The organism is Micromonospora sp. NBC_00421 (assembly GCF_036017915.1).
Taxonomy (GTDB): domain Bacteria; phylum Actinomycetota; class Actinomycetes; order Mycobacteriales; family Micromonosporaceae; genus Micromonospora.
The window spans coordinates 4,835,744-4,891,201 of sequence record NZ_CP107929.1; the positions used below are offsets into that span (position 1 = coordinate 4,835,744).

58 protein-coding genes (2 of these 58 only partly in view) are annotated in these 55,458 nt (G+C 71.7%); 28 read left to right on the forward strand and 30 right to left on the reverse strand.

Annotation, left to right across the window (positions count from 1 at the left end; translation table 11 throughout):
• Both OHQ87_RS20250 and OHQ87_RS20255 read left to right on the forward strand, forming a co-directional pair.
• Positions 1-552, forward strand: the 3' portion of a protein-coding gene (locus OHQ87_RS20250; RefSeq protein ID WP_328340085.1) for a helix-turn-helix domain-containing protein. 357 nt of this gene lie to the left of the window's left edge; the window shows 552 of its 909 coding nt (coding positions 358-909); its start codon lies beyond the left edge, outside the window; it ends in the stop codon at positions 550-552.
• A gap of 279 nt (positions 553-831) precedes the next feature.
• A complete protein-coding gene (locus OHQ87_RS20255; RefSeq protein WP_328340087.1) occupies positions 832-1,740 on the forward strand; it encodes a cyclase family protein in 909 nt (302 codons plus the stop codon).
• Between the two features lie 51 nt (positions 1,741-1,791).
• Here the strand turns inward: OHQ87_RS20255 and OHQ87_RS20260 are convergent, their stop codons facing one another.
• Positions 1,792-2,100 carry a hypothetical protein gene (locus OHQ87_RS20260; protein WP_328340088.1) on the reverse strand — a complete coding sequence of 103 codons (309 nt, stop codon included), beginning with the start codon at positions 2,098-2,100 and terminating at the stop codon, positions 1,792-1,794.
• Between the two features lie 207 nt (positions 2,101-2,307).
• On the opposite strand from OHQ87_RS20260, the gene OHQ87_RS20265 reads away from it, so the two are divergent.
• Positions 2,308-2,532, forward strand: a complete 225-nt coding sequence (locus tag OHQ87_RS20265) for a FadR/GntR family transcriptional regulator (RefSeq protein WP_328340090.1) — start codon at positions 2,308-2,310, stop codon at positions 2,530-2,532.
• Here OHQ87_RS20265 and OHQ87_RS20270 read toward each other — a convergent pair.
• On the reverse strand, positions 2,526-3,566 hold the full coding sequence (locus OHQ87_RS20270; protein ID WP_328340092.1) for a S66 family peptidase: 1,041 nt from the start codon (positions 3,564-3,566) through the stop codon (positions 2,526-2,528). The two genes, OHQ87_RS20265 and OHQ87_RS20270, sit on opposite strands and share 7 nt — an antisense overlap.
• An 83-nt stretch (positions 3,567-3,649) precedes the next feature.
• Between OHQ87_RS20270 and OHQ87_RS20275 the strand changes: the two genes are divergently transcribed.
• The gene (locus OHQ87_RS20275; RefSeq protein WP_328340094.1) at positions 3,650-4,660 is read left to right on the forward strand and encodes a hypothetical protein; all 1,011 of its coding nucleotides are present in this window, start codon (positions 3,650-3,652) and stop codon (positions 4,658-4,660) included.
• A gap of 118 nt (positions 4,661-4,778) precedes the next feature.
• Positions 4,779-7,565: a phosphoenolpyruvate carboxylase gene (gene ppc / locus OHQ87_RS20280; protein ID WP_328340096.1), complete on the forward strand. Its 2,787-nt coding sequence runs from the start codon at positions 4,779-4,781 to the stop codon at positions 7,563-7,565.
• 44 nt (positions 7,566-7,609) lie between these two features.
• Here the strand turns inward: ppc and OHQ87_RS20285 are convergent, their stop codons facing one another.
• Positions 7,610-8,383 carry a hypothetical protein gene (locus OHQ87_RS20285; protein WP_328340098.1) on the reverse strand — a complete coding sequence of 258 codons (774 nt, stop codon included), beginning with the start codon at positions 8,381-8,383 and terminating at the stop codon, positions 7,610-7,612.
• Between the two features lie 53 nt (positions 8,384-8,436).
• Between OHQ87_RS20285 and OHQ87_RS20290 the strand changes: the two genes are divergently transcribed.
• Positions 8,437-9,588, forward strand: coding sequence for a DNA recombination protein RmuC (locus OHQ87_RS20290; protein ID WP_328340100.1), 1,152 nt, complete (start codon positions 8,437-8,439; stop codon positions 9,586-9,588).
• A gap of 53 nt (positions 9,589-9,641) precedes the next feature.
• Here the strand turns inward: OHQ87_RS20290 and OHQ87_RS20295 are convergent, their stop codons facing one another.
• Both OHQ87_RS20295 and OHQ87_RS20300 read right to left on the reverse strand, forming a co-directional pair.
• Entirely contained in the window at positions 9,642-10,115 is a 474-nt protein-coding gene (locus tag OHQ87_RS20295) for a hypothetical protein (protein WP_442930568.1), read from the reverse strand.
• Positions 10,116-10,426: 311 nt separating this feature from the next.
• Complete coding sequence (locus OHQ87_RS20300; protein ID WP_328340104.1) at positions 10,427-11,410, reverse strand: 4-hydroxy-3-methylbut-2-enyl diphosphate reductase; 984 nt, start codon at positions 11,408-11,410, stop codon at positions 10,427-10,429.
• 129 nt (positions 11,411-11,539) lie between these two features.
• Between OHQ87_RS20300 and xseA the strand changes: the two genes are divergently transcribed.
• Both xseA and OHQ87_RS20310 read left to right on the forward strand, forming a co-directional pair.
• A complete protein-coding gene (gene xseA, locus OHQ87_RS20305) occupies positions 11,540-12,766 on the forward strand; it encodes an exodeoxyribonuclease VII large subunit (protein WP_328340106.1) in 1,227 nt (408 codons plus the stop codon).
• Entirely contained in the window at positions 12,763-12,975 is a 213-nt protein-coding gene (locus OHQ87_RS20310) for an exodeoxyribonuclease VII small subunit (RefSeq protein WP_328340108.1), read from the forward strand. Before xseA ends, OHQ87_RS20310 begins: the two co-directional genes overlap by 4 nt.
• Before the next feature lie 80 nt (positions 12,976-13,055).
• On the opposite strand, the gene OHQ87_RS31425 is transcribed toward OHQ87_RS20310, so the two are convergent.
• The 3 genes from OHQ87_RS31425 to OHQ87_RS20320 form a co-directional block, all read right to left on the reverse strand.
• Positions 13,056-13,175 carry a hypothetical protein gene (locus OHQ87_RS31425; RefSeq protein WP_442930570.1) on the reverse strand — a complete coding sequence of 40 codons (120 nt, stop codon included), beginning with the start codon at positions 13,173-13,175 and terminating at the stop codon, positions 13,056-13,058.
• Between the two features lie 10 nt (positions 13,176-13,185).
• The gene (locus OHQ87_RS20315; protein WP_328340110.1) at positions 13,186-14,031 is read right to left on the reverse strand and encodes a hypothetical protein; all 846 of its coding nucleotides are present in this window, start codon (positions 14,029-14,031) and stop codon (positions 13,186-13,188) included.
• A gap of 254 nt (positions 14,032-14,285) precedes the next feature.
• Positions 14,286-14,870, reverse strand: coding sequence for a DUF4245 domain-containing protein (locus OHQ87_RS20320; RefSeq protein ID WP_328340112.1), 585 nt, complete (start codon positions 14,868-14,870; stop codon positions 14,286-14,288).
• A gap of 156 nt (positions 14,871-15,026) precedes the next feature.
• Between OHQ87_RS20320 and glpX the strand changes: the two genes are divergently transcribed.
• Both glpX and OHQ87_RS20330 read left to right on the forward strand, forming a co-directional pair.
• On the forward strand, positions 15,027-16,058 hold the full coding sequence (glpX, locus tag OHQ87_RS20325) for a class II fructose-bisphosphatase (protein WP_328340114.1): 1,032 nt from the start codon (positions 15,027-15,029) through the stop codon (positions 16,056-16,058).
• On the forward strand, positions 16,055-17,026 hold the full coding sequence (locus OHQ87_RS20330; protein ID WP_328340116.1) for a DMT family transporter: 972 nt from the start codon (positions 16,055-16,057) through the stop codon (positions 17,024-17,026). Before glpX ends, OHQ87_RS20330 begins: the two co-directional genes overlap by 4 nt.
• 20 nt (positions 17,027-17,046) lie before the next feature.
• Here OHQ87_RS20330 and OHQ87_RS20335 read toward each other — a convergent pair whose 3' ends face one another.
• Positions 17,047-18,006 carry an NAD-dependent epimerase/dehydratase family protein gene (locus OHQ87_RS20335; protein WP_328340118.1) on the reverse strand — a complete coding sequence of 320 codons (960 nt, stop codon included), beginning with the start codon at positions 18,004-18,006 and terminating at the stop codon, positions 17,047-17,049.
• A gap of 141 nt (positions 18,007-18,147) precedes the next feature.
• On the opposite strand from OHQ87_RS20335, the gene OHQ87_RS20340 reads away from it, so the two are divergent.
• On the forward strand, positions 18,148-18,834 hold the full coding sequence (locus OHQ87_RS20340; RefSeq protein WP_328340120.1) for a TetR/AcrR family transcriptional regulator: 687 nt from the start codon (positions 18,148-18,150) through the stop codon (positions 18,832-18,834).
• A 177-nt stretch (positions 18,835-19,011) separates the two neighbouring features.
• Here OHQ87_RS20340 and OHQ87_RS20345 read toward each other — a convergent pair whose 3' ends face one another.
• The 6 genes from OHQ87_RS20345 to OHQ87_RS20370 all read right to left on the reverse strand — a co-directional run bounded on the left by OHQ87_RS20345 (position 19,012) and on the right by OHQ87_RS20370 (position 24,407).
• A complete protein-coding gene (locus tag OHQ87_RS20345) occupies positions 19,012-19,980 on the reverse strand; it encodes an NAD(P)/FAD-dependent oxidoreductase (RefSeq protein WP_328340122.1) in 969 nt (322 codons plus the stop codon).
• Between the two features lie 117 nt (positions 19,981-20,097).
• The gene (locus OHQ87_RS20350) at positions 20,098-20,751 is read right to left on the reverse strand and encodes a rhomboid family intramembrane serine protease (protein WP_328340124.1); all 654 of its coding nucleotides are present in this window, start codon (positions 20,749-20,751) and stop codon (positions 20,098-20,100) included.
• A 114-nt stretch (positions 20,752-20,865) separates the two neighbouring features.
• Positions 20,866-21,567, reverse strand: a complete 702-nt coding sequence (locus OHQ87_RS20355; RefSeq protein WP_328340126.1) for a transglycosylase SLT domain-containing protein — start codon at positions 21,565-21,567, stop codon at positions 20,866-20,868.
• 289 nt (positions 21,568-21,856) lie between these two features.
• Positions 21,857-23,272, reverse strand: a complete 1,416-nt coding sequence (locus OHQ87_RS20360; protein WP_328340128.1) for a PhoH family protein — start codon at positions 23,270-23,272, stop codon at positions 21,857-21,859.
• A 345-nt stretch (positions 23,273-23,617) separates the two neighbouring features.
• Positions 23,618-24,031, reverse strand: a complete 414-nt coding sequence (locus OHQ87_RS20365) for a hypothetical protein (protein WP_328340130.1) — start codon at positions 24,029-24,031, stop codon at positions 23,618-23,620.
• Positions 24,032-24,062: 31 nt separating this feature from the next.
• Positions 24,063-24,407, reverse strand: a complete 345-nt coding sequence (locus OHQ87_RS20370) for a hypothetical protein (RefSeq protein WP_328340132.1) — start codon at positions 24,405-24,407, stop codon at positions 24,063-24,065.
• 264 nt (positions 24,408-24,671) lie between these two features.
• On the opposite strand from OHQ87_RS20370, the gene OHQ87_RS20375 reads away from it, so the two are divergent.
• From OHQ87_RS20375 to otsB, 3 genes are all read left to right on the forward strand, one after another.
• Positions 24,672-25,112 carry an XRE family transcriptional regulator gene (locus OHQ87_RS20375; RefSeq protein ID WP_328340134.1) on the forward strand — a complete coding sequence of 147 codons (441 nt, stop codon included), beginning with the start codon at positions 24,672-24,674 and terminating at the stop codon, positions 25,110-25,112.
• Positions 25,113-25,274: 162 nt separating this feature from the next.
• Entirely contained in the window at positions 25,275-25,628 is a 354-nt protein-coding gene (locus tag OHQ87_RS20380) for a hypothetical protein (protein WP_328340136.1), read from the forward strand.
• 89 nt (positions 25,629-25,717) lie between these two features.
• Positions 25,718-26,542 carry a trehalose-phosphatase gene (otsB, locus tag OHQ87_RS20385; RefSeq protein ID WP_328340137.1) on the forward strand — a complete coding sequence of 275 codons (825 nt, stop codon included), beginning with the start codon at positions 25,718-25,720 and terminating at the stop codon, positions 26,540-26,542.
• A 77-nt stretch (positions 26,543-26,619) separates the two neighbouring features.
• On the opposite strand, the gene OHQ87_RS20390 is transcribed toward otsB, so the two are convergent.
• From OHQ87_RS20390 to OHQ87_RS20400, 3 genes are all read right to left on the reverse strand, one after another.
• On the reverse strand, positions 26,620-27,390 hold the full coding sequence (locus OHQ87_RS20390; RefSeq protein WP_328340138.1) for an isoprenyl transferase: 771 nt from the start codon (positions 27,388-27,390) through the stop codon (positions 26,620-26,622).
• A 113-nt stretch (positions 27,391-27,503) separates the two neighbouring features.
• Positions 27,504-28,367 (reverse strand): hypothetical protein, encoded by an 864-nt coding sequence (locus tag OHQ87_RS20395; protein ID WP_328340140.1) that lies wholly within the window; start codon positions 28,365-28,367, stop codon positions 27,504-27,506.
• Between the two features lie 40 nt (positions 28,368-28,407).
• Positions 28,408-30,252: a phosphoenolpyruvate carboxykinase (GTP) gene (locus tag OHQ87_RS20400; protein ID WP_328340142.1), complete on the reverse strand. Its 1,845-nt coding sequence runs from the start codon at positions 30,250-30,252 to the stop codon at positions 28,408-28,410.
• 139 nt (positions 30,253-30,391) lie between these two features.
• On the opposite strand from OHQ87_RS20400, the gene OHQ87_RS20405 reads away from it, so the two are divergent.
• Positions 30,392-31,162, forward strand: a complete 771-nt coding sequence (locus OHQ87_RS20405) for a GtrA family protein (RefSeq protein WP_442930575.1) — start codon at positions 30,392-30,394, stop codon at positions 31,160-31,162.
• A gap of 62 nt (positions 31,163-31,224) precedes the next feature.
• Positions 31,225-32,022, forward strand: coding sequence for a GtrA family protein (locus OHQ87_RS20410; protein WP_328340144.1), 798 nt, complete (start codon positions 31,225-31,227; stop codon positions 32,020-32,022).
• Positions 32,023-32,086: 64 nt separating this feature from the next.
• On the opposite strand, the gene OHQ87_RS20415 is transcribed toward OHQ87_RS20410, so the two are convergent.
• Positions 32,087-32,659: a PH domain-containing protein gene (locus tag OHQ87_RS20415; protein WP_328340146.1), complete on the reverse strand. Its 573-nt coding sequence runs from the start codon at positions 32,657-32,659 to the stop codon at positions 32,087-32,089.
• Positions 32,660-32,803: 144 nt separating this feature from the next.
• Complete coding sequence (locus OHQ87_RS20420) at positions 32,804-33,679, reverse strand: biotin--[acetyl-CoA-carboxylase] ligase (protein WP_328340147.1); 876 nt, start codon at positions 33,677-33,679, stop codon at positions 32,804-32,806.
• Between the two features lie 110 nt (positions 33,680-33,789).
• On the opposite strand from OHQ87_RS20420, the gene OHQ87_RS20425 reads away from it, so the two are divergent.
• Positions 33,790-35,370, forward strand: coding sequence for an acyl-CoA carboxylase subunit beta (locus OHQ87_RS20425; protein ID WP_328340148.1), 1,581 nt, complete (start codon positions 33,790-33,792; stop codon positions 35,368-35,370).
• A gap of 71 nt (positions 35,371-35,441) precedes the next feature.
• Here OHQ87_RS20425 and OHQ87_RS20430 read toward each other — a convergent pair whose 3' ends face one another.
• From OHQ87_RS20430 to OHQ87_RS20445, 4 genes are all read right to left on the reverse strand, one after another.
• Positions 35,442-36,362 (reverse strand): hypothetical protein, encoded by a 921-nt coding sequence (locus tag OHQ87_RS20430; RefSeq protein ID WP_328340149.1) that lies wholly within the window; start codon positions 36,360-36,362, stop codon positions 35,442-35,444.
• Positions 36,362-36,853: a SigE family RNA polymerase sigma factor gene (locus tag OHQ87_RS20435; RefSeq protein ID WP_328340151.1), complete on the reverse strand. Its 492-nt coding sequence runs from the start codon at positions 36,851-36,853 to the stop codon at positions 36,362-36,364. Before OHQ87_RS20435 ends, OHQ87_RS20430 begins: the two co-directional genes overlap by 1 nt.
• 71 nt (positions 36,854-36,924) lie before the next feature.
• Positions 36,925-37,917 (reverse strand): ketopantoate reductase family protein, encoded by a 993-nt coding sequence (locus OHQ87_RS20440; RefSeq protein WP_328340153.1) that lies wholly within the window; start codon positions 37,915-37,917, stop codon positions 36,925-36,927.
• A 147-nt stretch (positions 37,918-38,064) separates the two neighbouring features.
• The gene (locus OHQ87_RS20445) at positions 38,065-38,808 is read right to left on the reverse strand and encodes a M50 family metallopeptidase (protein ID WP_328340156.1); all 744 of its coding nucleotides are present in this window, start codon (positions 38,806-38,808) and stop codon (positions 38,065-38,067) included.
• A 100-nt stretch (positions 38,809-38,908) separates the two neighbouring features.
• Here OHQ87_RS20445 and OHQ87_RS20450 point away from each other — a divergent pair, with 100 nt between their 5' ends.
• Together OHQ87_RS20450 and OHQ87_RS20455 are read left to right on the forward strand one after the other, a co-directional pair.
• On the forward strand, positions 38,909-39,454 hold the full coding sequence (locus tag OHQ87_RS20450) for a Uma2 family endonuclease (protein WP_328340159.1): 546 nt from the start codon (positions 38,909-38,911) through the stop codon (positions 39,452-39,454).
• A gap of 168 nt (positions 39,455-39,622) precedes the next feature.
• Positions 39,623-40,375 carry a GH25 family lysozyme gene (locus OHQ87_RS20455; protein ID WP_328340161.1) on the forward strand — a complete coding sequence of 251 codons (753 nt, stop codon included), beginning with the start codon at positions 39,623-39,625 and terminating at the stop codon, positions 40,373-40,375.
• 107 nt (positions 40,376-40,482) lie between these two features.
• On the opposite strand, the gene OHQ87_RS20460 is transcribed toward OHQ87_RS20455, so the two are convergent.
• Positions 40,483-40,719 (reverse strand): hypothetical protein, encoded by a 237-nt coding sequence (locus tag OHQ87_RS20460; RefSeq protein WP_328340162.1) that lies wholly within the window; start codon positions 40,717-40,719, stop codon positions 40,483-40,485.
• A 90-nt stretch (positions 40,720-40,809) separates the two neighbouring features.
• A complete protein-coding gene (locus OHQ87_RS20465) occupies positions 40,810-42,984 on the reverse strand; it encodes a protein kinase domain-containing protein (RefSeq protein WP_328340164.1) in 2,175 nt (724 codons plus the stop codon).
• Between the two features lie 91 nt (positions 42,985-43,075).
• Between OHQ87_RS20465 and OHQ87_RS20470 the strand changes: the two genes are divergently transcribed.
• The 5 genes from OHQ87_RS20470 (at position 43,076) to OHQ87_RS20490 (ending at position 47,725) form a co-directional block, all read left to right on the forward strand.
• Entirely contained in the window at positions 43,076-43,288 is a 213-nt protein-coding gene (locus OHQ87_RS20470; RefSeq protein ID WP_328340166.1) for an acyl-CoA carboxylase subunit epsilon, read from the forward strand.
• 106 nt (positions 43,289-43,394) lie between these two features.
• Positions 43,395-43,862: a hypothetical protein gene (locus OHQ87_RS20475; RefSeq protein ID WP_328340168.1), complete on the forward strand. Its 468-nt coding sequence runs from the start codon at positions 43,395-43,397 to the stop codon at positions 43,860-43,862.
• Positions 43,863-45,270: 1,408 nt separating this feature from the next.
• On the forward strand, positions 45,271-46,395 hold the full coding sequence (locus OHQ87_RS20480) for a S8 family serine peptidase (protein WP_442930845.1): 1,125 nt from the start codon (positions 45,271-45,273) through the stop codon (positions 46,393-46,395).
• 10 nt (positions 46,396-46,405) lie between these two features.
• A complete protein-coding gene (locus OHQ87_RS20485) occupies positions 46,406-47,062 on the forward strand; it encodes a Maf family protein (RefSeq protein ID WP_328340172.1) in 657 nt (218 codons plus the stop codon).
• Between the two features lie 9 nt (positions 47,063-47,071).
• Positions 47,072-47,725, forward strand: coding sequence for an O-methyltransferase (locus tag OHQ87_RS20490; protein ID WP_328340174.1), 654 nt, complete (start codon positions 47,072-47,074; stop codon positions 47,723-47,725).
• 145 nt (positions 47,726-47,870) lie between these two features.
• Here OHQ87_RS20490 and OHQ87_RS20495 read toward each other — a convergent pair whose 3' ends face one another.
• The 3 genes from OHQ87_RS20495 to OHQ87_RS20505 form a co-directional block, all read right to left on the reverse strand.
• Positions 47,871-48,626, reverse strand: a complete 756-nt coding sequence (locus OHQ87_RS20495; protein WP_328340176.1) for an ABC transporter permease — start codon at positions 48,624-48,626, stop codon at positions 47,871-47,873.
• Positions 48,627-48,643: 17 nt separating this feature from the next.
• Entirely contained in the window at positions 48,644-49,603 is a 960-nt protein-coding gene (locus OHQ87_RS20500; RefSeq protein ID WP_328340178.1) for an ATP-binding cassette domain-containing protein, read from the reverse strand.
• 130 nt (positions 49,604-49,733) lie between these two features.
• Entirely contained in the window at positions 49,734-50,342 is a 609-nt protein-coding gene (locus OHQ87_RS20505; RefSeq protein ID WP_328348928.1) for a PadR family transcriptional regulator, read from the reverse strand.
• Between the two features lie 149 nt (positions 50,343-50,491).
• Here OHQ87_RS20505 and OHQ87_RS20510 point away from each other — a divergent pair, with 149 nt between their 5' ends.
• Both OHQ87_RS20510 and OHQ87_RS20515 read left to right on the forward strand, forming a co-directional pair.
• Complete coding sequence (locus OHQ87_RS20510) at positions 50,492-52,243, forward strand: acetyl/propionyl/methylcrotonyl-CoA carboxylase subunit alpha (protein WP_328340180.1); 1,752 nt, start codon at positions 50,492-50,494, stop codon at positions 52,241-52,243.
• A gap of 75 nt (positions 52,244-52,318) precedes the next feature.
• A complete protein-coding gene (locus tag OHQ87_RS20515) occupies positions 52,319-53,758 on the forward strand; it encodes a GuaB1 family IMP dehydrogenase-related protein (RefSeq protein ID WP_328340182.1) in 1,440 nt (479 codons plus the stop codon).
• Positions 53,759-54,100: 342 nt separating this feature from the next.
• Here OHQ87_RS20515 and OHQ87_RS20520 read toward each other — a convergent pair whose 3' ends face one another.
• The gene (locus OHQ87_RS20520; RefSeq protein ID WP_328340184.1) at positions 54,101-54,682 is read right to left on the reverse strand and encodes a TetR/AcrR family transcriptional regulator; all 582 of its coding nucleotides are present in this window, start codon (positions 54,680-54,682) and stop codon (positions 54,101-54,103) included.
• A gap of 86 nt (positions 54,683-54,768) precedes the next feature.
• On the opposite strand from OHQ87_RS20520, the gene OHQ87_RS20525 reads away from it, so the two are divergent.
• Entirely contained in the window at positions 54,769-55,215 is a 447-nt protein-coding gene (locus tag OHQ87_RS20525) for a DoxX family protein (RefSeq protein WP_328340186.1), read from the forward strand.
• A gap of 24 nt (positions 55,216-55,239) precedes the next feature.
• A protein-coding gene (locus OHQ87_RS20530; protein WP_328340188.1) for a MarR family winged helix-turn-helix transcriptional regulator crosses the window boundary here: on the forward strand, positions 55,240-55,458 show its 5' end (the start). It continues 312 nt past the right edge of the window; only the first 219 of its 531 coding nucleotides appear in the window; its start codon is at positions 55,240-55,242; its stop codon lies off the right edge, out of view.

Consider the following 55,458-nt stretch of genomic DNA (forward strand, 5'->3'; position numbering starts at 1 on the left):
TCCGGCTGGGACGGCCACTCGGACGCCTCCCTGGACCTGGCGCACCGGTTGCTGGTGGCGGAGTCCCTGCGCGGGCTGGACCGGTTCGAGATGGCCGAGCGGCTGCACCGGTTCCTCGGCCGCTTGCTCCAGCACAGCGCCCTGGCCGGGGACGACGAAGGGGCCGAGATCGACCGCGCGGTACGGCGGCGACCGGCGACCATGGCCGCTCACCGGCACCTCGCCGACCGGGCCCGCGAGGTGCTGGCCACCTCGGACTTCACCCTGGGCCTGGCCGAGGTCGCCCGTGCGGTGGGTGCCTCGCCGCACCACCTCAGCCGGGTCTTCCAGCGGGTCACCGGCAGCAGCCTCACCGCCTACCGGAACCGACTCCGGGTCCGGGCGGTGCTGGACACCCTCGCCGAGCCGGATGGTCCGCCGCTGGGCCGGCTGGCCAGCGACTACGGCTTCACCGACCAGGCGCACCTGACCCGGGTGGTCCGGGAGCAGGTCGGCCATCCGCCGGCCAGACTGCGCAAGCTGCTCGTCCCGAAGCGACCGGCCGCCGACTGACCGCCCATCCGAGCACATTTTTACAAGAACGAAGGCCACTCCGAAGGCGAGGATTGATCGCGTCAGCCCGGAACGGTCGCCGGATAGGCGGCCGGACGGGGGCACGCGGGCCCGCTCGGGGGGGCCCGACACCCCCCCCGCCGGGCCCCGGGTGGCCCACCTCGTGGCAACCCCGAAGGTGCCGTGCAGCCCCCTGCACGGCACCTTCGCCCTTCTCCGCCCACGCCGGGCCGTCGGACGGATCTTGACCGGGTACGCCGGGCATGGTGCGGTGAAGCCATGACGAGGCAGCACCGGGCGCAGTTCGACGCGGAGATCACCTTCGCCAACGGTGGCGGGTTGCGGACCGAGGGTTTCCGGCTGGACATCCCCGACCCGGACATCACGGACGACGCCCTTGCCACCCTCCTGGTCCGGCACCTCGGGCTGCTCATGGTGGCCGAGGTGCGGATCAGCGGAAAGACGATCATCGAGGAAGCGCACCAGGGCGGCCGGGGCGTGGCCACCGCCACCGGTCGGCGGCGGCTGGTCGAGTTGAGCCACCTGGTCACCGACGGGATGACCACCCTGCCCGGCTGGCCCGTCCCGAGGATCACCGACTGGCTGACCAGGGAGGCGTCCCGGGCGAACTACGCCCCGGGCGTCGAGTTCCACGTCGCCCGGATCGACATGATCGCCAACACCGGCACCTATCTGGACGCCCCCGCCCACCGCTGGGCCGACGGGGCCGACCTGGCCGGCGTGCCGCTGGACCGCCTCGCCGACCTGCCCGGGGTGCTGGTCCGGGTGCCGGCCGGCACCCGCGCGGTGGACCCGCTGCTGCTGGCCCCGTACGAGGTGGCCGGGCGCGCGGTGCTGCTGCACACGGGTTGGGACGTGCACTTCGGCACCGACCGGTACCCGGCCCCCGACGCTCCCTACCTGACCGGGGCCGGCGCGCAGTGGCTGGTCGAGGCGGGTGCCGCCCTGGTCGGCATCGACTCGATCAACATCGACGACATGAGCCCGGCCGCCGCCGGTGAACGGCCGACGCACAGCGCGTTGCTGGCCGCCGGCATCCCGATCGTGGAGCACCTGACCGGCCTGGACGCGCTGCCCCCGACCGGTTTCCGGTTCACCGCCGCCCCGCCCCGGGTGGCCGGCATGGGCACCTTCCCGGTCCGTGCCTTCGCCACGATCGACGATTGAACAGCCGCCTACTCGCCGATCCGGCGTCGATCGTGGCGGGTCGGTAGGCGCTCAGGCGGCTCGGGCCGTGCCCGGATCTAGCCGGCTCACCAGCCGTCGGGACAGGTGGGCCAACGCACGCGACTGCGCCAGGTCGATCGGCCACCGTTCGACGTCGGAGCCGGCGGAGAGCTCCAGCAACAGGCCGGACGGCGGGGTCGGACCGACGTCCATCCGCCACAGGCCGACCCTGACCTGGATCACCTCGTCGCCCCGGACGGCCGTGCCGATGAGCCGGGACAGGTGCAGATCGTTCGACCCGGCGCAGGTGGGGCCGGGCAGACACCAAGGTGGATGAACGGGGTTCGGTAGGTTACTCATGGGCCAGGGTCGTCCTTTCCTGGTCAAGGCCCGGGGAGCGGAGTGCCAGCTCCACCCCGGGCCGCCCTGTTGGTGATGCTCAACCGGTTGCGAGCCAGGTGAGCGAAGTCAGTTTATAGCTGAGCGTCGACATTGTCGACACTGTCGACGTTATAGACGCTGTCAACTTGTGGTGATCTACTTGGCTCTGCGAGCCAGGGAGACACCATGAACACGCCTAAATACGAGCAGGTGGCGTCAGCCATCCGCGATCAGATCCACGCCGGAAAGCTGAGACCGGGTGATCAGCTACCCACGACCAAGGGCCTCATCGAGACATATGGCGTCTCCTACGGCTCGGTCCGAACCGCCCTGCTCATCCTCAAGGCCGAAGGGCTGATCGAGGGAAGACAGGGCGAGGGCGTCTACGTCCGGGACCCAGGCGCTCAGTAGCGCACCATAATTCGGCGTTCGATCGCGTCGACCACGATCTCCCCGCCGTACGGGATGATCAACTGCGGGTCGGTGTGACCCAGGTCGACGTCGAAGACCACCACCGGATCCGGGTGGTAGGCGGCCAGCGCCCGGGTGACGGCGGCCCGCTGGGCGGCGGCCCAGGCCAACCGGTCGGCCAGCGGCAACGGACGGGCGAAGTCCCACGCCTTCGGGCGGCCGACCACGATCGCCGGGAACCCGCCGAGCAGCCCCCGCTCCCCCATGTTGCGCAGCATCCGGAACACCTCCCGGGCGTCGGGGAGTTCGTTGGAGGTCTCGACGACGAGCACCGAGCCGGCCAGTTCGGCGGCCGACGGGACCCGGTCGGCGGCCATCAGCCAGTGCAGGATCTCCAGGCAGCCACCCCAGGTGCGGCCCCGCACCACTGTCGACGGCCCCTGCCAGCGCCAGCCGGTGCCGGGGAACATCACCGGTTCCCGGGTCAGCGAGGCGGGATCCCGCCAGTCGCCCGGCTCGTCACCCCACTCCGGCGCGGGGGTCAGCTCGTACCAGTCGGAGGTGAACAGGGCGGCGCGCAGCGAGTCGAAGGTCAGCGGGTGCGGTGCGCCGGGTCGGCCGAGGTGCACCAGCACCGAGCCGCCGTGGTAGGACACCATCCCCAGCCGGTAGAGGTGGTTGAGGACGTTGGTGTTGTCCGAGTAGCCGAAGTACGGCTTCGGGTTGGCCCGCAGCACCGCGTCGTCCAGGTGCGGGGTGACGGTGATCAGGTCGTCCCCGCCGACGGTGGCGAGCACGGCGTTGATCGTCGGGTCGGCGAAGGCGGCGGTCAGGTCACGCGCCCGGTCCCGGGGGGCGGCCCGGGACTGCCGGGTGGTCGGATACTCCACCGGCTCCAGGCCGAACTCCTCGCGGAGCCGGCGCAGGCCCAGCTCGTACACGTGCGGGAAGAGTGCCGGCAGACCGGCGGAGGGTGAGACCACCGCGACCCGGTCGCCCGGCTTCGGCTTGATGGGGTACGCGGGAGACGCCACGACCGGAACCTACCGCCCACCACCAGCGGATTTCACCCGACGAAACCCCTCAGGCCGGGCATTACGGGCCATAGGCTTGGCCGGTGGAAGACGAGCCGCGTACCCGGGACTGGCTGCCCCGCACGGTGGCGCTGCTGGTCGGCACACTGGCGCTGGCCACCGCGTTCATCGCCGCCTACGTCGGCGCGCTGCACCAGCCGCACCCCCGGGACGTGCCGGTCGGGGTGGTGACCGGCGACCAGCGCGCCCAGGCGCTGCTGACCGCCGTGCGCGCCCGCACCGACACCATCGAACCCGTCGGGTACGACAGCCCCGGCGCGGCCGACGACGCGCTCACCGCCCGCCAGGTGTACGCAGTGCTGACCTCGGCCCCCGACGGCACGCTCACCCTGGCCACCGCCAGCGCCTCCGCCCCGGCCGCCACCGAACTGGTCACCCAGGTCCTCACCCCGGCCGCCCAGCAGGCCCGACTGCCGCTGACCGTCACCGACCAGGTGCCCGTCTCGCCCGACGACCCGCGCGGCCTGGTGCCGTTCTACCTGGCCGTGGGGCTGGTGCTCGGCGGCTACCTGGCCTCGACCGCGCTCGGCGTCTCGCTCGGCACCGCCCCACGCGGGCTGCGCCGGGCCGGGTTGCGGATCGGCTCGCTGGCGGTGCACGCGGTGCTGCTCGGGACCATCGGCGCGGTGCTTGTCGGCCCGGTGCTCGGCGTCTGGGACCACGACCTGGTCGCGGTGGCGGCGGTCGGCGTACTCACCGTCTTCACCGCCGCGATGGTGGCCGCCGCGGTGCAGGGCTGGCTGGGGCTGCTCGGCACCGGGCTGGTGATCCTCCTGCTGGTGGTGCTCGGCAACCCCGGTTCCGGCGGCATCTACGCCCCGGAGTTCCTGCCCGCCGCGCTACGCGGCATGCACCGCTGGAACGTCCCCGGCCTCGCCACCGACCTACTCAAGTCGGTGGTCTACTTCGACTGGCGGTCCACCCGGTGGCCGCTGGCAGGGCTGCTGCTCTGGGCCGCCCTCGGGGTGTTCGGCCTGCTCACCGCCGCCCTGTTCCGCAGCCGACGGGCCGGTTCGGCGCGGGCGGCCCGGTGAGGACGCGTCGACCGTGGGGAACGTGACACACCGAACCCCTTCCTTCCGGACCGGGCCGCGCGGATACCATCCAGGGAGTCGGACAGCGCTGTCCTTCGTACTCACGTAAGGAGCGCACGTGACCGACCAGCACGATCACGACGGGCCCGACGCCGCCCTGCGGGCCGACATCCGCAGGCTCGGCACCCTGCTCGGTCAGACCCTGGCCCGCCAGGAGGGTCGGCCGCTGCTCGACCTGGTCGAGGAGATCCGCGCCCAGGTCCGCTCCGACGCCCCGGCCGCCGCGCAGCGCCTCGGTGGGCTCGACGTGACCACCGGCACCAGGCTGGCCCGCGCCTTCTCCACCTACTTCCACCTGGCCAACATCACCGAGCAGGTGCACCGCGCCCGGGACCTGCGCCGCCGCCGGGCGATCCAGGGCGGCTGGCTGGACCAGGCCGCCAAGATGATCGCCGAGCGCGGGGTGCCCGCCGAGGAGATCGCCGCCGCCGCCCGCCGTCTCGCGGTACGCCCCGTCTTCACCGCCCACCCCACCGAGGCGGCCCGCCGGTCGATCCTGTCCAAGCTGCGCGCCATCGCCGACGAGTTGGACGCCGAGACCAGCAACGCCATCCTCTACGGCGCCAGCGACGAGGGCCCGGCCAACCGCCGCCTCGCCGAACTGCTCGACCTGATGTGGCAGACCGACGAGCTGCGCCTCGACCGGCCCGATCCGACCGACGAGGCCCGCAACGCCATCTACTACCTGCGCGACCTGTACGCCGAGGCCGCCCCGCAGGTGCTCGACGACCTGGCCGACACGCTGCGCACCCTCGGCGTGGAGACCTCGCCGACGTCCCGCCCGCTGACCTTCGGCACCTGGATCGGCGGCGACCGGGACGGCAACCCGTTCGTCACCCCCGCCGTCACCCGGGAGGTGCTGCGCATCCAGCACGAGCACGGCATCGCGGCCACCGAGGCGGCGATGGAGCACCTGGTCAACGAGGTCTCCGTCTCCCGCCGGCTGCGCGCCGTGTCGTTGGACCTGTCGGCCAGCCTCGCCGCCGACCTCGACGCGCTGCCCGAGGTGGCACCCCGGTTCCGCCGGGTCAACGCCGAGGAGCCCTACCGGCTCAAGGCCCGCTGCGTGAAGGCGAAGCTGGCCAACACCCGGGAGCGGCTGCGCGCCGGCACCCCGCACGTGCCGGGCCGGGACTACCAGGGCTCCGCCGAGCTGGTCGCCGACCTGGAACTGCTGCGCGCCTCGCTGGCCCGCAACTCCGGGCAGCTCACCGCCGTCGGCCGGCTCGCCTCGACCATCCGTACCGTCTCCGCGTTCGGCCTGCACCTGGCCACCATGGACGTCCGGGAGCACGCCGAGAAGCACCACGAGGTGCTCACCCAGCTCTACACGGCGGTGGGCGAGGTCGCGGACTACCCGGCGCTGACCCGGCTGGAGCGCACCAAGCTGCTCGCCGACGAGCTGACCGGCCGCCGGCCACTGTCCGCCCTGGACACCCCGTTGACCGAGGCGGCGCGCAAGACGTTCGACGTGTTCGGGGCGATCCGCGAGGCGCAGGACCGGTTCGGTGGCGAGGTCATCGAGTCGTACATCATCTCGATGACGCTCGGCGTGGACGACGTGCTCGCCGCGGTGGTGCTGGCCCGGGAGGCCGGCCTGGTCGACGTGCACACCGGGCGGGCCCGGATCGGCTTCGTACCGCTGCTGGAGACCCCGGCCGAGCTGAACGCCGGCGGTGAGATGCTCGACGAGCTGCTGTCCCTGCCGGCCTACCGGGCGCTGGTGGCGGCCCGCGGCGACGTGCAGGAGGTGATGCTGGGCTACTCCGACTCCAACAAGGAGGCCGGCATCACCACCAGCCAGTGGTCCATCCACCGGGCGCAGCGGGCGCTGCGGGACGTGGCCGCCCGGCACGGTGTGCACCTGCGGTTGTTCCACGGCCGGGGTGGCACGGTCGGGCGTGGTGGTGGCCCCACCCACGAGGCGATCCTGGCCCAGCCGTACGGCACCCTGGACGGCGCGATCAAGGTGACCGAGCAGGGTGAGGTCATCTCCGACAAGTACACCCTGCCGGCGCTGGCCCGGGAGAACCTGGAGCTGACAGTGGCCGCCGTACTCCAGGCGACGCTGCTGCACACCGCGCCCCGGCAGCCCGCCGAGCAGTTGGAACGCTGGGACGCGGCGATGGACGTGGTCTCCGGGTCGGCCTTCCGGTCGTACCGTGGCCTGGTGGAGGATCCGGACCTGCCGGCGTACTTCTGGGCGTCCACCCCGACCGAGCTGCTGGGCGCGCTGAACATCGGCTCCCGGCCGGCGAAGCGGCCGAACACCGGGGCGGGCCTGGGCGGGCTGCGGGCCATCCCGTGGGTGTTCGGCTGGACGCAGACCCGGCAGATCGTGCCCGGCTGGTTCGGGGTCGGCTCCGGGCTGGCCGCCGCCCGCGAGGCCGGTCTGGAGGACGTGCTGACCGAGATGAACCGCAACTGGCACTTCTTCCGCACGTTCCTGTCGAACGTGGAGATGATGCTGACCAAGACCGACCTCAGCATCGCCCGCCGGTACGTGGAGACCCTGGTCCCGGAGCAGCTGCACCCGATCTTCGACAAGATCGAGCAGGAGTACGAGCTGACCAAGCAGGAGGTGCTGGCGGTCACCTCGTCGCCGGCCCTGCTGGAGAACTCGCCGGTGCTCCAGCGCACCCTCGCGGTGCGCGACACCTACCTGGAGCCGCTGCACCACCTCCAGGTGGCGCTGCTGCGGCAGTACCGCGACTCCGGCGCCGCCGGCCGGGCGGTGGCCACCGCGCCGGGCGGCCGACGCGCCCCCAACGACGGTACGGCCCTGGAGCGCGCCCTGCTCACCACGGTCAACGGCATCGCCGCCGGGATGCGTAACACCGGCTGACGGACACCGCCCCTGCCGCCGCTGCGGCGGCAGGGGCCCCGGGGTCAGAAGTCGCCACCACCGCCGAAGTCGCCACCACCGAAGTCGCCACCGTCGAAACCCCCGCCACCGAAGTCACCTGCGGTCCCGAAGTCCCCACCGCCGGCATCGCCTGCGGTGCCGAAGTCGGTGCCGTCGCCGAAGCCCTCCTGGTAGCCGGCGTCGTAACCGGGGTCGGCGAAGGCCGGTGAGAAGAGCGCGTCGGCGATCAGCATCCCGCCGACCACGCCGACACCCGCCCCCAGCGCGGTCTTCCACCAGGGCGTCGAGTACCAGCCGGACGGCACCGGCCGCCCCTGGTAGCGACCGCCCGGGTAGTAGTACGGGGTGTCCCGGCCGGGTTGCGGGCCGGCCTTGAAGCTCTGCCCCTGCACGTCCACCTGGCGTTCCCGGGTGATCTCCCCGGCGCCCTGCGCGGCGGCCAGCGGGGGCAGTTCCGGGCCGGGGTCCAGGCCGAGCGCCACCCGGGCGGCCCGCGCATAGGCGAGCCCCTCCAGCGCGGTCTCCCGGGCGAGCCGGAACTGGTGCACCGTACGGGCCTGCTCCAGCTGGCTGCCGGCCGCGTTGTACCGCTCACCGGCGTCGACCAGGGCCTGACGTACCGCAGGCTCGTCGCCGTGCAGGTTCATCACCTGGCCACCGAGGCGTTCGTACCAGCGTTGTGCGTCGGCCCGGACGTCGGCGAGACTGCGCGCCTCCCGGGCCGCCTTCTCCCGCCGCCACCAGACGAACCCACCGGCCAGCATGGCGACCAGGATCGCCCCGAGCAGAAGTTCCATCCCCCGAAGGTACCCGGGGGCGTCGAGTCGTACCCGTTTGGCAAGCTCTGGTGATGGACTTCTCGACGCTGGCCGTGGTGGTGGTCTGCCTCGCCGCCGGTGGCGCGGTCGGCTGGTACGCCGCCCGGTCCCGGTCGGCCACCGAGATCGCCCGGCTGGAGGCGACCCTCGCCGTCACCCGGGAGGGCGAGGGCCGGCTGGAACAGTCGATGCGGGCGCTGAGCTACGAGGCGACCGCCCAGTCCCAGGAGGCGGTGGCCCGCGCGGTCGCCCCGCTGCACGACACCCTGCGTCGCTACGAGACCCGGGTCGGCGAGCTGGAACGGGACCGGGTCGACGCCTACGCCGAGCTGCGCGAACAGGTCCGCTCGATGGGTGCCGTCTCCAGCGAGCTGCGCACCGAGACCAAGCAGCTGGTCGCCGCGCTGCGGGCCCCGCAGGTACGCGGACGCTGGGGCGAGCACCAGCTCCGCCGGATCGTCGAGGCGGCCGGCATGCTGGAGCACTGCGACTTCAGCGAGCAGGTCACCGCCGCCACCGACCACCAGGGCGTCCGCCCCGACCTGGTGGTCCGGCTGCACGGTGGGCGGACGGTGGTGGTGGACGCCAAGGCCCCCTTCGACGCCTACCTCACGGCGATGGAGGCGCGCGACGAACGCGGCCGGGACGCCCATCTCGACCGGCACGCCAAGCATCTGCGCGGGCACGTCGACGCGCTGGCCGCGAAGACCTACTGGGCGGCGTTCGACGACACCCCGGAGTTCGTGGTGCTGTTCGTGCCGGCCGACCCGTTCCTGGACGTGGCGTTGCAGCGCGACCCGACGCTGCTGGAGCACGCGTTCGCCCGCAACGTGGTGCTGGCCACCCCGGCCACCCTGGTCGCACTGCTCCGTACGGTGGCGTACTCCTGGCGGCAGGAGGCGCTGGCCCGCAACGCGGTGGCGGTGCACTCGCTGGCGCGCGAGCTGTACGGCCGACTGTCCACCCTGGGCGACCACGTCGGCAAGCTCGGCACCTCGCTCGGCGGCGCGGTCACGGCGTACAACCGGGCGGTCGGTTCGCTTGAGGCACGGGTGCTGGTCAGCGCGCGCAAGCTGGCCGAGCTGGGCGTCTCCGACCAGGAGCTGGCCGCACCCGCCCAGGTCGAGCTGGCTCCCCGCCAACCCCAGGCCCCCGAGCTGCTCCCCGTCGACGACCGCCCCTAGCTCACCCCACGCGCTCCACGGCGCGGGCACGGCACCGCGCGGGCACGGGCGGCTCAGGAGCGGCGGGCCGACTCCACCACGAACGGGACGCCCTGCTGGCAGGTGCTCATCAGGTCGGGCCGGGCCCGGCCGATGATGCTGACCCGGGCCCCCACGACGAGCACGTCCTTCGGGCCGCCGACCAGTTGGTGACCGTCGAGCAGCAGGCAACCGGGCTCGACACCCGACTCGATCGTGCCTGTCAGCTCGGTCGCGCCCACACCGGGCGGCAGCTTCGGCCCACCGGGCGGCAACTTCGGCCCGCCGGGCGGCAACTTCGGCCCGCCGGGCGGCACCGAAGCACCGGGTGGCAGCGCACCGGTGGATGGCGCGGACGGGGCCCCCGTGGTCGACGGGGTCGCCGTGGTCGACGGGGAACTTGTCGGCGTGGCCGGGGGGCCGGTGACGTCGGTACCGTCCCCGCTGCCACAGCCGGCGAGCGTCAGACCGGCGGCCAGCCCGACGAACACCATCCGAGGAGTTCTCATACCCACTGGGACGTACCCCGTCCGTGATCCGTTCCGCGTGACAGGCATCGATCCGTGAGAACGCACATCGATGCGCCGGCCACCTTCCCCAGACCCACCCACCCACCCACCCACCCACCCACCCACCCACGCCAGCCCGCCCCACCGCCACGCCCGCCCCACTGGCCCCGGTGATCAAGAGAAATACGTCACGATTGATCTCCACGGTGACGCAGACCTCTTGATCACCGGGGCCCGTCTCGCTGAAGGTGTTTCCGGCGATCTTGGTTAGTAGGTTTCGGGGGGGGGGAGCGGGCGCTGATGGTACGGCGTCAGCCGCGGGCGGCGGCCTTCATGTCGCGCTTGAGCTCCTGGGGCAGCGAGAAGGTCAGTCGCTCGTTGGCGGTGACCACCTCGTCGACGTCGGTGAAGCCCCGCTCGGCCAGGTAGGCAAGCACCTCCTGGACCAACTCGTCGGGCACGCTCGCCCCGGAGGTCAGGCCGACGGTGGCGGCACCGGCCAGCCAGGCGTCGTCGATCTCGTGGGCGAAATCGACCAGGTGCCCGGCGCGGGCCCCGGCGTCCAGGGCCACCTCGACGAGGCGTACCGAGTTGGACGAGTTGCGGGAGCCGACCACGAGCACCACGTCGCAGTCGGGGGCGATCTCCTTGACCACGTGCTGCCGGTTGGAGGTGGCGTAGCAGATGTCGTCGCTGGGCGGCGACTGGAGCAGCGGCAGCCGGGTCTTGAGCCGGGCCACCGTCTCCAGCGTCTCGTCCACCGACAGGGTGGTCTGGGAGAGCCAGACGACCTTGCTCGGATCCCGCACGGTGATCTTGTCGGCGTCGTCGGGACCGTCGACCAGCTGGATGTGGGCGGGGGCCTCGCCTGCGGTGCCGATGACCTCCTCGTGCCCCTCGTGGCCGATCAGCAGGATGTCGTAGTCCTCGGCGGCGAACCGCTTGGCCTCCTGGTGCACCTTGGTCACCAGCGGGCAGGTCGCGTCGATCGCCTTGAGCGAGCGCACCTTCGCCTGCTCGTAGACCTCGGGGGCGACGCCGTGCGCCGAGAAGATGACGGTGGCGCCCTCCGGCACCTCCTCGTTCTCCTCCACGAAGATCGCGCCCTGGGCCTCCAGGGTCTGCACCACGTGCTTGTTGTGCACGATCTGCTTGCGGACGTAGATCGGAGCGCCGTAGAGCTTCAGCGCCTCCTCGACGGTCTGCACCGCCCGGTCCACCCCCGCGCAGTAGCCGCGGGGCTTGGCCAGGAGCACGCGCTTGCCGGTCTTGGGGGTCGCCTCAGCCTCGGTCACCCACCCATCGTACGTGCCGACATCTCCGACGACAGGGGCTGCGACCCGTACCACAGCGGGGGTACGGAGCCGGTGGACCGGCGGCCCGGCAGCGCGCGGTTCGTCGGAGCCGGACCGTAGGGTGGGCGGGTGACCGACGCCCCCCGCAGCACCCCCGAGGAGCCCTGGCCGGTCCGGGTGGTCAGCCAGAAGGTCGGCGCGTGGATCGCCAGGCTCGGCTGGGTCTGGGTCGACGGGCAGGTGGCACAGATCAGCCGTCGGCCGGGAGCGGGCACGGTCTTCCTCACCCTGCGTGACCCGTCGGCCGACCTCAGCCTCACCGTCACCACCAACCGGGACGTCCTCGACGCCGGCGCCCCCGAGCTGCGCGAGGGCGCCCGGGTGGTGCTGCACGCCAAGCCGGAGTTCTACGCGGCCCGGGGCACGCTGAGCCTGCGGGCCGACGAGATCCGCCAGGTCGGGCTCGGTGAGCTGCTGGCCCGACTGGAGAAACTCAAGAAGCTGCTCGCCGCCGAGGGGTTGTTCGACAGGTCCCGCAAGCGCCGGCCGCCGTTCCTGCCACAGCGGATCGGCCTGATCACCGGCCGGGCGTCGGCGGCCGAGCGGGACGTGCTGACCAATGCCCGGCGGCGCTGGCCGGCAGTGGAGTTCCGCACCGTCAACGTGGCGGTGCAGGGGCCGGGTGCGGTGTCGCAGATCGTCGACGCGCTGCGGGTCCTCGACGCCGACGAGACCATCGACGTGATCATCCTGGCCCGGGGCGGCGGCGGCATCGAGGATCTGCTGCCCTTCTCCGACGAGGCGCTGTGCCGGGCTGTCTTCGCCTGCCGTACCCCGGTGGTCAGCGCGATCGGCCACGAGACGGACGCCCCGCTCGTCGACTACGTCGCCGACGTCCGCGCGTCCACTCCGACGGACGCGGCCAAGCGGGTCGTCCCCGACCTGGCCGACGAGGTACGGCTGATCGGTCAGGCCCGGTCCCGGCTGGAGCGGGCGGTGCGCAACCTGGTCGACCGGGAGTCGCACCGGCTGACCCTGCTGCGGTCCCGGCCGGTGCTGGCCCGCCCACAGGTGATGGTCGACCAGCGGGCCACCGAGGTGACCGCGTTGCGTGACCGGTCGACCCGCAGCCTGACCCACCGGCTCGGCGCGGCCACCGACGACCTGCGGCACACCCTGGCCCGGCTGCGTGCGCTCTCCCCCGCCGCCACCCTCGATCGGGGCTACGCCATCGTGCAGCGGGCCGACGGGCACGTGGTCCGGGCGGCCGGCGAGGTGGCCCAGGGCGACCCGCTGCGGGTACGCCTCGCCGAAGGCGAGCTGACCGCGACCGTCGAGGAGATGAGGACGACATGAGCGAGCGCAAACCCGACGAGCGGCTCAGCTACGAGCAGGCCCGCGCCGAGTTGGCCCAGGTGGTGGAGCGGCTGGAGGCCGGCGGCACGTCGTTGGAGGAGTCGCTGGCGCTGTGGGAGCGCGGCGAGCAGCTCGCCGCGGACTGCCAACGTGCCCTCGACGGCGCACGCGCCCGGATCGACGCCGCCCGGTCCACCGCGGAAGCCTGACCCGGCCCCGCCCTCGACGGACGGGCCGCACCCGCTGCCGGCGGAGCGGGTGCGGTGGCCCGTGCCGGCGCAGCGGTGGGTCAGCCGGCGAGGCGGATGCGTACCCGGCGGTTCTGCTTGCCCTTGCTCTCCACCTTGACGATCTGCAGCCGCCCGACCTGCCCGATCGAGGCGACGTGGGTGCCACCGTCGGCCTGCACGTCGAGGCCCTCAGTTGAACAGGTTGTAGAGCTCCTGCGGCGCCTCGACCACCTGGTCGGAGGCGGGCTTCTGGGCGGCGGTGGCGCTGCCGTAGTCGGAGTAGGTGATCTTGATGTCCTGGGCGGCGGTCTGACCGGCGGCCGGGATCTGGACCACCATCTCGCTGAGCCGGCCCTGCGGGTCCAGCTTCGCGGTGAACGGCACCGACTGCGCCTGGGCGCCCAGCGCGGTGATCACCGTCGGGTCGACCGAACCGGCCTCGGCCGCCTTCGACACGTCCAGGGTGCCGGCGTAGCTGCCCTCGCCGGTCTGCCGTACCTCGGTGATGCCCTGGGTGAGCACGGCGCTGCCGGCCGGGTCGACCTTGTCGAAGTCGAAGCCGAGCGACTTGTTGCCCTTGATCCGGGTCTGGTCGAGGTGCTGGTACTTGCCGAGGCTGAGCTTCTGCGCACCGGGGATGCTGCTTGCGGACTTGCCGCCGAGGTCCAGCTTCACCCAGCTGTCCGGCTTGGCGTGGATCACGTCCAGGTTCATCATCAGGTCCGAGGACGCGTCACCGATGCTCAGCTTGATCTGGGCGCTCTGGCTGGGCTGGTGCACCTGCCCCTCGGCGGTGGAGCCCACCCCGGTCATGGTGAACCGGAAGTTGCCGTTGCGGATCTCGTTGGTGGAGTTCAGCAGGGCCTGCTTGGCCTCGGAGGTGCCGGGCGAGGCGCTGCCCGAGGCGGCGCTGCCGGAGACCGTCGGGGATGCGGAGGCCCCCGCCTCGCCGCTTCCGGAGTTGTTGCAGGCGGCCAGGCCGGGGGTGAGCAGCGCCGCGGCGAAGACCGCCGTGCTGAAACGTCGAATGGTCACGTCAGGCTCTCCAGTCGGGTCGTCCGGTCCCCGGCGGGTGCCGGGGCGTGGCGCCGCGGGCGTGACGCTCTTTCGCGCGGCGCGCGGTCCCCGCCCGGTCGCGCCCGGCCCGGGGTCGCGTCCCTTCTGTTCCCGGACGTCGCCTTCCGCAATCCACCCCGGCGTGAATCACCCGTACGCCCGGGCGTGGAGCACCCGCCCGACCTGGCTTGGAGCACCCGCCCAACCCGGCGTGGTCACCGCCCCGCCCCTGGTCAGCGCAGTGCGCCGGCCAGCTCGCGCAACTCGTTGTCCCTGGCGTCCCCGACCACGATCACCGTACGGTTCGGTTCGAGCAGCACCAGGGCCTGCTCGTTGCCCCGCCCGGTGTACCGCTGCCAGTTCGCCCCGCCCAGGTCGGCCGGCCCCTGCGGTTGCCCCGCTGCGGTCAGCTCGGCCGGGAGCAGTCGCTCCGGCGGCACGTTGCTCTGCACCAGCTGGGCGCCCCGCCCCTCCGGAGTGAGATAGCCCACCCGCAGGTTCGCGCCGCCCTCGACGGTACGGAAACTGGCGCTCACCGTACGCCAGCCGGAGCCGAGCCCGGACGGCTCGGTGACCGGGAAGACGTTCGCGGCGCGGGCCTGCTCGTAGGCGGGGGTGGCGTCGACGGTGGTCGGCTGCTCGCCACCGAGGAAGCCCCGGTAGAAGGCGAGCAGCAGGGCGATCGGGACCAGCAGCACCAGCAGGGACAGCGCCATGTCCTTCGGCGACCGCTCTGAGCGGGGTTTCTCCACCCGGCCGGCACCCGCCGGCGGGGTCGGCTCGGCGGGTACGCGGTCGGCAGGCTGTGCGGGCTCCACCGGCCCATTCTCGCAGCCGCCCGGTGGAGCGATCCCGCCCACCATCGCCCCGCCCCGTCTCCGGACCTGGCATCGTGTGAGGATCAGCGACAAAACCGGCCGGGGCGACCGAGCCCCTGCCGGTCCACCCCGCACCGTCGCGAGGAGGAGGCCGCCATGACGAACACCAGGACGCGGATCCCACAGGATCTCGACCGCAACCTCGCCCTCGACCTGGTCCGGGTCACCGAGGCCGCGGCGATGGCCGCCGGCCGGTGGGTCGGCCGGGGCGACAAGGAGGGTGGCGACGGGGCAGCCGTCGACGCCATGCGCAAGTTGATCAACTCGATCCAGATGCGCGGCGTCGTGGTGATCGGCGAGGGCGAGAAGGACAACGCCCCGATGCTGTTCAACGGCGAGGAGGTGGGCGACGGCAGCGGCCCCGAGGTGGACGTGGCGGTGGATCCGGTCGACGGCACCACGCTGATGAGCAAGGGCATGCCCAACGCGCTCGCGGTGCTGGCCGTCTCCGAGCGGGGGGCGATGTTCGACCCGAGCGCCGTCTTCTACATGGAGAAGCTGGCCGTCGGTCCGGCGTACGCCGACGTGGTGGACATCGAGGCCGGGCCGGCGGAGAACATCCGGCGGATCGCCAAGGTCAAGGGCACCGACGTCGCCGAGGTCACCGTCTGCGTGCTGGACCGTTCCCGGCACGAGGATCTGGTGGACGAGATCCGCCGTACCGGGGCGGGCATCCGGTTCATCTCCGACGGCGACATCGCCGGCTCGATCGCCGCCGCCCGGGGTGAGTCGGGCGTCGACGTGCTGATGGGCATCGGCGGCACCCCGGAGGGGATCATCTCCGCGTGTGCGCTCAAGTGCATGGGCGGGGCGATGCAGGCCAAGCTCTGGCCGCGTGACCCGCAGGAGCGGGAGAAGGCGCTCGCCGCCGGGCACGACCTGGACCGGGTGCTCGGCACCGACGACCTGGTCACCGGGGACAACTGCTTCTTCGTGGCGACCGGGGTCACCTCCGGTGACCTGCTGCGCGGGGTGCGTTACCAGGACGGCGGGGCGTACACCCAGTCGATCGTGATGCGGTCCAAGAGCGGCACCATCCGGGTGATCGACTCGTACCACCGGTTGGAGAAGCTGGCCCTCTACTCGGCGGTGGACTTCGACGGCAGGCCCCTGGCAGAGCAGGAGTGACCGCTACCGGCACGGCGACCCCACCCGTCCTGTCCACCTCCCGCCGGATCGCCGGGATCGGCCTGGCGACCGCCGCCGGCGTCGGGGTCGCCGTCCAGTCCCGGATCAACGGCGAGCTGGGCGTACGCCTGGCCGACGGGATCGCCGCGGCGGTGGTCTCCTTCGGCCTCGGGCTGCTGGTGCTGCTGGTGCTGGTCCCCGCCCTGCCCGCCGGGCGACGTGGGCTCGCCGAGCTGCGCGGGTCGTTGCGCTCCGGCGCGCTGCGCCCCTGGCAGTTGCTGGGCGGGGTGTGCGGGGCGTTGCTGGTCGCCACCCAGGGGCTCACCATCGGGGTGCTCGGCGTGGCGGTCTTCACCGTGGCGGTGGTGGCCGGGCAGTCGGCCAGCAGCCTGGCCGTGGACCGGGCCGGTATCGGACCGGGCGGGCGCCAGCCGGTGACCGTGGCCCGGTTGGCCGGCGCGGTACTGACCGTGCTTGCCGTGTTGTTGGCGGTCGGTGACCGGCTCGGCGACCCGGGCACGCTGGCGCTGGCCCTGCTGCCGTTGCTCGCCGGGTTGGGCCTGGCCTGGCAGCAGGCGGTCAACGGCCTGGTCCGGGCGGCGTCGGGCAGCGCGCTCACCGCCACCCTGGTCAACTTCGCCGTCGGTACGGCGGCCCTGCTTGTCGCCTTCGGTGTGGAGGTGGCGGTCCGGGGCGGCCCCGGTGGCACCCTGCCGACCGAGCCGTGGCTCTATCTGGGTGGCCCGATCGGCATCGTGTTCATCACTGTCGCGGCGGCGATCGTCCGCTTCACCGGGGTGCTGCTGCTGGGGCTCGCCACCATCGCCGGTCAGGTCGTCGGGGCCGTCGCGCTGGACGTGGTGCTGCCCACGGCGGCGTCGCACCCTGGGCCGGCCACCCTGGCGGGTGCGCTGCTCACCCTGGTCGCGGTGCTGGTCGCGGCGCTCGGCCCGGCACCCCGGCGCTGACCCGCGACCCGCACCGAGGGTCAGCGGGCCGCACCGGCACCCGACGCGACCGGCGTGCCGGTCGACGCGGTGAGCGTGCGGACGGTCGTGGCCAGCGCCTCGTCCAGCGGGGTCGCTGTGATGCCCAGGGTCGCGGTGGCCGCCGTCGAGTCCATCACGAAGGGCCTGGCGAACTGGTGCGCGGTCTCCCGCAGCTCACGGGCGAACGGGTCGGTCAGACCCCCGAGCCAGAGCAACGGGTAGGGCACCCGGGTCAGCCTCGGCGTGGGGGCGTCGGCCAGCTCCGCCGCCCGGCCGGCCAGCTCGCGGGCGCTGACCGCCGGGGTGCTGGGCACGTGCCAGGCCCGTCCCCAGGCCCGCTCGTCGGTCGCGGCGGCGACCAGGGTGCGCACCACGTCCCCGATGTACGTCCAGGTGTGCGGGGCGTCCCAGTTCACCGGCAGGAAGACCCGTTGCCCGGCGAGCACCTTCGGCAGCATCAGCATCGGCAGGGAGCTGCCATCGGCACCGAGGTAGTCCGAGCCGCGCACCTCGGTGATCCGGGCCCGGCCGGCGCGGTGGGCGGCGAGCGCGTCGGCCCACATCCGGTTGCGGACCCGCCCCTTGGTGCCGGTGGCGGCGAGCGGGGTGTCCTCGGTCATCGGCGCGTCGACCGGGCCGTACCCGTAGAGGCAGGCGACGGTGGCGAGCACCGCGCCGGTGCGCTCGGCGGTGGTGAGCAGCGCGGCGGCCAGCGGCGGCCAGTCGGTGGCCCACCGGTGGTAGGCCGGGTTGGCGCAGTTGTAGAGGGCGACCGCTCCCCGGGTGAGGGCGGTCAGCCGGTCGGTGTCGGCGGCGTCGGCGGCGATCCGCTCGATCGCCGGGTGGGCGGGGCCGGTGCCCCGTCGGGTGACCAGGCGGACCTGTTCGCCCTGCTCGGCGAGGTGGTGGGCGGTGGCGGTGCCGACCGGACCGGCACCGATGATCACGTGCAGCGACATGGGAACACCTTTCGGAGCGGGGGACTGAATCGAGAGCACTGCTCTCGTTCAGCTGCGTCCAGCATGGCCCACTGCCACCTCATCGTCAAGAGCAGTGCTCTCTCTTTTGATTGCCGCTCTGAACCGTGGCAGAGTGAGGTCATGCCGGCTTCCTCGATCCGCGCCCGGGTCCGTGCCGAGATGATCGACGAGATCAAGGCGGTGGCCCGTCGCCACCTCGCCACCGACGGTGCCGACCTCTCGCTGCGGGCGGTCGCCCGGGACATGGGCATGGTCTCCTCCGCGATCTACCGCTACTTCCCGAGCCGCGACGACCTGCTCACCGCGCTGATCATCGAGGCGTACCACGCGCTCGGCGACGCGGTGGAGGCCGCCGACGCCGCCGCCGACCAGGCCGACCTGCGCGGACGCTGGCACGCCGCCTGCCGCGCCGCCCGCGCCTGGTCGCTGGCGCACCCCGCCGAGTACGCCCTGCTCTACGGCAGCCCGGTCCCCGGGTACGCCGCTCCGGTCGACACCGTGCTGCCCGCCCAGCGTCCACCGCTGACCCTGATCGGCATCCTCCGCGACGGGATGGCCGACGGCCGGCTCACCCCGCCCGACGACGAGCTGCCCGAGCCGGTCCGCGCCGACCTGGCCGAGGTCGCCACCGGTCTCTTCCCCGGTCTGCCCGCATCCCTGCTGGCCCGGGGCATGGCCGGCTGGACGCAGCTCTTCGGGCTGATCAGCTTCGACCTCTTCGGTCGGCTGGATCCGGCCCTCCCGCACCGGGACGCCTATTTCGACCACCAGACCGGCCTGATGGCCGACCTGATCGGCCTGCCCTGACCCGGGCCGGTGCCAGGCGGCCGGTGCCAGGCGGCCGGTGCCAGGCGGCCGGTGCCAGGCGGCCGGTGCCAGGCGGCCGGTGCCAGGCGGCCGGTGCCACGCGTTTCGCCGGGCCGGGCCGACCCGGCGCCCCCGGCGGATCGGCCGGCACCGGGTTGCCACCGGCGTGGACGCCGGTCAGCCGGCGTCGGAGGAGTGGCCGGGGAAGAGGTGGGCCGCCGGGTCGATGGCCACTGCGGCGTTGTTGACGGCGGTGGCGGCCTCACCGAAACCGGTGGCGATCAGCCGTACCTTGCCCGGGTACTCGGTGATGTCGCCGGCGGCGAAGACCCGGGGGAGGTTGGTCGCCATCGCGCTGTCCACCACGATGTGCCGCCGGTCCAGGCGTAACCCCCACTCGGCCAGCGGGCCCAGGTCGGCGGTGAAGCCGAGGGCCGCGACGACCGTGTCGACCGGCAGGGTCTCCGTCGCGTCACCCCGTACGGTGATCTCGGCGGCGGTCACCGTGTCGTCGCCGTGCAGCCGGGTCACCTCGGCGTTGACCACGACCCGCACCGGTAGCGACAGCACCCGGGCCACCGTCCCGGCGTGCGCCCGGAACCGTTCGCGACGGTGCACCAGGGTCACCGAGCGGGCCAGCGGTTGCAGGGTCGCCGCCCAGTCGAACGCGGAGTCGCCACCGCCCACGATCAGCACGTCCCGGTCGGCCAACCCGGCCGGCTCCGGTACGAAGTAGACGATCCCGCCGCCGAGGAAGTTGTCCGCGACCGGCAGCGGGCGCGGGGTGAAGCTGCCCAGCCCGCTGGTGACCACCACCGCGCCGCAGCGCAGCTCCTCACCGCCGGCGAGGCCGAGCACCGGCCGGCCGTCGATGTGGGCGAGCTTCTCGGCCCGGGTGCCGAGCAGGTATTCCGGGTGGTAGGGCGCGGCCTGGGCGACCAGGTTGGCCACCAGGTCACGCCCCTTGATCGCGGGGAAGCCGGCGACGTCGAGGATCAGCTTCTCCGGATACATGGCGGTGATCTGCCCGCCCGGCTCGGGCAACGCGTCCACCACCGCCACCGACAGGCCCCGGAAACCCGCGTAGTACGCGGCGAACAGCCCCGCCGGGCCGGCTCCGATCACGGCGACATCGACCTCGCGCATGGGCGTACCGTCGCTTTCCGCTGGCGATCAACGCGTGCTGATGCCGACGTTAGGCGTGCCGACCCGATCGGGCAAGCATGTCCGGGCGCTGCCGTGTGCCGGGCGGGTCGCCGGCGCTCAGGAGGTCAACGTGGACTCCACCCGGTACTCCCCGTACGGGTCGTACGGGCGACGACGCCGGAACAGGATCGCCGCGACCACCCCGCCGAGCAGCCCGAACAGGTGACCCTGCCAGGAGATCCGCTCGTCGGTGGGAAGGATGCCGAGCAGTTGCCAGCCGTAGAGCAGGCCGACCAGCAGCACCACCGCGAAGTTCCACCAGCTGCGTTCGACGATGCCCCGGGTGAGCAGCAGGCCGAGGTAGCCGAAGATCACCCCGCTGGCCCCGACGACCACCGAGTCGGGCGAGCCGGTGAACCAGACGCCGAGCCCGCTGACCAGGATGATGACCAGGGTGGACCAGAGGAACCGGCGGACGCCGGCGGCCAGCACGAAGGTGCCGAGCAGGATCAGCGGGATGCTGTTGCTGTAGAGGTGGTCGAAGCCGTGGTGCAGGAACGGCGAGAAGAACACCCCGTCGAGCCCCTGGATGCGGTGCGGGATGATGCCGGCGGCCACGTCGAGCCCGAAGCCGAGCCCCTGGTCGAGAGCCTCGATGAGGAAGAGGAACGGCACCACCGCGCACATGGCGACGAAGGCCCGGCCGAGGGACGCGTAGAACGCCTCGGTGCCGAACCGGTCGGGGTCGCCGCCCGTCGGGTGCAGGGTCACCCCACCATGGCTATCAGCATTCCGCGGCAACCGCCACCTCGGTCCCGCGCCACCGGGGGTACGACGACGGCGGGGCGGATGGTCGCCCACCCGCCCCGCCGTCGTGGTCGTCGATCAGTACCAGCCGGAACTCTGGCTCTTGGCCCAGGCGCCGCACGGGTTGTCGTACCGGCCCTCGATGTAGCCGAGGCCCCACTTGATCTGGGTGGCCGGGTTGGTCTTCCAGTCGCTGGCGACCGAGCTCATCTTGGTGCCCGGCACCGCCTGCGGGATGCCGTACGCCCCGGAGGAGGAGTTGCTGGCCTTGGGGTTCCAGCCGCTCTCCTTGGTCCAGAGCTTGTCCAGGCAGGGCATCTGGTCGATCTTGAAGCCCTCCTGCAACAGCATCGCGCAGCCGGTCTTGCGGTGACCGCTGTACGAGCTGCACGAGGCGGGGATCGGGCCGGCGAACGACTTGATCTTCGAGTCCGCCTCCTTCTCCTTGGCCTTGGCCTCCGCCTCGCGCTCCTTCTTGCGCGACGCCGCGGCGGCCTCGGCGGCCTTGGCCCGCTGGGCGGCCTCCTTCGCCGCCGCTGCGGCCCGCAGCCTCGCCTGGTATTCGGCGGCCCGCTGCTTCGCGGACTCCCGCCGGTGGTCGGCCTGCCGGTCACGCTGGTAGTCGTACTCGGCCTGGTCGACCTGGAGGCCGACCTGCGCGGTCAGGCCCTGTTGCTGGGTTTCCCGGTCTTCGCCCAGATAGAAACCGCCGGCAACGCCCACGGAGAGCAGTGCGACAGCGGCCGTACGGGCGCCGAACCGGCTCCACAGCCGACTCACGAAGTCGTCCCTTCGTCGGGGGCAAGGACGCGGCGCGGACCGGCCCGTTGACGGGCGCGGTCGTGCCACGAGCGCCCCGACCTCGGCCGGTCGCCACCGACGTTCCGGCAGAGCGGCGGCGGCCCGTCCGAAGATGGGACGAACGTTCACCAATGACCCCACCGGGACGTGGGCGCTCGTGGGACACCATCGCGCACAGTGAGGCCGATGGGAAACCCGGTACGCAAATTGTGACCTGCGCCACAAAGTGAATGCGGACGATGCGGGGTGGAGTTCACCCCTGGACAGGTCAGCCCGGAATGTCCTCCAACAGATCCGTCACCATCGCCGCGATCGGGGAGCGTTCGGACCTGTTCAACGTGACGTGCGCGAAGAGCGGGTGGCCCTTCAACGCCTCGATCACCGCCGTCACCCCGTCGTGCCGGCCCACCCGCAGGTTGTCCCGCTGGGCGACGTCGTGGGTGAGCACCACCCGCGAGCCCTGCCCGATCCGGGACAGCACGGTGAGCAGCACGCCGCGCTCCAACGACTGCGCCTCGTCGACGATGACGAAGGCGTCGTGCAGGCTCCGCCCCCGGATGTGGGTCAGCGGGAGGACCTCCAGGATGCCCCGCGAGGTGACCTCCTCCAGCACGTTCTCGTGCACCACCGCGCCGAGGGTGTCGAAGACGGCCTGCGCCCAGGGCGACATCTTCTCCGACTCCGAACCGGGCAGGTAGCCCAACTCCTGGCCGCCGACGGCGTAGAGCGGCCGGAACACCACCACCTTCTTGTGCCGGCGGCGCTCCATCACCGCCTCCAGCCCGGCGCAGAGCGCCAGCGCGGACTTCCCGGTGCCGGCCCGGCCGCCCAGCGACACGATCCCGATCGACTCGTCCAGCAGCAGATCCAGCGCGATCCGCTGCTCGGCCGACCGGCCGTGCACGCCGAACGCCTCCCGGTCGCCCCGGACCAGCCGGACCGTCTTGTCGGGCAGCACCCGGCCCAGCGCCGAGCCCCGGGTGGAGTGCAGCACCAGTCCGGTGTGACAGGACAGTCCGGCGGCGGCGTCCAGGTCGAGGCAGTCACCGGCGTAGAGCCGGCCGATCTCCTCCTCGCCCAGCTCCAGCTCGGCCATCCCCGTCCAGGTCGGATCGCTTGCCTGACCGTGCCGGTACTCGTCGGCCCGCAGACCGACCGAGGCGGCCTTGACCCGCAGCGGCATGTCCTTGCTGACCAGGGTCACCTCCCGCCCCTCGGCGGCCAGGTTCAGCGCCACCGACAGGATCCGGGCGTCGTTGGACTCGTTGCGGAAACCCGGGGGCAGGACGCCGTCGTCCGAGTGGTTCAGCTCCACCTTGAGCGTGCCGCCGGACTCGTTGGCGGGCACCGGATGGTCCAGCCGACCGTGCCGGACCCGAAGCTCGTCGAGCATGCGTAGGGACTGGCGGGCGAACCAGCCCAGCTCCGGGTGGTGCCGCTTGCCCTCCAGCTCCGAGATGACCACGAGGGGCAGGACCACCTCGTGCTCCGCGAAGCGGTGGAAGGCCGCCGGGTCGGAGAGGAGCACCGACGTGTCCAGGACGAATACCTGGCCTGCTGGTCCGGGCTCCTCGGGGCCGGGCGGAGCGGCGGCCGTCGTACGGCGGCTCCGGGTGGATCGGCGGGTCGTGGCAGTCGCGGCCGGGATCTGGTCGACACCGGCGGGCGTACGGCGAGTCGTCACAGGCCTGCTCCGACGGACGGGCATCCGCCGTCCGCGTTCCGCCTCCTCCGGTGCCCGGGGACACGGGGTCGGATGCGGAACCCCGTGCGCGAGGTCGCAGATCCGGGCTGGCCGGCTGACCCGGGAGAACCCCGGGTCATGCCTAGACGCTAGCGGCGCCGGGCCGCCGCGGCTAGAGGGCGGACCAGGATCTCCCCGGCCGGGTGGTCACCGACGGCGGACCGGCCGGGATGCGGCCCCCTGCGCGCATCCCGGCCGGTGGGACCGCGTCACCGTCTCCGACGCGGTCTGCGTCGGTACCCGTCCGCCGCGGACGTCGTACCGACGCGTGCCGGCTCCTGCGGTTCAGCCCGGCCGGCGGACCAGGGTGCCGGTCGGATGCCGACCGGTGACCGGGCCCGGTGGGGCCACCACCGGGCGCTGCGGAGCCGCGACCGGGCCCGGCGCAGCGGCGAACGAGGAGCCGGTGTACGTGGTGCCCTGGCGGACCGCCGGGGCGGGCAGCCCTGAGGTCGGGTGCGGTACGGCCGGGGGAAGCGCGGCGGGGGGCGGCACCGCCGGGGCGGCCAGGGCCGAGGCGAGCACCGCCTGGGCCTCACGTCGACGCCGGTTCCAGGCGCCGCGGTCCCCGTCGAAGTAGCCCTGCCGGTAGCCGAAGCGGTACCCGATCCGGTAGCTGAGCTGACCGTGCAGGCGACCGGCCGCATAGCTGGTGGCGCCCAGGACGAGCACGAGGAACAACGCGAGGAAGGGGCTCATCGGGCGGCTCCGGCGGGCCGCGTCGGCCGGGTCACCTGTCCTCCGGCTCGACCGGGCTCGGATCGACGACCAGCAACCGTTCCAGGTCCTCGGTGCTGACCTCCTCGACCAGCTCGACGCTGATCCGGCAGCCGTCCAGCACCACCTCGGCCATCGAGGAACGGCGGATCTCGCCACCCGCGTCGTAGACCCGGACGCTCATCTCCGGGCAACCGAGGTGGGCCCGCCAGGCGTCCCACTCGTCCCGGTCGCCGACGCTCAGTGACAGGTAGCGGCAGCCCCGGGCGAGGTAGAGCCGCCAGGGTGCGCTCAGTCCCGCGGCGACCCCCTCCGCGATCAGGCCGAAGGCCTGGGACCGGGTCGCGAGTTCGGTCACCGCACACCCCTCGTACCGGGGGCGTTACGCATACGCGCAAAGATCGTCTCAAGCACGAGACACACCGTAGATTGTCCCATGAGCGTGACAGTATCAGCTTTTCGTCCGGTTTCCCCCGACCTGAGATACGGCTATTATGCCCAGGTAATGACCTATGCGCGGGCCGCCGACGACCGGCAGACCGCGCCATGAGGGCGTCTCATATGCGTGACAAAGATCCGCCCCGGACAGGCCGGACGGGCGCTCCGGTCGTACCGTCACGGGGTGACCGAGACCGCCCCCGCCCGGAAGATCGCATTCGCCACCTTCATTCGCCGGGCACTCGACGACGCCCGGGCGATGCGGGCCTGGACCGGCACCGAGGTCTCCCGCCGCACCGGTGTCTCCCGACAGACGATCAACCGGTGGGTTCGCGGCGACTGGGCCAGCGACCCGGAGGCGGAACGGGTGGTGGCCTTCTGCGAGGGACTGGGCCTGAACCCCGCCGCAGCCTTCGCCGCTCTCGGCTGGGACCGGGCCGCCGCCCCCCGGGGCACCGCCAACACTCCCCCGATGGACCCGGACGTGGAGGCACTGCTGCGCCGGCTGGTCGATCCGGCGGTGTCGGACGCGGAGAAGTTCCACATCCGGGAAACCATCCGTTACCTCGCATACCGCCCCACTCTCCCGGTGGATGTCCGAAATGGCGGCGAGCAGGCCGGGTAGTTCCTCAGATAGCGAAAGAACGCCTGAGTAGACCTGATCGTTTCCCTCCCGGGGCCGCAACGGGCACGCTAGCGTCCGTATTCGTACTGCTTGGGCTCGTCGTCGGCGGGGGGACGGGCAAGGCCGAACTCAGCCCTGCGGGACAGAAGGAGGGGTCTGTCCATGACCCTGAAATGGGGGGCGGTCCTGGTCGCGGCAGTGTCCCTGACCGCCTGCGTGACCGCGAACCTGATGGCCGCCGTGGGGGCAGGCGAACAGATTCCCCTGGTCGTCAACCTCTTCGCTCTCACCACCGCCGGCACCGCCGTCGTCCTGGCCGTGGTCGCCGAACTGCACGCCCGGCTCGACGACCGGGTCAGCGCACTCACCGAGTTCCTGGTGGCGCGGCTCAACGAGATCGAGCACCGCACCGGCGACCGGAACACCGGCTTCGTCGAGGGTTACCTGCTCAACCAGGGTCGGCAGGCCACCGTGGTGCCGTTGGGACGGCGCGGACGGGGTGCCGCCGAGCGGTGAGGACATTCACCGACGGCGTATCCCGACGGTGTCAAGAAGCCATTCCGAAGCCACGAATCAGCCACCAACCCCGGGGTACGCTGTCGCCCGTGCCGCCGTTGAATCTGGGTAACCAGCAGCCGCAGACCCCGCTGGATGCTGAGCACGCCTGGCGTACCACCGCCGAGCGGGCCGCCGACACCGTCCTCTTCTTCGACTTCGACGGCACCCTCGCGCCGGTCGACGACGATCCCACCGCGGTACGCCCTGCACCGAAGGTGCTCGCCGCGCTGGAAGCCCTCGCCCCGGTGGTGCAGCGGGTGGCGATCGTCTCCGCCCGACCCGTCGACTTCCTCCGTGACCACCTCGGCGGCCTCACCGGAATCGACCTCTACGGCCTCTACGGCCTGGAGCACAGCCACTCCGGCGGCGAGACCGTCACCGAACCCGCCGCGCTGCCCTGGGTGCCCACCATGGCCGAACTCGCCGACCTGGCCCGCGCCGAGCTGCCCGCCGGGGCGCTCGTGGAGTTCAAGCGGCTGAGCGTGGCACTGCACTGGCGTACCGCGCAGCAGCTCGGCCCGGCGGTCGAACAGTGGGGGCGGGCGCAGGCCGAGCGGCTCGGGCTCAGGGTGCAGGCCGGCCGGATGGTGCTGGAGCTCAAACCCCCCGTCGACCGGGACAAGGGGCTGGTCATCGGCGAGGTGGTCCGGGACGCCGGCGGCGCCTGGTACTTCGGCGACGACGTCTCCGACATCAAGGCGTTCGCGGCGCTGCGCGCCAGGTCCGCCGCCGACCCGAGGTTCCTCGGCGTCTGCGTGGCGGTGGCCAACCCGGAGACCGGTCATGAGGTCGCCGAGGCCGCCGACCTCACCATCGACTCACCCGCCGCGCTTGGTGACTTCCTGACCCACGCCCTGCGCCACCTCACCTGAACGCGACCCCACCTGGCCGCGACCCCACCTGGCCCCGTCTGACCGGCGGAGGCCGCGTCTGACCGGCGGAGCTGTGGTCAGGTGCCGTAGCGGCGTTGGCGGGTGCCGTAGGAGCGCAGGGCGCGCAGGAAGTCGACCCGGCGGAAGTCGGGCCAGTTGAGTTCGCAGAAGTAGAACTCCGAGTGCGCCGACTGCCAGAGCATGAAGCCCGACAGCCGCTGCTCGCCGCTGGTCCGGATGATCAGATCCGGATCGGGCAGGCCCCGGGTGTAGAGGTGCTCGGAGATGTGGTCGACGTCCAGCGACTCGGCCAGCTCCTCGATGGTCCCGCCCTTGGCGGCGTGCTCCACCAGCAGTGACCGGACCGCGTCGGCGATCTCGCGCCGTCCGCCGTACCCGACGGCGATGTTGACCTGCGCGCCGCCGGTGCGTTCCCGGGTGCGTTCCTCGGCGGCCTTGAGCGCCTGGGCGTGCTGCGTCGGCAGCACATCGAGCGCGCCGACCATCCGCAGCCGCCAGGGGTTGCCCTGCTCGGCCAGCTCGGTGGTCAGGTCCTCGATGATCTGGAGCAGCGGATCCAGCTCCTCCGCCGGCCGGGACAGGTTGTCGGTGGAGAGCAGCCAGAGCGTGACGTGGCCGACGCCGGCCGTGTCGCACCAGCGCAGCAACTCCTTGATCCGCTCGGCGCCCATCCGGTGCCCGTCGTTCGGGTCGACGAAGCCCATCTCCCGTGCCCACCGGCGATTGCCGTCGCACATCACGCCGACGTGCCGGGGCACCGGTCGACCCGCGAGCCTGGCCGTCAACCGGCGCTCGTAGACGGAGTAGAGAAGTTTCCGCAGAGTCATCACCCTTGAGCCTAGCGACCCACCCCCACCCTCAGTGCCTCGGACGCCGCACCTGCACCGTGATCAAGAGAAATACGTCATCCACCGGCCGTCCGATGACCGAAACCTCTTGATCACCGGGGTCCGTCCTCTCCGGTGCGGGTGGCTCGGTGGAGGGCGTAGAGGGTCAGGGAGGCGGCTGCCAGGAGGGGGGCGCCGTCGCGGATCAGGCCGTCCAGGCCCAGCAGCCACCAGCAGAGGGGAAGGTTGACCGCGAGGACGCCCAGGGTGATCGCCACCAGCAGGCGGCGGGCCCACGGTCGGCCACGCATCAGGAACGCCGTGCAGAACAGCACCAGGTAGCTGACCACGATGCCGGCACCGAACCAGAGCAGCACCACAGGTACGGCGGCGAGTCGGCCGTCCAGCACCGCGCCGCCGGCCACCAGGGCGGGCACCAGCGTCAACGGGCTGTACGTGAAGGCGGCCACCCGGCTGGTGAGCAGCCAGCCGGTGACCTGGGGGCGTTTCGGGGCGACCTCCCGCCAGGTGATCGTCCCGCCCTCGACCACCAGACCCTTGCGGTGCCGTACCAGGTGCCCGGCGACCGCGTCCGAGCGGTAGAGCAGCACGACCACGGCGACGCAGAGCGCGGTGAGGACGGCGAAACCGAGCAGGCCGGGCAGCGGTGGGACGCCCTGCCGGGGCACCACCAACCGGCCGACCGCGAAGACGGTGGTCACGGCGAGGATCAGCCCGAACGGCTTCGCCCCGGCCCGCCCCCGGTTCACGTGCCCGATCAACACCAGGAAACCCAGCGAGCGCAGCATCGCCCAGCCGGTGCGTACCGCCAGGCCGAACTCCTGCTCCGGGGCGTACCACCAGTTGAGCAGCTCGACCACGACGGTGGCGGCGGCGGTCGACGCGAGCAGGGTGGTCAGCGCCCGGACGGCGGACGGCCGCCGGACCTGCGGGGTGGTCACGGCGGCCGTCCTCATGACTTCCGGTGTTGCCCGGCACGGGTCACCGGCACACCTGTTACTTCTGCGGCTGTTCCGCGTCGAGCCGGGCCCGCAGCGCGTCCAGCTCCGACCAGAGGACGGCGGGGAGCTTGTCACCGAACTTCTCGAACCACTCGGTGACCAACGGCAGCTCGTCGCGCCACTCCTCCGGGTCGACCTTCAGCGCGATCCGGACGTCCTCCGGGGTCATGTCCAGTCCCTCGACGTCCAGCGCGTCGGCGGTCGGGACCATGCCGACCGGGGTCTCCACCGCGTCGGCGGTGCCCTCGATCCGCTCGACGACCCACTTGAGCACCCGTGAGTTCTCGCCGAAGCCCGGCCAGAGGAAGTTGCCCTCGGCATCCTTGCGGAACCAGTTCACGTAGTAGATCCGGGGCAGCTTGGCGGCGTCCCCGTCGACGCCCTTGCCCATCTCGATCCAGTGGTTGAAGTAGTCACCGGCGTGGTAGCCGATGAACGGCAGCATGGCCATCGGGTCGCGCCGCACCACACCTACCGCGCCGGACGCGGCGGCGGTGGTCTCCGAGGAGAGCGTCGCCCCCAGGTACACCCCGTGCACCCAGTCCCGGGCCTCGGTGACCAGCGGGATGGTGTCCCGGCGACGACCGCCGAACAGGATCGCGTCGATCGGCACCCCGTTGGGGTCGAAGTACTCGTCGGACAGGATCGGGCACTGGGTGATCGGGGTGCAGAACCGGCTGTTCGCGTGGGAGGAGAGCTGCTCGCTCTGAGGCGTCCAGTCGTTGCCCTTCCAGTCGACCAGGTGGGCCGGCGGCTCCCCCATCCCCTCCCACCAGATGTCCCCGTCGTCGGTGAGGGCGACGTTGGTGAAGATCGAGTTGCCCCGGTCCAGCGTCCGCATCGCGTTGGCGTTGGTCTTCCAGTCGGTGCCCGGGGCGACCCCGAACAGGCCGTACTCCGGGTTGACCGCGTAGAGGCGGCCGTCGGAGCCGAACCGCATCCAGGCGATGTCGTCGCCGATGGTCTCGACCTTCCAGCCGGGGATGGTCGGCTCCAGCATGGCCAGGTTGGTCTTGCCGCAGGCGGAGGGGAACGCGCCCGCCACGTGGTAGACCTTCCCCTGCGGCGAGGTGATCTTCAGGATCAGCATGTGCTCGGCGAGCCAACCCTCGTCCCGCCCCATCACGCTGGCGATCCGCAGCGAGTAGCACTTCTTGCCGAGCAGCGAGTTGCCGCCGTAACCGGAGCCGTAGGACCAGATCTCCCGGGTCTCCGGGAAGTGCGAGATGTACTTCGTCTCGTTGCACGGCCAGGCCACGTCGGACTGGCCGGGGGCGAGCGGGGCGCCGATGGAGTGCAGCGCGTGCACGAAGTCGGCGTCGTCACCCATCGCGTCGAGCACGCTGGCGCCCATCCGGGTCATGATCCGCATCGAGGCGACCACGTACGGGCTGTCGGTGATCTCGACGCCGAACATCGGGTTCTCGGCCTCGACCGGCCCCATGCAGAAGGGGATGACGTACATCGTCCGGCCGCGCATCGCGCCCCGGTAGAGGTCGGTCATCGTCCGCTTCATCTCGGCCGGCGCCATCCAGTTGTTGGTGGGGCCGGCGTCCGCCTCGTCCACCGAACAGATGAACGTGCGCTCCTCGACCCGGGCGACGTCCGTGGGGTCGGTGCGGGAGTAGAACGAGTTCGGCTTCTTCTCCGGGTTCAGCCGGACCAGGGTGCCGTTGTCGACGAGTTCGTCGGTGAGACGCCGCCACTCCTCGTCGGACCCGTCCACCCAGACAACCCGGTCCGGCGTGGTCAGTTCCGCGATCTGCCGGACCCAGGCGAGCAGCTTGGGGTGGGTCGTGGGGGCCTGATCGATCCCCCGCACAGTAGCCGGAGCAACCATGACTCATCTCCTTGTGGTCGACGCTGACCGATTTATGGGATGCACGAGTCTCGGCGGACGCGGGCCGCGTCGCCTTCGTGGAAACCTGGGATTGGCCTCAGCGTAAACCGGGCGGACCTGCGCGTCAGTGGGACTGGTTGTGAACAACTGCACAAGGTGCGGCCCGGCTGCGGTAACACGAGCTGATACCCGCTTTCACGCGCACTTTCACGCAGATCCTTCGACGAACTGTCGGCGACTGCGGGAACGGCCGACGGGAAACGGCGGAACCGGGCGGTCGGGCGGACCGGTCCGCGGCGCGGCGACAGGTCGCCGGTGGTGCCCCGTCCGGACAGCCGGGAACCGGTACGCTCGCGGGGTGGCCGCGACGATGACCGGGGACCAACCGGGCACCCCGCAGACCCGCCCGGGTCTGGTCCGTTCGTTGCTCGACCGGTTCGGTCATCTCATCCGTGAGTTGAGCAAGTTCGCCACGGTCGGCGGGGTGGCCTTCCTGGTCGACTTCACGCTGTTCAACTACCTGACGCTTGGCCGGGGCTTCGAGCCGGTGACCGCCAGGGTCGTCTCCACGGTGATCGCGGCGACCGTGGCCTTCGTCGGCAACCGGTTCTGGACCTGGCGGCACCGGGTCCGCTCCAACCCGGCCCGTGAGTACGCGCTCTTCTTCTTCTTCAACGCGGTCGGCCTGGGGATCGCGGTGGCCTGCCTGGCGGGCAGCCGCTACGGGTTGGGCAGCATCTGGCCCGGTGTCTTCCGCACCCCGTTGGCCGACAACATCGCCAGCTACGTGGTGGGCACCGCGCTCGGCACGCTGTTCCGGTTCTGGTCGTACCGACGGTTCGTCTTCGTGGAAGCGGGAACTCCCCCGGTTCCGGAGGCGACCAGCGACCCGTCGTCGTCCGGGGCGTGACCGGCCGCCCACCCCGTCCAGCCGGAGAATCCGGCATCGTCCACTGCCCTAAGGTGTTGCGCATGCGTCTTGTCCGTCTGCTGCCCGAGCGCTGGCAGAAGTTCATCCGCGAGGCGCTCAAATTCGGCATCGTCGGGGGCGTCAACACCGTCATCAATTACGCGGTGTTCAATGCCCTCGCACTCACGGTTTTCGTCGACGGTCAACTGAAGGCGACGGTCATCGCCACCATCGTGGCGACCATCACGTCATATCTGATGAATCGTCACTGGACGTACCGGGATCGACCCAAATCGGCACTCCGGCGGGAATACGCCCTCTTTTTCCTGTTCAACGGTGCCGGCCTGATCATCGAGCTGGGGGTCCTCGCGGCGGCCAAGTACGGCCTGGGGTTCAACAGCCTGCTCGCGCTCAACGTGGCGAAGACAGGCGGTGTGCTGCTCGCCACCCTGTTCCGCTTCTGGTCCTACCGGACCTTCGTCTTCCAGCCGGTCGCCCAGCACGCCGAGGAGACCTGGCACTCCATCAAGCGGGACGAGTGGGACACCATGGCCGAAATGGACCCGGTCGCCGAGCTGGCCGAGTCGGTAAGCGAACTGGAGGAGGCCCAGGACCAGCCGGACCAGCGGCCCGCCCCGGCCACCGAACCGACGCCCAGGCCCGCTCCGGCCACCGAACCGACGCCCAGGCCCGCCCCGGCCACCGAGCCGGTGTTCCCACCGGGTCCGACCACCGAGCCGGTGTTCAAGCAGGCCCAGGGCGGAAGCGCCGGTCTCGGCCGGGCGGCCGGCGGCGGCGACCTGAACGCGGAGCTGGCCACCGAACTGCGCGTCGGCACCAACCGCGCGCCGCGCTCCTGACCGAACCCGATCGACCACGGCCCCGGGGGAACCCCCCGGGGCCGGCGCGCAGGCCCGAAGAGTGTCAGCCGGTGGTGTCGCGCAGCGGCTTGCCGTCGCGCATGTCGGCCAGGATCTCGCGCATCTCGCCGTCGCCAAGCGTGTGCTTGTCGTGCTGCGCCTCCACCAGCTCGTAGAGGGTGGTCTGGACCCGGTCGACCCGGGGCACGTCGACGAGCACCGACTGGCCGCGTTCCCCGGCCGACTCGATGGTCAGGGTGCCGCAGCCGAGCAGCCGCTCGACGAAGCGCTGGCTCATCGAGTGGTCGTTGATCCGGGCCAGCGGCAGGTCCCGCCGGTGCCGGGAGAAGACGCCCTCCTGGAGCAGCACCCGCTCGTTGGTGAACAGGTAGTGGGTGGTGCGCCAGACCAGGAACGGCCACAGACCCAGCCAGAGCGCCGCGATCAGGAACAACCCGGCGACGACGTAGAGCGCGATCGTGCCACCGTCACCGTCGGGCAGCAGGAGCCAGCCCGCCACCACCGCCGCGACGCCGACGACCAGCACCAGGATGGGCCGCAGCAGCGCCTTCCAGTGCGGGTGCAGGTGCAGGACGACGTGCTCGTCCTCGGTGAGCACATCTTCGGGGAACGCCACGGGAACCTCCTAGCCGACAACCGGACGCGCTGACCGTAACCGGTCGACACGACCCGTCGGATCCGACGGTCGGCCCGCCGTGCACCCCCCGCACGAACCGACCGGAGGCGGCCCGGCCGCCGACCCGACCGGAGGCGGCCCCGGTCACCGCAGGTGCAGCACGTCCCCGGCGGCCAACCGGCGCTGGCCGGCTGCGGTGTCGACAAGCAGGTGCCCGTCGGCGTCCACGCCGGTGGCGAGCCCGGTCAGCGCGGATCCGTCGGGCAGCAGCACCCGTACCTGCCGGCCCACCGTGGCGCAGGAGGCCAGGTACGCCTCGCGCAGGCCGCACGCGTCGGCGTCACCGCCGGCGACCCGCCACCTGTCGTACCAGTCGGCGAGGGCGCGCAGCAGGGCCCGCAGCAGAGGATCACGATCGGTCGCGGTGGCACCGGCGAGTTGCAGCGAGGTGGCCGGCACGCCGGTCGGGTTCTCCGGCAGCTCGTCGGCGCGCAGCGTCACGTTCAGCCCGACACCGAGCACGATCGCGGGCGGCTCCGCTCCGCCGGCCGCCGGCACCGCCTCGGCCAGGATGCCGGCGCACTTGGCGTCGCCGATCAGCAGGTCGTTGGGCCACTTCAGGCCGGCGTCCAGCTCGGCCAGCAGGGAGACCGCCTCGACCAGCGCGACACCGGCGAGCAGGGGCAGCCAGCCGTACCCGGTCGGGGGGGCCGGTGGCCAGTCGCGCTCGGTGACGGCCTCGCCGGGCCGGAGCAGCACGCTGGTCGCGAGGCCCGCCCGGGGCGGCGACTGCCAGGCCCGACCGCGCCGGCCCCGGCCGGCGGTCTGCCGCTCGGCGACCACGACCAGACCCTCCGGCTCGCCGGCCCGCGCGGCGTCGGCCGCGTCGGCGTTGGTCGAGCCGGTCTCGGCCCGCAGGTCCAACCGCCGCCAGGGCCCCAGCGGCGCGGTCAACGCCCGGGACAGCCGTGCCGCCGACAACGGCGGTCGGTCCAGATCGGTGTACGGCGAGCCCGGCATCCCGCCAGCCTACGGGCCGGGCCGACCCCGCCGCCCCGCCAGCCTGCGGCGGAGGTCGCTGAGGCGTACTGCACAGCGGCGCGGGCCTGAACCATCGTTATATTCCCAGGGTGACTACCGAGACCGGGACCAACATCCACAGCACCGCGGGCAAGCTGGCGGACCTGGAGCGCCGGGTCGACGAGGCGGTGCACGCGGGGGCGCGCGGGGTGGAGAAGCAGCACGCGCGGGGCAAGAAGACCGCCCGGGAGCGGATCGGGCTGCTGCTCGACGAGGGCTCCTTCGTCGAGCTGGACGAGTTCGCCCGGCACCGGTCCGCCAACTTCGGGCTGGACCGCACCCGCCCGTACGGCGACGGGGTGGTCACCGGTTACGGCACCGTCGACGGCCGGCAGGTCTGCGTCTTCGCGCAGGACTTCACGGTCTTCGGTGGCTCCCTCGGCGAGGTCTTCGGCGAGAAGATCGTCAAGGTGATGGACCTGGCCATGAAGATCGGCTGCCCGGTGGTCGGGATCAACGACTCCGGTGGCGCCCGCATCCAGGAGGGCGTCGCCTCGCTCGGCCTCTACGGCGAGATCTTCTTCCGAAACGTCCGGGCCAGCGGGGTCATCCCGCAGATCTCCCTGATCATGGGCCCGTGCGCGGGTGGGGCGGTCTACTCCCCGGCGGTCACCGACTTCACCGTGATGGTCGACCGGACCTCGCACATGTTCATCACCGGCCCGGACGTCATCAGGACCGTCACCGGTGAGGACGTGGCGATGGAGGAGCTGGGCGGCGCCCGCACCCACAACACCCGCAGCGGCAACGCCCACTACCTGGCCGCCGACGAGGACGACGCGGTCGACTACGTCAAGGCGCTGCTGTCCTACCTGCCGTCGAACAACCTCGACGAGCCCGTCGTCTTCGACACCCCGGCCGACCTCGACGTCACCGACGCCGACCGGGAGTTGGACACGCTGGTCCCCGACTCGGCCAACCAGCCGTACGACATGCACCGGGTCGTCGCGCACGTCCTCGACGACGGGGAGTTCCTGGAGGTCCAGCCGCTCTACGCGCAGAACATGCTGGTCGGCTACGGCCGGGTCGAGGGTCGCCCGGTGGGGGTGGTCGCCAACCAGCCGATGCACTTCGCCGGCACCCTGGACATCGCCGCCTCGGAGAAGGCGGCCCGGTTCGTGCGCACCTGCGACGCGTTCAACATCCCGGTGCTGACCTTCGTGGACGTCCCCGGTTTCCTGCCCGGCACCGGCCAGGAGTGGGACGGCATCATCCGTCGGGGCGCGAAGCTCATCTACGCGTACGCCGAGGCCACCGTGCCGAAGGTCACCGTGATCACTCGCAAGGCGTACGGCGGGGCGTACGACGTGATGGGTTCCAAGCACCTCGGTGCCGACCTGAACTTCGCCTGGCCGACGGCGCAGATCGCGGTGATGGGGGCGCAGGGCGCGGTGAACATCCTCTACCGGCAGGAGCTGGCCGCCGCCGAGGATCCGGCCGCCGTCCGCGCCCAACGGATCGCCGAGTACGAGGACACCCTGGCCAACCCGTACATCGCCGCCGAGCGTGGATACGTCGACGCGGTGATCCCGCCGCACGAGACCCGTACCCAGATCGTCCGGGCGCTGCGGATGCTGCGGACCAAGCGGGAGACCCTGCCGCCGAAGAAGCACGGCAACATCCCGCTTTAGCCGGCCGCCCCGGCCGCCGGCGGCCCGCCCGGCGCGGACAGGTCAGCAGAGCGGGGGGCCACGCGGGCCGGTCAGCAGGGCGGGTCGGCGGCCGGGCAGAGCCGTCTCGCGGCCACCTCACCCAGGTCGATCAGGTCGGCGTAGTTTATCCCGGGTCCGGTGCCGTCGACCCGGTCGGCGACCGTGTCCGGGGCGGGCACGACCACGGTGACCAGGTCACCGACCCGGACCACCAGGGTGGTCTCGACGGTGGGGGGCCCGCCGACCGGCTCCCCGTCGGTCTGCGTCCGGGGTTGCAGCGCCACGTGCCGCAGCAGCACCGACTGGTCACCGGCGAAGTCCCGCACCGACGGCTCCCACCGGTGCTCCTGCTCCGTGCGGACCGGCTGCCGGCCGGTCGTCAGGGTGGACGCGGTAAGAGTCCAGTCCGGACACGCGTTGAGCAGCCGGTCGATCTCGCCGAAGAGCCACCGGCCCCGGGTCAGCTCGATCCGGTAGACGTCCTGGGTCAGCACCGGCCCGGCCGAGGCGTCGGCCCGGTACGACGGCCGGAGCAGGGTCTGCGAGCGGGAGGCACGCGACACCGGCAGTTGGGCGGCGACCTCGCGTTCCCGCCCGCACGATTCGAGCAGCGGGTCGACCCGGACGGTCTCGCCCAGCCCGGTCTCGCCGAGCCGTACCCCGGTCTTCGTGGGCAGTTCGGCGGGGGTGAGCAGCGCGTCGAGGGGGATCTCCACCCGGGACGGGGCCGGGGCTCCGGCGACCGGTGCCGAGGCCGCGACCGGGGCGGCCGGCGTCGACGACGGCACGGTGGCCCGCTCCCGCACCGCCCCGGCGGAGCCGGCGAGTACGACGAGCACCGTCACCGCCGACAGCGTCGCCGTACGACGGCTGCGGCGGCGGGCGCGGGCGCGGATCTCCGCCGGCTCGGGCCAGCCGACCTCGCGGAGATCCCGGTGCAGCCGCTCGACGAAGTACAGATCCTCACCCATCAGACCTCCTCCAGGTCAGAGACGGCGAGCAGTCCGGCGAGCGCAGCGCGCCCCCGGGAGAGCCGCGCCTTCACCGTGCCCACCGGGGCTGCGGTCTCCCGGGCCACCTCGGCGACGGGCATGCCGACCAGGTAGTAGAGGGCGAGCGCGGTGCGCTGCTCCTCGGGCAGTTGACGCAGGGCGGTGACCACCTCGAGCGTCTCGGTGCCGGGGCCGGGCACGCTCTCGGTCGCCCCGTGCCGCAGGTAGGCGCGGGCCCGACTGCGCAGGCTGCGCCAGCGGCTGACCGCGATCCGGGAGGCGACCACCCGTACCCAGGCCTCCGGGTCGTCGTAACCGCTCACCGTCGTCCAGCGCTGCCAGGCCCGGATGTACGCCTCCTGCACGGCGTCCTGCGCCTCGGCCAGGTTGCCGGTGAGCGCGCAGACGAAGGCGAGCAGCCGTTGCCGGCTGCCCCGATAGAACTCGTCGAACCCGTCGACGTCCGGCACCCTGGTACCTCCCCCGTGGCGGTCGCCTGTGACACGCACGCCGCGCCCCGGTGGGTTGCGTGTTCAGCCGGTCAATCTGGTCCCTCGACCACGCCGGTCAGCTCGGCCAGCGGGAACGTGCCGGCGGGAAGCCGGTCCCGGGCCAGCCGCCGCACCGCGACCTGCACTGCGGCGTTGGCCGGCGTGGGCACCCCGAGACGCCGGCCTAGCTGCACGATCTCCCCGTTGAGGTGGTCGGCCTCGGTGGAGCCGGCCGCCCGGGTCAGGCTCTGCCAGGTCGAGCTGCCGCTGCGCGGCTGACCGTCGACCGGCCGGGTGCCGACCCGACCGTCCCGCTCGGCCCGCTCCTCGTCGTCGCAGGGGTGCGCGATGCCCGCCGCGGCGAGCACTGTCGCGCCCTCGGCCCGGACCCGGTCGACCAGCCAGCGGGGGTAGTCCGCCCCGAACAGGGCCTGCACCCCGTTGCCGAGGTTGTTCAGCAGCTTGCCGTACTTCCAGCGCATCACGTCGTCCCGGACCGGGGCGACGAAGCCGGCCGCGGTCAGGTCCGCCGACACCGCCGCGTCGACCTTGTCGGCCCCCGCCGGGTAGCGGCCCAGGTGCAACACCCCCGGGTACGGGTGACCGCTGGCGATCACCACACCCGGATCGAGATGGGTGGCCGGCAACCAGACGCAGACCGGGTGGACGTCGGCGAACAGACGCAGCGCGGTCGGCTCGTTCGCCACCCCGTTCTGCGCGGTGAACAGCGGCAGCCGCTGCCCTGCCGTACCGCCACCGGTGACCGGGGCGTCCGCCCAGGCGTCCAGGGCGGCCCAGGTGTGCTGCGACTTGACGGTCAGCACCAGGACGGTGTCGGCCGGCAGCGGCTCCGGCCCCGGCCCGTCGGCGGCCGGCCCCCGCCAGGTCACCGCCCGGTCCGGGGTCCGCAGGGTGAGGCCCTGCCGCCGGATCGCGTCCAGGTGCGCCCCGCGCGCCACCAGCGTCACGTCGCGCCCGGCCTCCCCCAGCAGTACGCCGATGGTGCCGCCGACCGCGCCCGCCCCGATGATCACGTATCGCATCCCACCGATTCTGCCCCTACTCGGCGAGGTCGGCGATCCGGTGCCGGTCCGTCCGCCGGTGCCGGTCCGTCCGCCGGTGCTGCCGGCGGCCCGGCGCGGGATGCCGCTGGTGGTGCGGTCGCCGTGGAGTGGCCCGGGCGGGCGGCTTCAGAGCGGGATGCCGGCCTCGGTGAGCAGGGGGCCGGCCAGCAGCACCGCGCCGACGGCGAGGGCCAGCAGGTTGACCAGCCCGAAGACGACCACCCAGAGCAATGCCGGGAAGGGCGTCAGCCGGGCCAACTGGTCGGCGTCGGATTCGGGCATCCGGCCCCGGCTGCGCAGTCGTTGCAACTCGAAGACCGGCCGGACCCCGCCGAACAGCAGGAACCAGACCGACGTCCAGGCGAACACGGCCTGCACCTGCGGGGTGGCGTACCAGGAGACGACGAGCACCACACCGCCGGTGACCAGCAGGGAGAGCACCCCGAAGACGTTGCGGACCAGCAGCAGCATGGCCAGCAGCAGGGCCACCGCGACCCAGAGCAGCAGGGTGATCCGGTTACCGCCGAGCAGCCAGGCGCCGCCGAGCCCGACCAGCGACGGCGCGACGTACCCGGCGAGCAGGGTGAGGATCATGCCGGGGCCGGTGGGGCGGCCGGCGCTGAGGGTGAGCCCGGAGGTGTCCGAGTGCAGCCGGATGCCGTGCAGCCGCCGCCCGGTGAGCAGCGCCGCCAGGGCATGGCCGCCCTCGTGCGCGATGGTCACCGCGTTGCGGGCGATCCGCCAGGACGACCGGACGGCGACGACCACCAGCGCGGCCAGCGCGGTGAGCAGCACCAGCAGGGGCGGCGGGTCGGGTTGGGCGCTGAACAGCCGGTCCCAGAGGTCGCCCAGCCCGTCGATCGACACCATGGCCGGGGAGCCTACCCGGCCGGATCGCGTCGCTCGCCGGTCGTCGCCTCGTATCGTGTGAGACTGACCGGACGGCGAGCGGAGCGGGAGGTGAGGGCCAGTGAGCGCGGCTCCCCTGGAACACCACGTCGGCCTCTGGACCGAGGCCGACTACCTCGCCATGGGCGACACCCCCCACCGGATCGAACTGCTCGACGGGAGCCTGATCGTGAGCCCTGCCCCGAGCAAGCGGCACCAGCGGGTGTCTCGCCTGCTGGCCAACAGCGTCGAGGCCGCAGCGGGTCGACTGCTGGTGTTCGAGGCGGTGAACCTCCGGCTGGGGGTGGACCGGATCGTGATTCCCGACGTGGTGGTCGCCGACACCGACGACGAGGGCACGGTGGTCGAGGCCGGCGAGGTCGCTCTGGTCTGCGAGATCGTCTCGCCGGGCAACGCCGCCGCCGACCGCCTGGTCAAGATGCAGCTCTACGCGATCGCCCGCATCCCGTGGTACCTGCTGGTCGAGCAGGACGGTGACGCGTACTCGCTGCGGCTGCACCGGCTCGACGGCACGCACTACATGGAGGACCAGGTGGCGAAGGCCGGTGAGACGCTGAGCCTCACCGAGCCGTTCCGCTGGCAGCTCGACCCGGCCGCGCTGCGCTGATCCGACCCGGCCCACCGGCTGACACCGCCTCTGGCCTGCCCTGACCGGTTCGGATCACCCGCGTCGCATTCGACCCTTGTCGATGAAAGTTTCCTTAAGCCCTCTTGCGATCAAGGGCAGGAATCTCCAAGGATTGGCGTCAATCGATTGGCGTCCCTGGAGGAATCCATGACCCGTACCAGATTCTCGTTGCGCCGGCTGTTCGCCGCCGGTCTCACCGTCGCCGCCACCGCGGCCGCGGCCCTCGTCGCCACGGCCGCGCCCGCGGCCGCCGCCACCACCGCCGGCGTCGACGTCTCCCGCTACCAGGGCACCATCAACTGGACCAGCGTCCGCAACGCCGGCATCGAGTTCGCCTTCATCAAGGCCACCGAGGGTACGACCTACAAGGATCCGAACTTCAACGCCAACTACGTCAATGCCTACAACGCCGGGGTGATCCGCGGGGCGTACCACTTCGCCCGGCCGAACGTCTCCTCAGGCGCCACCCAGGCCGGCTACCTGGTCAGCAACGGCGGGGCCTGGTCGGCGGACAGCCGTACCCTGCCGGCCGCACTGGACATCGAGGCCAACCCGTACAGCGGCGGCACCTGCTACGGGCTGTCCACCACCGGGATGCGCAACTGGATCCAGGACTTCCTCAACACCTACCGCTCCCGCACCGGCCGGTACGCGGTCATCTACACCACCACCAGCTGGTGGAACCAGTGCACCGGCAGCTGGACCGGCCCGTGGGCCAACCACCCGCTCTGGCTGGCCCGTTGGGCGAGTTCGGCGGGCACCCTGCCCGCCGGTGCCCCGGTCTGGAGCTTCTGGCAGTACACCAGCACCGGCAGCGTCTCCGGGATCAGCGGGAACGTCGACCGCAACTACTGGAACGGTGACCGCTCCCGGCTGGTCGCGCTGGCGAACAACACCTGATCGACGCGGCACACCGGTCGGCGGCAGCGGGATCGGTCATCACCGTACGGTCGATGACTGGTCCGGCTGCCGCCGTCGTGGTGGTGCCGACGTGTCGGTCTGCCGACTCAGGCGCTCCTGCGGGTGGTCAACGGCACGCTCACGGCGTCCGTACCGGTCAGCGCGGCCCGCCGGCTCAGCCGCCAGGCGGCGACACCGGCGGCGGCGACCGTCACGACGACCAGCGAGACCAGCGCGGTCAACGGGGTCACCCCGGCGTTCAGCAGCAACAGGACGACATCGCCGAGGGCGACGAGCATCCACAGTGCCAGTCGGGGCCGGGCGTCCCTGCGTCGGTAACTCATCTCGGTACCTCCTTCCGTCGTCCCAGGACAGGTACCCCGAACGACGCAAGGTCATTCGAAACGATTTCACCCCGGACGGGAATCCCCGGATCAGTTCTTCCGGTCCGGCACGAACCGGCTGGTGATCAGGGCGAAGTTGTCGAGGTTGGCGTTCCAGTCCTTCTCCGCCACCTCCCAGCGCATCCCGTAACCCCGGTTCGTGGCGGTGACGAAACCCCTGTTGCGCACCCGGAGCCGGGTGTTGTCCCGGGTCTCGTACCAGTCCCAGTCGGCGCAGGTGCGATAGCCGCCGCACGCCTTGATGTCGATGTACTGGTAGTTCTTGACGTAGTTCTTCCGGGCCGATTCCTTGCTCTTCCAGTCGGCGACCGCGTCCTTGAGCGGGCTGGACGTCCACTGGATGAACAGCTCCCGCACCCCGCCCGGCTCGGTGATGACCACCGAGTCGGAGCGGACGCTGCGTCGCCAGCCCTTCGGCACCGGCACGCTGAACGTCGGCCCCTTGTACATCTCCCAGCCCTCCGGCAGCGCGTTCGGATCGGCGGAGGGGGTGGCCGACGGGGTCGGGCTGGGCGCGGCGCTTGTCGGTGGCGGGGCCGCCGGAGCCGACGTCGGGGCGGCGGAGGAGGTCGCGGCACTTGTCGGGTCGGCCTGCGGGGTGCCGTCCCCCGGGTCGTCGGAGCGGGTCAGCAGCGGGACGACGAGCGCCAGCCCCACCAGCAGCACCGCCACCAGCGCACCGATCAGCAGGTTGCGCCGCTTGTGGTCCGGTGGCGTCCCGTCGTACACCGGGACGGACGCCCGGCCGGCGGGGCCGGCGGGCGGACTGACCGGCACGTCCAGCACGGCGGTGGGGTTGCCCGGCGGGGGTGGGTCGACCCGGCCGGCACCGGCCGCCGGGGTGACCTTGCTGGTCGGCCCGACAACCTTGCTGGTCGGCCCGGCACCGGCGTCGGCCGGCGCGGCGACCTTGCTGGTCGGCCCGGTGTCGGCAGCAGTCGACGGTACGACGCTGGTGGGCGCGTCGGCCGGCGGGTCCACCGTGCTGGCAGGTGCGGCATCGGCATCGGCCGGCGGGGTGACCTTCGTGGTGGGTCCGGCGTCCACACCCGCCGGCACCTTCGCGGTGGCGTCCCCACTGGCCGTCGACCCGGCAACCGGCGACCCGGTGACGGTGGTCTCCTCCGCCGCCTGGGACGCCGCCGCGCCACTGTCGGTCGCGGCCTTCGCGGCGCTGCTGCCGGACGTGGCCTTGGCGGCAGCACCGTCTGATGTGGCGTTCGCGGCGGCGGTGCCGGCTGCGGCGGCGGTGCCCGCCGCAGCGGCCCGGTACGGCGGGGTCCCACCCGCCGGGCGGGGTGCCGGCACCACCGGTGCGCGTGGCTCCCGCGGACCGTTAGGCCCGGGTCGGCGTACCCCGTCGAGCAGTGAGATGCCCCTGGCGCGCTTGCCAGCGGCCCGACGCAGCATGCGCTCCGCGACCTCGGCGGTGATCCGCTCGGCCGGGTCCTTGCGGAGCAGGCCGGTCAGCACCGGCTTCAGCGGGCCGGCGTTCCTGGCCGGCGGCAGCGGTTCGGTGGCCAGCGCGGCCAGCGTGCCGATCGCCGACGGCCGGGCGTACGGCGACTTGCCCTCCACCGCGGCGTAGAGCGTCGCCCCCAGCGACCAGAGGTCCGCCTCCGGACCGGCGGTGCCGTCCCGGGCCCGCTCCGGCGCGATGTACGCGGGCGAACCGAGCACCATGCCCGTCCGGGTGACGTTCGGGTCGCCGGGGATGGTGGCCAGTCCGAAATCGGTCAGCACCACCCGCCCGTCGGTGCCGAGCAGCACGTTGCCCGGCTTGACGTCCCGGTGCATCACACCCGCCTTGTGGGCGGACTTCAGCGCGCCCAGCACGCCCAGGCCGATCTCCACCGCGCGGGCCGGCGGCACCGGCCCGTCCTCGGCGAGGGTGTCCTGCAACGACTTCGACGCGACGTACTCCATGACGATCCACGGGTCGCCGTCGGTGCGCAGCACGTCGAAGATGCGGACCACGTTGACGTGGTTGAGCCGGGCGATGGCCCGCGCCTCACGCAGCGACCGCTCGCGCATCTCGCGGCGCTCGTCGTCGGTCAGACTGGGCGGCGGGACGAGTTCCTTGATGGCGACGTCCCGGTGCAGGACCTCGTCGCGCGCCTTCCAGACCCGGCCCATGCCACCCTGACCGAGCGGCGAGAGCAGCCGGTACCGGTCAGCGACGAGTTGGGAAGGCACATCAGACATCGGTGAGACGGTACCCGGCCCCGCCGACGCGCACACCGCCGGCACGCCACTGTGCGACGTGGGTCAACTTGTCGACGCGTACCCTGGCGTCATGTCTGCCGAAGAGCCGCTGTTCCGGATCGTCCGGGGGATCCCGACCGTCGAGGAACTTGCCGCACTGGTGGGCGCGATCGCGCTCCGTTCCCGGCCCGCCGGCACACCCGGGCCGGTGACGAGGTCCGAGTGGGCCTGCAGCGCCCGTCCGGTCGGCGTCGCCCCGGTGACCGGTCGCGGTGCCTGGCGCGCCTCCGGCCTGCCCCGCTGACGGCCTGCTCTGCCGGACGTCGGGGCTGCCGGTCGGGGCTGCCGGGATCGCCGCGCACCCACTAATCTCACTCTGGGAAACGGTGTCGTGACAGTCGGGAGGACCAGTGATTCCTGAGGAGGGCCGTCCAGCTTCCTGGCTGGGTGACTACGGCGGCATCGAGGCCGACATCCGACAGATGCGGGAGTTCGCCGACCAACTCCAGACCGAGGTCGAACGGAACTACACCCCGCACCTGCGCTACATCGCCGACGACATGACCGCCGCCGTGCCCAACCCGTGCGACGCGTTCATCGAGCTGGTGCACTTCCTCCAGGCGCACTGGGAGACCCAGCAGGCTACCTCCGACCTGGTGCACGGCCTGGCCGGGGCCACCGGGCGGCTGGCCGCCGCCGCCAACCGGATCGCCACCGACTACCAGGGCGCCGACGCCTTCGCCAAGGCCCGGGTGACCGACGTCGAACGCGCGTTGCACGGCGCGTACGCCACCCCGTCCACCCTCGCCGGCCGTTCCTCGTGGACGGCGCCCGAGCCCAACAGCCCAGAGAATCCGGGTCCGGTGGTGCTGCCGTGATCGAACGGGGCAGCGGCCGCACGTCCGGCCTCACCGACTGGCAACTGATGGACGTGCTCAGCATGTGGGCCTGCCTCCAGGACCAGGAGACCCAGGGGCACTGGAAGCACGTCACCGGGTGGCGCAAGGTCTGCGACCTCGCCCAGGCCCACCTGCGGCGACTACGGCAGTACCGCAGTGGCCTAGCCGAGGCGTGGCCGCCCGCGACCAATGCCGCCGCCCGGACGTACCTCGGCGAGCTGGACGAGCTGATCAGCAAGGTGCAACACACCCACGACACAGCCGCCGCCAACCACGACGCCCTCGCCGCCGCCGCCCGCGCCATCGACAGCGCCAGACCGGAGATCAAGCGGCTGCGCGACGACTACGCCACGAAGCTCGGCCGGAAGCGAGGGTACGAGGCGACGCTCGCCGACCCCAAGGCGGCAGCGGGCAGCCGGGTGGTCGACCCGCCGGTGACCGACGCGGACCTGGAGAAGTTGAATGTGCAGGCGCGCGGGATCATGTTCGGGCTCAGCGGAGAACTCCAACAAGCCCAAGTAATGCTCCAAAAACCCCCGCCAAAGCCAAGGCCAACCCCAGGCATAGATCAAAATAATCCAGACATATATTCGCCGTCCTTCGCAGCGCCTACTATTCCTCCAATCTTGCCAGTCCCAGTCACGCCAGCAACAACCGCCGCAGCTCGACCGGGGGTAAACGATCAACTTGGAATGCCACAGAAGCATGCGGCCTCCAATTCGGGCCCAATTCTCGGCAGCGCCAGCGCCGGAATTGCTTCACATCCCGCCACACAGGGATCCTCCAGCTCGCCGCCGCAGGGCACTCATGGAAACAAGGCCACTGGCTCCCCCCTCCCGCCCATAGCCAAAACAACGGGCAGAGATGGTCCACCGGGACCCATTCGGGGCCCATTGATCCCCCCCTCTCGTACAGGCTTCGGCGGCGTTCATGGCTCCTCACCTTCCGTTTCTCCTCGCCCTATGCCACCGGGGGGATTAATTGGAGGCGCACCAGGGGTTGGATTCGGTCAACCAAGCGGCACCGCTCCAGCACGCCGAGTCAATCCGATCGGAGGAGTAATTGGCGGCGGCGGGGCAGGAACGACACCGACCGGCGCAGCGGGTTCACGGCCTGGTGGTGGGCGAATCAATCAGTCAGGCGGTGGCATCCCTGTCATCCCTCCAACAAGCAACGGTACCAGCCCTCAGCGCGGATCACTTGGCCGATCCGACCGCGGTGGCTCACGCGAAGAGGACTCACGCCGCTGGGATCCAGATCAGCCCTGGCAGATCAATGAAGGCGGACCTCCGGTAGTTCGCCCTCCCGACGAGCAGGGTCCCATCAACCCTGGACCAGCCATCGGACTTGATCGTTGATAGAAAAAGCCGCCTACATAGCGATTAATATTCTTCTTCTATCCTCAGCGACCCTCTGGGTTGCACCCTCCGACGCAGCAGCCCAAATGGAGAGCGGCACCAAGAAAATTCGAGAGGATCAGTGGCATCTTCGATATCTTAAGGTCGACGATGCGCACCGAATTAGCCAGGGCGCAGGCACCATAATAGCAATACCCGATACGGGTGCCGCCAGACATCCAGACCTGCAGAGAAATCTTCTCGCAGGGATCGATCTGACAACCAGAGGGGAAAGCGATGGCCTGCAAGATCAGGATAGTCATGGCACTGGGATGGCGGGCTTAATTGCCGCGCACGGTCGGCTGAAATCGGGCGCTTTAGGAATAGCTCCAAAATCCAAGATTTTACCCGTTCGCATAAAGCGAACTAATGAACAAGGCGCTAGCGACGATTTAGCCGCCGGCATCGACTATGCCGTCTCGCACAAGGTAAGCGTAATCAGTATTTCAATGGCGGGCGATCCAGATATTCAATTACAAAAAGCGGTCAGAGGTGCAATTGAAGCGAACATCGTCGTTGTGGCGGGAGCAGGCAATCTACCGAGTCGACGAAGCGTTGGTTACCCAGCCGCATATCCAGGCGTCATAGCGGTCGGCGGGACTAACCAACATGGTCAACACGCGCCTATTTCTGTGAGTGGGCCGGAGGTTGATGTTGTCGCGCCTGCGGTTGACATCTACAGCACCAGCATCAACGGTAAGTACCGCAAGGGCACCGGTACGTCTGACGCCACTGCGATTGTGGCTGGTGCGGCGGCCTTGGTCCGGTCGAAGTACCCCTACCTCCCCGCTTCAGAGGTCGTACACCGACTCACGGCCACCGCCGTCGACAAGGGCCCGCCCGGTCGGGACGACGAATACGGCTACGGCGTCATCGATCTGGTGGCCGCCCTCACCGCCGACGTTCCACCCCTCGGCTTCGAAAGCGCCACGGCCACCGCGCCGAACACCGGGGCGACGAGCGCAGCCGCGCAGCCGGCCGGCGGGAAAAGCGACAGCGGTGCCACCGTACGAGGGTGGGCCACGCTGGGGGTGATCGTGGCCGCCGGGTGCGGATTCCTGGTGTGGCGTCGACGTCGACGTGCCGACGACCCGCCCCCGCGGATCAGCCGGTAGCGTCGGCCCCGTGTCGAACTCCCTACCGCTCCGCCTCGTGCTCGCCTCGCAGAGTCCCGCCCGCCGCAAGTTGCTCCAGGCCGCCGGGATCGAACCTGACGTCCTGGTGAGCGGGGTGGACGAGTCCCAGGTGATCGCGGACCGGGCCGAGGATCTCTGCCTGGAACTGGCCCGTATGAAGGCGCAGGCCGTGTCCGACCGGCTGCGCCCCACGCCGGACGAGCGGACGCTGGTGCTGGGTTGCGACTCGGTGCTCGCGTTCGACGGTGAGATCCTGGGCAAGCCGACGGACGCGGCCGACGCGACCCGGCGGTGGGGTCGGATGCGCGGGCGCAGCGGGGTGCTGCACACCGGGCACTGCCTGGTCGACGTGGTGCACGAGTCCCGCGCGGAGGCGGTGGCCTCGACCGTCGTACGCTTCGCCGACGTCACCGACGAGGAGATCGCGGCGTACGTGGCCACGGGTGAGCCGTTGGCGGTGGCCGGGGCGTTCACCATCGACGGGCTGGGTGGGGCGTTCCTCGACGGGATCGAGGGTGACCCGGGGACGGTGGTCGGGTTGTCGTTGCCGCTGCTCCGCCGGCTGCTGCGCGATCTGGAGCTGAGCATCACGGACCTGTGGACGAAGGTCGCGCCGGGTGCCCAGGAGGTCGAGTCGCTGGGCTAACGTCCGGTCATGACCTCGAAGTCGTTGCCGCTGACGCCGGAACTACACGCCTACCTCGTCGCCCACGGTTCTCCGCCGGACGAGATCATCCGTGACCTGGCGGCGGAGACCCGTGCGGTGCTGCCGGAGCACTCCGAGATGCAGGTGGCACCGGAGCAGGCGGCGTTCCTCACCTTCCTGACCCGGTTGCTGGGGGTGCGGCAGGCCGTCGAGGTGGGTACGTTCACCGGGCTGTCCTCCCTGGCGATCGCCCGTGGGCTGCCCGAGGACGGCAAGTTGACCTGCTTCGACATCTCGGAGGAGTACACCGGCATCGCCCGGTCGTACTGGCAGCGCGCGGGGGTGGCCGACCGGGTCGAGTTGCGGATCGGCCCGGCTGCCGAGCGGCTGCGGGAGCTGCCGTACGAACGGCACCTGGACTTCGCCTTCATCGACGCCGACAAGACCGGCTACCCGGTGTACTGGGCGGAGTTGGTGCCCCGGATGCGGCCCGGCGCGGTCATCGCAGTCGACAACACCCTGCGCGGCGGCCGGGTGCTCGCCCCACGTGACGCCGCCGACCGGGCGATCGCCGCCTTCAACGACGAGGTGCTGGCCGACGTCCGCGTCGACGCGGTGATGCTCCCCCTCGCCGACGGTGTCACCCTCGCCCGGGTGCACTGACCGCTCGGCCGGGGGTCGCCTGCCGAGATCAACTCCCCTGGGCCGATACAGCGGTGTCGAGCGCACGTCGACACCGCTGTATCGGCGACATTGAGGCGGTCAAGGGCGCACGGGCCAGGTCGAGATCGGGTGAGCCGGGCTCTCGTCAGCGGACGCTGCGGGCGAACTGCCGGGCCGCCCAGAAGACTCCGGCGGCGGCGAGCACCGCGATGATGGCCAGCCCCTGCCACACCTTGTCGTTGCCGAGGTCGCCGGCGAACAGCGCCCGGGTGCCGTCGACCGCCCAGGAGAACGGGTTCCACTCGGCGACGCCCTGGAGCCAGCCCGGGGCGAAGGTCAGCGGGAGCAGGATGCCGGAGAGCAGCAGCACCGGCTGGGCCAACGTGTTCATCAGCGGGGCGAGCGCGTCCTCGCTCTTGACCTTGAGCGCGACGCCGTACGAGACGGCCGAGGTCATCAACGCGATCAGCGCCAGCAGCAGGTATGCCAGCAGCAGGTCGCCGATGAAGACGCGCAGGTCGAACAGGAGCGCCAGCAGGGTGATGATCACCGCCTGCACGAGCAGCGAGACGACGTCGCGCAGGGAGCGGCCGAGCAGCAGGGCGAGCCGGCTGATCGGGGTGACCCGGGACCGCTCGATGACCCCGGCGCGCAGCTCGGCGATCAGGCCGAAGCCCTGGAACAGCCCGCCGAAGATGGCGAGCAGCACCAGCAGACCGGGTACGAAGATCTTGTAGGCGGCGGCCTGGGTGGGCGCGTTCAGGGCCGGCTTGAGCAACGGGGCGAAGAGCAGCAGGTACATCACCGGCTGGAAGACGCCGACGAAGACCCAGACCGGGTTGCGCAGCAGCAGTTGGAGTTGGCGTTGGAAGATCAGCCAGGTGTCGCGGGCGAGTTTCATGCGTGGTCTCCGGGGTCTCAGGACTCGCGCAGCGAGCGGCCGGTCTTGGTGAGGAAGACGTCGTCGAGGCTGGGGCGGTGCAGCTCGATCGAGCTCATGGTCAGCCCGGCGTGGTCGAGCCGGCGCAGGATCTGCGGGATGGCGGTGGTGCCCTCGTCGACATAGAGGCGCAGCCCGCCCTCGTCGACGGTCTCCAGCTTGTTGAGGTATTCCTCGCCGTCGAGGAGTTGGGCGGCCTGCGGGGTGCTCGCCACGTCCAGGCCGACGAGCACCACGTCGCCGGAGATCTCCCGCTTCAGCGCGGCCGGGGTGCCCTCGGCGACCACCTCGCCGTGGTCCATGATCGCGATCCGGTCGCAGAGCGCGTCGGCCTCGTCGAGGTAGTGGGTGGTGATGAAGACGGTCATCCCCTCGGTACGCAGCCGGCGGATCTCGTCCCACATGTGCGCGCGGCTCTGCGGGTCGAGGCCGGTGGTCGGCTCGTCCAGGAAGACGATCTTCGGCTCGTGGATGATGCCGAGGGCGATCTCCACCCGCCGTCGCTGGCCGCCCGAGTAGGTCTTGCACTTGCGGTCGGCGTACTCGGTGAGCTGGAAGGCCTCCAGGGCGCGGACGGCGCGGCGGTGCGCGTCGGCCTTGCCGATGCCGTACATCCGGGCGTGCAGGACGAGCTCCTCACGGGCCGTGCACTCGTCCCAGGTGCTGCCGCCCTGGGCGACGTAGCCGATCCGGCGGCGCACCTCGGCCGGGTCCTTGCGCAGGTCGGCACCGGCGATGACGGCCTCGCCGCCGTCGGGTTCGATCAACGTGGCGAGCATCCGCAGCGTGGTGGTCTTGCCGGCGCCGTTGGGGCCGAGGAAGCCGAAGATCTCCCCCGCCGGGACCTGGAGGTCCACCCCCCGTACCGCGTCGACCGTTTTCGTCTCCCGACCCTGCCGGGAGCGGAACGACTTCCGCAGCCCCCTGGTCTCGATCATCTCTGCTCCTGGTCGTCCGGGCCGGGTCGTGCCGGCCACCCTCTGCCCCCGAGGCGTCGTTCGACGCGCTCCCCACCATCGGGCCGGGAGCAGGCTAACGCGATATAGCTTCTATGGTCAACGTTGATTATTACTTTTCCTGGCCGGGTGACGGACCGCCGTCCGTCCAACCCGGCCAGCCCTCCGTCCCGGTCACCCCAGCAGGCAGGTACGACACTCCCGAGTCGATCCGCTCGGCGATCCGCCCGCACCACGCCACCTCCGCCTCGGCCCGGGCCAGCCACAACTCGAACATCCAGGTCACGTGCACCGGCTTGCTCCGACGCACCCAGTCCGAATCCAACGAGGCGCGCATCGACTCGACACCGGCGCGCAGCAGGTTCGCCCGGTTGCGCAGCGCCGCCGCCGCCTCCTCGCGGGGCATCGCCGGCAGGAACGAGAAGGCCGCCACGAACGGGTCGGGTGCCTCCTGCAGTTGCCACCACTGCGCCCGCAGCAGGGTCTCGAACTCCTCGTCCCCCTTCGGCGTCACCTCGTAGGTGGTGCGCGCCGGACGCGCGCCGACCTGCTCGGTGGCGACCGTACGCAACAGTCCCTCCTCGGTCAGCTTGCGCAGCGCGTGGTAGATCGAACCGGGCTGCACGTTCGCCCACTTGTCGGCGCTCCAGCTCAACAGCTCGCGGCGCACGTCGTAGCCGTGCACGGGCTGCATCCACCGGACCAGCCCCAGGATCATCATCCGAGTCGCAGACACCGTACAAGCGTAATAACCAAGTTTGACTAGCCCCCCGGCGCAGGCAGTGCGACATCCCACACTGAGTGATCGTTAGGGGTGCTCCGGGCCGGCCGATACACTCCCGAGCAGACGACCCCCGGGAGGAGCACCAGGTGCGCAAGGTTCTCATCGCCAACCGTGGCGAGATCGCCGTCCGCGTCATCCGGGCCTGCCGCGACGCCGGTCTGGGCAGCGTCGCCGTCTACGCGGACTCCGACCGGGACGCCCTGCACACCACCCTCGCCGACGAGGCGTACGCCCTGGGTGGCGACACCGCCGCCGACAGCTACCTGCGCATCGACAAGCTGATCGAGGTGGCCCGGCAGTCCGGCGCGGACGCCGTGCACCCCGGCTACGGCTTCCTCTCCGAGAACGCCGACTTCGCCCAGGCGGTCATCGACGCCCGGCTGACCTGGATCGGCCCCACCCCGCAGGCGATCCGCGACCTCGGCGACAAGGTGACCGCCCGGCACCTCGCCCAGCGGGCCGGCGCACCCCTGGTGCCGGGCACCTCCGACCCGGTCGCCGACGCCGACGAGGTGATCGCCTTCGCCGTCGCCCACGGTCTCCCGGTCGCCATCAAGGCCGCCTTCGGCGGTGGCGGGCGTGGCCTCAAGGTGGCCCGCACCCTGGAGGAGATCCCGCACCTGTTCGAGTCGGCCACCCGGGAGGCGGTCGCCGCGTTCGGCCGGGGCGAGTGCTTCGTCGAGCGTTACCTGGACCAGCCCCGGCACGTCGAGGCGCAGGTCCTGGCCGACCAGCACGGCAACGTGATCGTGGTCGGCACCCGGGACTGCTCGCTCCAGCGCCGGCACCAGAAGCTGGTCGAGGAGGCCCCCGCGCCGTTCCTCACCGCCGCGCAGCGCGCCCAGATCCACGACAGCGCCAAGGCGATCTGCCGGGAGGCCGGCTACCACGGGGCCGGCACGGTGGAATACCTGGTCGGCATGGACGGCACCATCTCCTTCCTGGAGGTGAACACCCGGCTCCAGGTGGAGCACCCGGTCACCGAGGAGACCGCCGGCGTCGACCTGGTCCGTGAGCAGTTCCGGATCGCCGACGGCGAGAAGCTGCGGTTCACCGAGGACCCGACCCCGCGCGGGCACGCCATCGAGTTCCGGATCAACGGCGAGGACCCGGGCCGCAACTTCCTCCCCGCCCCCGGCACCATCACCGCGCTTCGCCTGCCCACCGGTCCCGGCGTACGGGTCGACACCGGGGTCTCCGCCGGTGACGTGATCGGCGGCAACTTCGACTCGCTGCTGGCCAAGGTGATCGTCACCGGCGAGACCCGCGCGGAGGCGATCGAGCGGGCCCGCCGGGTGCTCGACGAGATGGTCGTCGAGGGGATGGCCACCGCGCTGCCGTTCCACCGCCTCGTCGTGCGGGACGCGGCGTTCACCGCCGAACCGTTCGCCGTGCACACCCGGTGGATCGAGACCGAGTTCGACAACACCGTACCGGCGTTCGCCGCCACCGCCGGCCCCGCCGATCCGCCGGCCCCGCGCGAGACCGTCGTGGTCGAGGTGGGTGGCAAGCGGCTGGAGGTCACCCTCCCCGCCGGCCTCGCCGGGGGTACGACCACCGCCGCGCCCGCCGCGCGCAAGCCGGCCCGCCGGGGCGGCGGCGCCACCGTGGGTACGGCGGTCAGCGGCGACGCGCTCACCTCCCCCATGCAGGGCACCATCGTCAAGATCGCCGTCGCGGACGGGGACACCGTCGCCGAGGGTGACCTGGTCGTCGTCCTGGAGGCGATGAAGATGGAGCAGCCCCTGCACGCCCACAAGGCCGGCACAATCGCCGGGCTCGCCGCCGAGGTCGGCGCGGTGCTCACCGCCGGCGCGGCGATCTGCACCATCGCCTGAACCACCTCGCGGCCCCCGGGGTGGTGTGGGCCACCGACGGCGGCGGGACGGGCCGGAAGCGGGAATGATGGTCGGGTGAGGTTCCTTCATGGCGCGGTTCCCGGGCACGACCTGACCTACAACGACGTCTTCATGGCGCCGGCCCGCTCCGAGGTGGGCTCGCGGCTCGACGTCGACCTGTCCACCGCCGACGGCACCGGCACCACCATTCCCCTGGTGGTGGCGAACATGACCGCGGTGGCCGGGCGGCGGATGGCCGAGACGGTGGCGCGGCGCGGCGCGATCGCGGTGATCCCGCAGGACATCCCGATCGAGGTGGTGGCCACCGTCGTCGACTGGGTCAAGCAGCGGCACCTGGTGCACGACACCCCGATCACCCTGGGCCCGACCGACACCGTCGGCGACGCCATCCACCTGCTGCCCAAGAAGTCGCACGGCGCGGTGGTGGTGGTCGACGAGGCCGGTCGGCCGGTGGGTGTGGTCACCGAGGCGGACACCCACGAGGTGGACCGGTTCGCCCAGCTCCAGCACGTGATGTCCACCGAGCTGCACACCGTGCCGGCCGACGCGGACCCGCGTACCGGATTCGAACGGCTCAACGCGGGGCGGCGTCGGCTGGCCCCGGTGGTGGACGCCGACGGTCGCCTGGTCGGCGTGCTCACCCGGCAGGGCGCGCTGCGCGCCACCCTCTACAAGCCGGCGGTCGACGACCGGGGACGGCTGCGGATCGCGGCGGCGGTGGGCATCAACGGCGACGTCACCGGCAAGGCCGAGGCGCTGCTCGCGGCAGGTGTCGACACCCTGGTGGTGGACACCGCGCACGGGCACCAGCAGCGGATGATCTCCGCGCTGCGGGCGGTCCGCAGGCTGGACCCGCCGGTGCCGGTGGCGGCCGGCAACGTGGTCACCGCCGACGGGGTACGCGACCTGATCGAGGCGGGCGCGGACATCGTCAAGGTCGGGGTCGGACCGGGCGCTATGTGCACCACCCGGATGATGACCGGCGTCGGTCGGCCGCAGTTCTCGGCGGTGCTGGACTGCGCCGCGGCGGCCCGAGCGCTGGGCCGGCACGTCTGGGCCGACGGCGGCGTACGACACCCGCGGGACGTGGCGTTGGCGCTGGCCGCCGGGGCGTCCAACGTGATGGTGGGCTCCTGGTTCGCCGGCACCTACGAGTCGCCGGGTGACCTCTACACCGAGCCGGACGGCCGACGCTACAAGGAGAGCTTCGGGATGGCCTCGTCGCGGGCGGTCAGTGCGCGGACCGCCGAGGACAGCGCCTTCGACCGGGCCCGCAAGGCGATCTTCGAAGAGGGCATCTCCACCGCGCGGATGTACCTGGACCCGGCTCGCCCCGGTGTCGAGGACCTGATCGACGAGATCATCTCCGGGGTACGCAGCGCCTGCACCTACGCCGGTGCCCGCACCCTTGACGAGTTCCACGAGCGCGCCCTGGTCGGCGTCCAGAGCACCGCCGGCTACACCGAAGGCATGCCCCTCCCCACCAGCTGGTAACCCCCCACCCCCCGCCCCGCCCCGCCCCGCCCGAGTTGATCAAGAACTTTACGTCACCACAACGATCATCTTTGACGCAAACCTCTTGATCACCGCCGCATCCACCCCACTCGTCCCGGTGATCAAGAGGTTTGCGTCAGCGTAGGCGGGCGGGTTGACGTAAAGCTCTTGATCACCGTCGAGAGGGGCATGCGCGGGGAGAGCGACAGTGTGGTCGGCCGGGGGCGGGGGCTGAGGCCGGACACAGACCGGTGGGGGTCAGGGTGCGAGTGGGGTGGGGGCGGGGTCAGGGTCGGGCGGGTGGGAGCGGGGTGGACGCGGAGGTGGGGGTCAGGGTGGGGGTCAGGGTGGGGGTGGGGGTGGGGTGAAGAGGCGGCGGATGACGGTGCGGGCGGCGGCGCGGGGGTCGGCTTCGACGTCGGGGGGCAGTGCGCCGGAGAGCCAGAGGGTGGCGAAGCCGTGCACGATCGACCAGGCGGCCAGTGCGTCCGTCCGCGACTCGCCCGGCTCGGCCCGGTCCGGCGGTAGGGCCGCCACGCCGAGGTGCAGCGCCGCGCCCGCACGCTCCCGGGCGGCCCGCACCTGGGGAGCGTCGGCCCGGTAGAGGTCGGGTCGGAACATCACCTCGAAGTGCGCCCGGTGGCAGACGGCGAAGTCCACGTACGCCACCCCCACGTCGAGCAGGTCGTCACCGGCTGCGGTCAGGGCCCCGGCGAGCAGGTCGAACCCCTCGACGGCGAGTGCGGTGAGCAGCCCGGCCTTGTCGCCGAAGTGGTGGGTCGGGGCGGCGTGGGAGACGCCCGCGCGGCGGGCGAGGTCGCGCAGGCTGAGCGCCGCCGGGCCGGAATCCCCGATCGCCGCCACCGCCGCGTCGAGCAGCGCACGTGGCAGATCGCCGTGGTGGTAGGCGCGGGTGTCGGTCATGACACCAAGCATATCTTTACGTTGACAAGACAGCCATTCGGGCGACTATCTTGTCAGTATAAAGATTTGCACCCGAGGAGGCCCGCATGGTTCCGTTGATCGCTCTGCTCGTCGGCACCGCCGTCGCGCGTCTGGCCGGGCTGGCCGGCGTGGACGCGCTCGACGGCTGGCAGCCCGCACTCCGCATCGGCTTGGCGCTGCTGTTCGTGACGACCGGCTTCGCCCACTTCACCTCGCCCCACCGGGAGGGTCTGACCGCCATGGTCCCGCCGCGCCTGCCCTTCCCCGGCGCCCTGGTCACGGTGACGGGAGTGCTGGAACTGGTGGGCGCGGTGGGGCTGTTGATCCCGTCCACCGCCCGTCCGGTCGCCGCCGGCCTGGCCCTGATGATGATGGCGATGTTCCCCGCGAACATCTCGGCGGCCCGGCGCGGCGTGACGCTCGCCGGTCGCCCGGTCACCCCGCTCGGGCCGCGTACCGCGCTCCAGATCCTGTACGTCGGAGCGGCCCTGACCATTTCGTTTGGCCCCTGATGGTTCGGGGGCTAATGTACGACCGTGCAATCGGAACCACTTGCCGTCTTTCCCGACGCGCTCCGCGGGGCACCGCTCGGGCGACTGCTGTCGGTCGCCGGCCACCTCGTCGACCAGCACTGGGGCCGTTATCTCGCCGAACACCACGGCCTGACCCCGGCCGGGATGCGGGTGCTGTTCACCCTGACCCACCTCGACGACGCCGCCCACCGGGACGTCGCCGACCGCTGCTTCGTCCGGCCC

Coding starts and splice junctions, on each gene's coding strand:
- OHQ87_RS20255 (WP_328340087.1), top strand. CDS start 832: ATGACGAGGCAGCACCGGGCGCAGTTCGACGCGGAGATCACCTTCGCC.
- OHQ87_RS20260 (WP_328340088.1), bottom strand. CDS start 2,100: ATGAGTAACCTACCGAACCCCGTTCATCCACCTTGGTGTCTGCCCGGC.
- OHQ87_RS20265 (WP_328340090.1), top strand. CDS start 2,308: ATGAACACGCCTAAATACGAGCAGGTGGCGTCAGCCATCCGCGATCAG.
- OHQ87_RS20285 (WP_328340098.1), bottom strand. CDS start 8,383: ATGGAACTTCTGCTCGGGGCGATCCTGGTCGCCATGCTGGCCGGTGGG.
- OHQ87_RS20290 (WP_328340100.1), top strand. CDS start 8,437: ATGGACTTCTCGACGCTGGCCGTGGTGGTGGTCTGCCTCGCCGCCGGT.
- OHQ87_RS20295 (WP_442930568.1), bottom strand. CDS start 10,115: ATGAGAACTCCTCGGATGGTGTTCGTCGGGCTGGCCGCCGGTCTGACG.
- OHQ87_RS20310 (WP_328340108.1), top strand. CDS start 12,763: ATGAGCGAGCGCAAACCCGACGAGCGGCTCAGCTACGAGCAGGCCCGC.
- glpX (WP_328340114.1), top strand. CDS start 15,027: ATGACGAACACCAGGACGCGGATCCCACAGGATCTCGACCGCAACCTC.
- OHQ87_RS20335 (WP_328340118.1), bottom strand. CDS start 18,006: ATGTCGCTGCACGTGATCATCGGTGCCGGTCCGGTCGGCACCGCCACC.
- OHQ87_RS20340 (WP_328340120.1), top strand. CDS start 18,148: ATGCCGGCTTCCTCGATCCGCGCCCGGGTCCGTGCCGAGATGATCGAC.
- OHQ87_RS20345 (WP_328340122.1), bottom strand. CDS start 19,980: ATGCGCGAGGTCGATGTCGCCGTGATCGGAGCCGGCCCGGCGGGGCTG.
- OHQ87_RS20365 (WP_328340130.1), bottom strand. CDS start 24,031: ATGAGCCCCTTCCTCGCGTTGTTCCTCGTGCTCGTCCTGGGCGCCACC.
- OHQ87_RS20380 (WP_328340136.1), top strand. CDS start 25,275: ATGACCCTGAAATGGGGGGCGGTCCTGGTCGCGGCAGTGTCCCTGACC.
- OHQ87_RS20390 (WP_328340138.1), bottom strand. CDS start 27,390: ATGACTCTGCGGAAACTTCTCTACTCCGTCTACGAGCGCCGGTTGACG.
- OHQ87_RS20395 (WP_328340140.1), bottom strand. CDS start 28,367: ATGAGGACGGCCGCCGTGACCACCCCGCAGGTCCGGCGGCCGTCCGCC.
- OHQ87_RS20400 (WP_328340142.1), bottom strand. CDS start 30,252: ATGGTTGCTCCGGCTACTGTGCGGGGGATCGATCAGGCCCCCACGACC.
- OHQ87_RS20410 (WP_328340144.1), top strand. CDS start 31,225: ATGCGTCTTGTCCGTCTGCTGCCCGAGCGCTGGCAGAAGTTCATCCGC.
- OHQ87_RS20420 (WP_328340147.1), bottom strand. CDS start 33,679: ATGCCGGGCTCGCCGTACACCGATCTGGACCGACCGCCGTTGTCGGCG.
- OHQ87_RS20430 (WP_328340149.1), bottom strand. CDS start 36,362: ATGGGTGAGGATCTGTACTTCGTCGAGCGGCTGCACCGGGATCTCCGC.
- OHQ87_RS20440 (WP_328340153.1), bottom strand. CDS start 37,917: ATGCGATACGTGATCATCGGGGCGGGCGCGGTCGGCGGCACCATCGGC.
- OHQ87_RS20445 (WP_328340156.1), bottom strand. CDS start 38,808: ATGGTGTCGATCGACGGGCTGGGCGACCTCTGGGACCGGCTGTTCAGC.
- OHQ87_RS20455 (WP_328340161.1), top strand. CDS start 39,623: ATGACCCGTACCAGATTCTCGTTGCGCCGGCTGTTCGCCGCCGGTCTC.
- OHQ87_RS20460 (WP_328340162.1), bottom strand. CDS start 40,719: ATGAGTTACCGACGCAGGGACGCCCGGCCCCGACTGGCACTGTGGATG.
- OHQ87_RS20465 (WP_328340164.1), bottom strand. CDS start 42,984: ATGTCTGATGTGCCTTCCCAACTCGTCGCTGACCGGTACCGGCTGCTC.
- OHQ87_RS20470 (WP_328340166.1), top strand. CDS start 43,076: ATGTCTGCCGAAGAGCCGCTGTTCCGGATCGTCCGGGGGATCCCGACC.
- OHQ87_RS20490 (WP_328340174.1), top strand. CDS start 47,072: ATGACCTCGAAGTCGTTGCCGCTGACGCCGGAACTACACGCCTACCTC.
- OHQ87_RS20495 (WP_328340176.1), bottom strand. CDS start 48,626: ATGAAACTCGCCCGCGACACCTGGCTGATCTTCCAACGCCAACTCCAA.
- OHQ87_RS20500 (WP_328340178.1), bottom strand. CDS start 49,603: ATGATCGAGACCAGGGGGCTGCGGAAGTCGTTCCGCTCCCGGCAGGGT.
- OHQ87_RS20505 (WP_328348928.1), bottom strand. CDS start 50,342: ATGATGATCCTGGGGCTGGTCCGGTGGATGCAGCCCGTGCACGGCTAC.
- OHQ87_RS20520 (WP_328340184.1), bottom strand. CDS start 54,682: ATGACCGACACCCGCGCCTACCACCACGGCGATCTGCCACGTGCGCTG.
- OHQ87_RS20525 (WP_328340186.1), top strand. CDS start 54,769: ATGGTTCCGTTGATCGCTCTGCTCGTCGGCACCGCCGTCGCGCGTCTG.